The sequence below is a fragment of the Kocuria sp. UCD-OTCP genome (genome assembly GCF_000349605.1).
GTDB lineage: Bacteria > Actinomycetota > Actinomycetes > Actinomycetales > Micrococcaceae > Kocuria > Kocuria rosea.
Window position 1 is genome coordinate 56022 of sequence record NZ_AOSQ01000004.1, and the last position, 51389, is coordinate 107410.

Genomic DNA, 51389 nt, shown 5'->3' on the forward strand with positions numbered 1-51389 from the left:
CCCGCCGACCGGACCCGCCCCGCGCCGAGCACCCAGGGGAGCCCATGAGCCGTGATCCCGCCGCCGCCCGCACCGCCCTCCTCGACGCCGGGGCCTGGTTCGCCGACCTCGTCGGGGAGATCCGCCCGCACCACTGGACCCGGCCGGGCCTGGGCGCCTGGGACGTCCGGGCGCTCGTGGGGCACACCCACCGCGCGCTCGTCACGCTCGGCACCTATCTCACGGTCCCCGCCGACGACGAGACCTGCACCGGCACGGCCCAGTACTACGCGCTCTCCGCCGCGGCCACGGACCCCGCTGAGGTCGAGGCCCGGGGCGTCGCCGCCGGCCGCGAGCTCGGCCGGCATCCGTCCGCCACCGTCCGGGCCTCGCTGGACCGGGCCCGGGACGCCCTGGCGCAGGTGCCCGTCGACGAGGACCCGCTGATCCGCACCCTGGTGGGCGGCACCCGGCTGCGCGCCTACGTGCCCACCCGCACGTTCGAGCTGGCGGTCCACGGCCTGGACGTCGCCGGGGCCTGCGGGCTGGACCGGAGACCCCCCGAGCACGTCCTGGCCGACGCCGGACGGACGGCGCTGGAGCTCGCCGCCCACGGCGGGCACCTGCCCGGGGTCCTGCTGGCGCTCACGGGCCGGCGGCCGCTGCCCCCGGGCTTCTCGGTCCTGGGCTGAACCGATCGGGGCTGCACCGACCAGGGCTGCACCGACCGGGGCGCCGGTCCTGGGCGGAAGCGGCCCGGACGCCGGTCAGAGCACCGTGCGCACGACCGACGCCCAGCCCAGCGCGACGAGCACGCCGATCAGGGCGCCGACGACCGTCTGCGCCGGGGTGTGGTCCCCGGTGCGCACCCGCGAGACGGCCAGCACGACCGGCACCGGCGCCGCGGCCAGCGACGCCCACGGGGTGCTGAGGACACCGAGCCCCACGGCCCAGCACGCGGCCATCGCCACGTGGGCGGAGACCTTCCACCACAGGGTCACGACCAGCAGCACCAGCAGGCCCAGCAGCACGAACGCCGTGGTCACGGGCACCACCGGAGGGACGCCCAGCGCGAGCTCGGCGACCACCACGAGCGCCGTCAGCACCCCCGTGGCGGCGTAGACCGGAAGCCGCTGGGCCCGGGCGCGCACGAAGTGTCCGTCCACCCGCCCGCGCCGGGCCAGCACCCGCAGCACGAGCATCGGCAGCGACGCCACGACCACCGCCGTCCCCAGGCCCCACATGGCCCCGGGCCACCCGGCCCCCGACCAGCCGGCGAGCACCAGCAGGGACAGCACCAGCGGGGCGGGCGCGAACACCTCGGCCACCAGGGTGCTCGGTCGGGGCGTGCTGCGCGCGGCGGTCATGGGTCGAGGCTAGCGGGGCCCCGGGTGCGCCCGGTCCTGTGGTGGACTGGGGCCCATGCGCATCGTTCTGCAGAGAGTGGCCCGGGCCGCCGTGACCGTCGGAGGAGAGGTCGTGGGGGCCGTCGAGGAGCCGGGGCTGCTGGCCCTGGTGGGCGTGACCCACGACGACGACGCCGCGACGGCCGCGAAGCTCGCCGAGAAGACCTGGACGCTGCGGCTGCTGGAGGGCGAGCGGTCCTGCGCCGACCTCGGCGCCCCGGTGCTCGCCGTCAGCCAGTTCACCCTCTACGGCGACGCCCGCCGGGGCCGGCGCCCCTCGTGGTCGGCCGCCGCGCCCGGCCCTGTCTCGGAACCCGTGTTCGAGGCGTACGTGGCCGCGCTGCGGGAGCTCGGCGCGCGCGTGGCGACCGGCCGCTTCGGGGCCGCGATGCAGGTGGAGCTCGTCAACGACGGCCCGTTCACCCTGGTCCTGGACAGCGCCGAGCTGGAACGGCCCCGGCGGGGCTGAGACCGGGTCCCGGCGCGGGCCGTCAGATCGCCGTGCGGGGAGCGGCCTCCTCGGAGCCCGTCTCCTCGCGCGCCTTCCGCTCCCGGGCGCGGTCGAGGGCCGCGATGACGGGTCCCGCGGTGACCCCGTGCAGCAGGACCGAGCCGACGATCACCAGCCCCACGATGCGCCACAGTGCCTGGTCCTCCGCGGCGAACTCGCCCTCGGACAGCGCGTAGGCGAGGTAGTAGATCGAGCCGATGCCGCGCACGCCGAAGAAGGCGAGCACGCCGCGCTCCCACGGTCCCGTCCGGCCGCCGAGCAGACTGATCCACCCGGCGAGGGGGCGCACCAGCAGCAGGAAGGCCGCCGCGACGAGCACCTCCCGCCAGCTGAGCCCGGCGAGCAGCCCCCGGGCCACGGCGCCGCCCAGGAGCACGAGCACCACCACGGTGAGCAGCCGCTCGAGCTGCTCGATGTAGCTGTGCAGCACGCCGTGGGCGCCGTGCACCCGCTCGCCCGCCCGGATGGTCACGGCGCACACGAACACGGCGATGAACCCGTAGCCCTCGACCATCTCGGTCAGACCGTAGGTGAGGAAGGTGGCGGCCAGGGCCACGAACCCCTCGGTCTGCGCGGTCGTGCGGACGCTGTCGAGCGGGGAGCGGAAGAAGAGCCGCCGCAGGAGCAGGCCCACCAGGACCCCGGCGAGACAGCCGACCGCGATCCGCCAGGCCACGTCCACGCTCAGGAAGTGCGGCAGCCACGCGCCGGGAGCGGTGCCCACGATGCTCAGGGCGATGGCGAGGTAGACGAACGGGAAGGCCAGACCGTCGTTGAGCCCCGCCTCGGAGGTGAGCCCGAAACGGACCTCGTCCTCGCCCTCGAGGTCCTCCTGCGACTCCGAGGGCTCCCCGACCTGCACCTCGGAGGCCAGGACCGGGTCGGTGGGGGCCAGCGCCGCGGCCACGAGCACGGCCCCGGCCGCGCTCAGCCCCAGCACCGACCAGCCCAGCAGGGCCGCCCCGAGCAGGCTCAGGGGCATGGCGATCCCCAGCAGCCGCCAGGTCGTGGCCCAGCGCCGGAAGCCCAGCGGTCGGTCCAGGGCCAGCCCGGCGCCCATCAGCGAGACGATCACGCAGATCTCGCTCAGGTGCAGGGTCACAGCGCTGTGGGCCACCGGGTCCGGGTCGGGCAGGGTGTCGGCCACGGCGAAGATCACCGCCCCGGCGGCCAGGAACACCATGGGCATCGACACGGGGGCCCGCACGAGCAGGCGGGGCAGCAGGGCGGCCGCGAACACGGCGAGCCCGGCGGCGGCGAAGAGCAGACTCGGGGCCTCGAACACCGGTACCTCATTCCTGGAAGGGCCGGGCGGGATCCCCGGTGGACCCCGCGCCGCAGCGGTCGTGGCCGTCGCCGGGCGGAGCGCGCCCGGCGGCGGCACCGACGTGATCAGCGTGCTGATCGTACGCCCAGCCTCCCCGCTTCCGACAGGCCGCGACGGGCGCAGCCGCTAGCCTGAGGGGGTGACCGGCTCCCTCTTCGACGACCTCGACGCCCCCGACCCCGGTCCCCTCACCGATGGGGACGGGGCGGACCGCACCGCCCGCCCCGCCGGCCGGGCGCGGCGCTCCCGCTCCCGGGCGCCCCTGGCGGTGCGGATGCGACCGCGCCGCCTCGACGAGATCGTGGGCCAGCAGCACCTGCTCAAGCCCGGGTCTCCGCTGCAGGTGCTGGCGGGGGAGGACCGGGGCCCGGCGGGACCGTCGTCGATCATCCTGTGGGGGCCCCCGGGCACGGGCAAGACCACCCTGGCGCACGTGATCGCCCGGGGCGTGTCCCGGAAGTTCGTGGAGCTCTCCGCGATCACCGCCGGCGTCAAGGACGTGCGGAAGGTGATGGACGAGGCGCTCACGGACCGGGACCTGCACGGGCGCACCACGGTGCTGTTCCTCGACGAGATCCACCGCTTCACCAAGGCCCAGCAGGACGCGCTGCTGCCCGGGGTGGAGAACCAGTGGGTGGTGCTGGTCGCGGCCACCACGGAGAACCCGTCCTTCTCGGTGATCTCGCCGCTGCTCTCGCGCTCGCTGCTGCTCACGCTGCAGCCGCTGGAGCGCGCCGACATCGGGGCGCTGCTGGACCGGGCCGTCGCCGACCCCCGGGGACTGAACGGCGAGGTGGAGCTCTCCGCGGAGGCCCGCGAGCACCTCCTGGACCTGTGCGGCGGGGACGCCCGCAAGGCCCTGACCTCCCTCGAGGCCGCCGCCGGGGTCGCGTTCTCGGAGCAGCCGGACGACCACGACGCGGTCGAGGGCGCGGACGGGGACGAGGAAATCGACGGGGACGACGGCGGGGACCGCGCGCGGCCGGTGCCGGTGATCACCCGGGAGCACGCCGAGGAGGCCCTCGACCGGGCGGCCGTGCGCTACGACAAGAACGGCGACCAGCACTACGACGTGGTCAGCGCGTTCATCAAGTCGATCCGCGGCTCCGACGTCGACGCCGCGATGCACTACCTGGCCCGGATGATCGAGGCGGGGGAGGACCCGCGGTTCATCGCCCGCCGGCTCATCATCTCCGCCTCCGAGGACATCGGCACCGCCGACCCGACCGCCCTGCAGACCGCGGTGGCGGCCGCCGAGGCCGTGCAGCTCATCGGCATGCCCGAGGGGCGGATCCCGCTGGCCCAGGCCGTGGCGCACCTGGCGACCGCCCCGAAGTCCAACGCCGCCTACACCGCGATCAACGAGGCGATCGCCGACGTCCGCGCCGGCCGGGCCGGACCCGTCCCGCTCCACCTGCGCGACGCCCACTACCCCGGCGCGGGCCAGCTCGGCCACGGCCGGGGCTACGTCTACTCCCACGACGAGCCCAACGGCGTGGCCGCCCAGCAGTACCCGCCCGACGAGCTCGTGGGCACCGACTACTATCGGCCCACCGAGCACGGCCGCGAGCGCGAGATCGCCCACCGCCTGGAGATCCTGCGGGGCATCGTCCGGGGCCGGTGACCGCCGGGCTCAGCGGCCGAACAGGTGGCGCACCACCGACGCGGCCGTGCGCTCGTCGATGAGCAGGTCCGTGACCACGCCCGCCCGCAGGGCGCCCACCACGCCCGGCACCTTGTGGTCCCCCGCCACCACGCACAGCCGGCGCGGGATCCGCCGCAGCTCCATGGGCGTGGGCCCGCTCGCCCGCCGGTTGTAGTCGATGTCGGCGTAGGTCCCGTCCTCCCGCAGGAAGACTGTGCACACGTCGCCGACCACCCGGTGCGCGGACAGCTCCCGGAGCGCGTCCTCCGGCAGGTAGCCGCTGGTGTACACCTGGGAGATCATCGGACCGCGGAAGGCCCCCACGCTGAACACGGCCAGGTCCGCCGCGTTGCGCACCGCCAGCACCCGCCGCACCGAGGACTCCTGCCACATCAGTCGCCGCGTCTCCTCCTGGTCGAAGAACGCGGGGGTGGGGAAGGGCAGCAGCGCGGCCCCGAAGGCCGCCGACATCTGCCCGAGCAGCGCCGAGGACTGTGCCGCCCCCGTGGAGCGGGCACTGACCGCGCCGTTCATCTGCACGACCACCGCGTCGCGCGTGGCCTTCGGCTGCAGGTGGCCCCCGATCGCCGAGGTCGTGATCCCCCAGGCGACCGCCAGCGTCATCCCGTCCCCGAACCAGTCGCCCAGCAGTCCGGCCGCGGCCCGGGCCACGGACTCCAGCCGCTGCGGCTCCGTGGCCGTGCGCGGCGTGCCCGCCACGTGCACCGTCACCCCGAAGGCCTCCCGCAGCCGGTGGGACAGGTCGTGTCCCGCGTCCGGGGGAGCCGCGAGACTGATCCGCACGATGCCCCGCTCCCGGGCGGCCTGCAGCATCCGCGAGACCGTGGGGCGGGAGACCCCGAAGCGGTCCGCCACCGCCTCCATCGTCATGCCCTGCACGTAGTACAGCTCCGCCGCGTGGTGGAGCTCGGCAGCACCGTGCATGTGACCCACCCTTCCCTGCACGTCCGTTCATTTGCTTTGAGCATAGGTGCAACCCAGGACAGAGTGTGATGCAGAGCACCTTCCCGCCCGAAACCACCCGCCCCGAGGAGTTCCCCACCATGGCCCACCCCACCCTCTCCAGCGCCGAACGGGACCGCGCACTCGCCGAGTTCTCCGACGGCCCCGAGCTCGACGTCCTCGTGGTCGGCGGCGGCATCACCGGCGCCGGCATCGCCCTGGACGCCGTGACCCGCGGACTGCGCACCGGCATCGTCGAGGCCCAGGACTGGGCGGGCGGCACCTCGCAGTGGTCCTCCAAGCTCGTCCACGGCGGCCTGCGCTACCTCCAGCAGCTCGACTTCAAGCTCGTCTCCGAGGCGCTGCGCGAGCGCGAGCTGCTCCTGGACTTCCTCGCCCCCCACCTCGTCAAGCCCGTGCCCTTCCTCTACCCGCTGACCCACCGCTTCTGGGAGCGGCCCTACGTCACCGCCGGGATCGGCCTCTACGACGCCCTCGCCCACATCGGGGCCAAGGTCGCGACCCTGCCCTACCAGCGGCACTACAGCTTCAAGGGCGTCCAGCGGGTCTTCCCCGACATCAAGCCCGGCTCCATGGTCGGCGCCGTCAAGTACTGGGACGGCCAGGTCGACGACGCCCGTCTCGTCGTCACCATCGTGCGCACCGCCGTGCGCTACGGCGCGCTCGCGGCCAACCGCACGCGGGCCGTGTCCTTCCCCACGGACGAGACCGGCCGGGTGGTCGGCGCCACCGTGCGCGACCTCGAGACGGGGGCGGAGCACACGGTGCGGGCGAAGACCGTCATCGCCGCCACCGGGGTCTGGACCGAGCAGACCCAGGACCTGGCCCACGCCGAGGGCGGGCTGAAGGTGCTCGCCTCCAAGGGCATCCACATCATCGTGCCCCGCGAGCGGATCCGCGGCGAGAGCGGGCTGATCCTGCAGACCGAGAAGTCCGTGCTCTTCATCATCCCGTGGGCGCGGTACTGGATCATCGGCACCACCGACACCCCCTACCACCAGGACCTCGTCAACCCGGTGGCCACCGCGGAGGACATCGACTACGTCATCGACCACGCCAACGTGGTCCTCGACCGGCCGCTCACCCGCGAGGACGTGATCGGCACGTACGCCGGGCTGCGCCCGCTGCTGCAGCCCGGGACGAAGAAGGGCGGCGGGGACGCGCAGTCCACGAAGATCTCCCGCGAGCACACCGTGACCGAGGTCGCCCCCGGGCTGATCACGATCGCCGGGGGCAAGCTCACCACCTACCGGGTGATGGCCGAGGACGCCGTGGACCTCGCCCTGGGGGAGGAGCGGGCCAAGGCCGTGCCCTCGGTCACCGACCGCACTCCGCTGCTGGGCGCGGAGGGCTATCTCGCGCTCCGCCACCAGGCCGGCAGCCTGGGCGCCCGGCACGACTGGAACGAGGAGCGGGTGCAGCACCTGCTCGGCCGCTACGGGTCGGCGATCACCGAGATCGCCGAGCTCGTGGCGGACCGCCCCGACCTGGGCCGCCCCCTGGAGGGGGCCCCGGCCTACCTGCGGGCGGAGATCGTGCACGCCTGCACCCACGAGGGCGCGCTGCACCTCGAGGACATCTTCGACACGCGCACCCGGCTCACGTGGGAGCAGGCCCGCCACGGCCTCGACGCGGTCGAGGAGATCGCGGACCTCGCGGCCGAGGCCCTCGGCTGGGACGACCGGCGGCGGGGGGCCGAGGTCGAGGCCTACCGGCTCCGCTGCGCGGCGGAGGACGAGGCCGCGAGGACCCCGGACGACACCGCGGCCGCCGCCGCACGGGCCGCGGCCCCCGACGTCCTGGAGCTCGTGCGCCCCTCCGAAGCCTGAGCACCCGCCCGTCCCACCCAGCCCCGTCCCCTGACCCCACCCCCCACCGGCCGTCCCCGACGGACGGCCGGTCCATCCAATCCGCACCACCTGAGGAGTCGCAGTGCTGTCGATGTCGAACGCAGTGGTACAGGCCGTCGCGCCCACCGTGCCCATCTCCCTGTCCACCGTCTTCTGGTCCGAGGTCGCGGGCACCGCGATGCTGATCCTGCTCGGCGCCGGCGTGGTCGCCAACGTCGCACTGCCGAGGTCCAAGGGCCTCGGCGGCGGGTTCCTGATGGTCAACTTCGGCTGGGGCCTGGCGGTGTTCGCCGGAGTCTACGTCGCCTGGCAGTCCGGCGCGCACATCAACCCCGCCGTGACCGTGGGGCTGTGGGCCAGCGGCGCCGAGGAGTACGCCCCCGGGGTGGCCGTCACGCTCGTCAGCACGCTCGTCTACTTCGCCGGAGAGCTGATCGGCGCCTTCCTGGGCGCCGTGCTCGCCTTCCTCGCCTACAAGAAGCACTTCGACGAGGAGATCGACGCGGCGACCAAGCTCGGGGTCTTCGCCACCGGCCCGGCCGTGCGCTCCTACGGCTGGAACGTGGTCACCGAGGTGATCGGCACGTTCGTCCTCGTCATCGTGATCCTGCTCTTCGGCAACACGCCCTCGGAGATCGGGCCGCTGGCCGTGGCGCTGCTCGTGGTCGGCATCGGCGCGAGCCTCGGCGGGCCCACGGGCTACGCCATCAACCCCGCCCGTGACCTCGGTCCGCGCATCGCCCACGCCGTGCTGCCCATCCGCGGGAAGGGCTCCAGCGACTGGGCCTACGCCTGGGTCCCGGTCGTGGGCCCGCTCATCGGCGCCGTGCTCGCCGGCGGCTTCTACCAGCTGTACGCCAACGTTCCCGCCTGACGCCCGCACCACCACCGACCCGTCCACGACACCACAACGAAGTGAGGGACCACCCATGAGCACCGACACCAAGTACGTCATGGCCATCGACCAGGGCACCACGAGCTCCCGCGCGATCATCTTCGACCACCGGGGCACGATCGTCAGCACCGGCCAGCTCGAGCACGAGCAGATCTTCCCGCGCGCAGGCTGGGTGGAGCACGACCCCATGGAGATCTGGCGCAACGTCCGCAAGGTCGTCGCCGACGCCGAGGCCTCCGCCGAGATCAACGCCCGGGACCTGGCCGCCGTGGGCATCACCAACCAGCGCGAGACCACCGTGGTCTGGGACCGCACCACCGGGGAGCCCGTCTACAACGCCATCGTCTGGCAGGACACCCGCACCCAGAAGATCGCCGAGGAGCTCGGCGGGGAGGTCGGCCCGGACCGGTACAAGGACCGGGTGGGCCTGCCGCTGGCCAGCTACTTCTCGGGCCCGAAGGTCAAGTGGATCCTGGACAACGTGGACGGCGCCCGGGAGCGGGCCGAGCGCGGGGACCTGCTCATGGGCAACACCGACTCCTGGCTGGTGTGGAACATGACGGGCGGCGTGGACGGCGGGGTGCACGTCACCGACGTCACCAACGCCTCGCGCACCATGCTGATGAACCTGGCGACCCTCGACTGGAACGAGGAGATCTGCGCCGACATGGGCATCCCCATGTCGATGCTGCCCGAGATCCGCTCCTCCTCCGAGGTCTACGGCAAGGGCCGCACCCGCGGCTTCCTCAAGGACGTGCCGATCGCCGGCATCCTCGGCGACCAGCAGGCCGCGATGTTCGGGCAGGCGTGCTTCGAGAAGGGCATGGGCAAGAACACCTACGGCACAGGCAGCTTCGTGCTGATGAACGTGGGCACCGAGGTGGTGCACTCGGAGAACGGGCTGCTGAGCACGGTGTGCTACAAGATCGGCGACCAGGACGCCGTCTACGCCCTGGAGGGCTCCATCGCCGTGACCGGGTCCCTGGTCCAGTGGCTGCGCGACAACCTGGGCATCCTCTCCTCAGCACCGCAGGTCGAGTCCCTGGCCGCGTCGGTCGAGGACAACGGCGGGGCCTACTTCGTCCCGGCCTTCAGCGGCCTGTTCGCCCCGTACTGGCGCTCGGACGCCCGCGGCGCCCTGGTGGGCCTGACTCGCTACGTCAACAAGGCCCACATCGCCCGGGCCGCCCTGGAGGCCACGGCCTACCAGTCCCGCGAGGTGGTCGAGGCGATGAACGCCGACGCCGGGGTGGACATCACCGAGCTCAAGGTGGACGGCGGGATGACCGCCAACGAGCTGCTCATGCAGTTCCAGGCGGACCAGCTCGGGGTCCCGGTGATCCGCCCGGAGGTCACCGAGACCACGGCCCTCGGCGCCGCCTACGCCGCGGGCATCGCCGTCGGCTTCTGGTCCGGGACGGAGGAGGTCACCGCGAACTGGGCCGAGAACAAGCGCTGGGAGCCGCAGATGGAGGACGCCGAGCGCGGCCGGCTGTTCCGCAACTGGCAGAAGGCCGTCACCAAGACCTTCGACTGGGTGGACGAGGACGTCGACTGACCGCGTCCGCGCCGAGGGCTCGTGCGCCGGAGCGCCGTCCGGGACTCCCGGGCGGCGCTCCGGCGCGCCGGGACCGGGACGGGGGCCGGCCCGCACCGCGAGCACCCCGGGGCGCGCCACGGCCCCGCACACGCTATAGTAGGACGTCGGCCGGCAAGGCCCGTGCTCCCGCACGACCGGCGCACCGCCTCAACCACGGTGAGCGGCGCGCGGCCACGGCGCTTGCAGGACAGGAGGATTGCGGCTGATCCTCACCTCTCCGGCGGGACCGATCCCGTCCTCGGAGGCCGGACCGAACAGAACACGCTCCCCCCGCACCGCACGCCGGACGGGGGAGGGCACCGCATTGTGAAAGGTAAACGTGGCTAACAACACGCGTGCGCGCCGCCAGGTGCGCAAGTCCCGCGCCCTCGGGATCGCCCTGACCCCGAAGGCCGAGAAGTACTTCGAGCGCCGTCCCTACGGCCCCGGCGAGCACGGCCGTGCCCGCCGGAAGGCAGACTCGGACTACGCCGTCCGGCTGCGCGAGAAGCAGCGTCTCCGGGCGCAGTACAACATCCGCGAGAAGCAGATGCACATCGCCTACGTCGAGGCCAAGCGCCAGGAGGGGCAGACCGGTGAGAACCTGGTCGCCCTGCTGGAGTCCCGCCTGGACGCCCTGGTCCTGCGCTCCGGCTTCGCCCGGACCATGGCCCAGGCCCGCCAGATGGTCGTGCACCGCCACATCCTGGTGGACGGCGAGCGGGTGGACCGCCCCTCCTACCAGGTCAAGGAGGGTCAGCTGATCCACGTGCACGCCAAGTCGGAGAAGATGGTGCCCTTCCAGGTCGCCGCCGCCGGCGCGCACCAGGCCGTGCTGCCCGACACCCCGGGCTACCTCGACGTGCAGATCGAGAAGCTGCAGGCCAAGCTGGTCCGCAAGCCCAAGCGCGCCGAGGTCCCCGTGACCTGCGAGGAGCAGCTCGTGGTGGAGTACTACGCCCGCATGGCCTGATCCTGCGGGCTCCTGCCGCCGGGACCCCCCCCCGGGGCAGGGCCTTCCCTGCGGAGAGCCCGCGGCGCCTGCGCCGCGGGCTCTTCCGTTCGGTACAGTTGATCCCCGGGCACCGCGCCGGTGCCCGTCCCCGCACGCCCGGGCGGTCCTGCCGCCCCGGCCCCCCGACCCGACCAGCAAGGAGCGCGCCGCCCCATGACCGGTGGAGAAATCGCAGGACTGCTCGCCGCGGGGGTGTTCGCCGTGCTGGTGCTCCTGCTCGCGGTGCCGATCCTCAAGCTCGGCAAGGTCTTCGACGAGCTGCGGCTGACGATCCGCTCGCTCAACAACGAGACCGTCCCCCTCATCGACGAGGTCACCCGCACCGTCTCGACCACCAACTCGCAGCTCGAGAAGGTGGACGGGATCACGACCAACGTCTCCGACGCCTCCGCGAACGTCTCCGCGCTGTCCTCCCTGGTGGCCTCCACCGTGGGCCAGCCGCTGATCAAGGTCGCCGCGTTCTCGCACGGCGTCCGCCGGGCGTTCACGGGCGACACCGCCCCGCACGGCTCCCACCGGGCCGACCGCTTCGGGGCCGCCGACGAGCAGGCCCCCGGCGCCCCGGGGGAGGACCGGCCATGAGCTTCTGGGGCCGGCTCGCCCTCGTGGCCGCCGGCGGCGTGCTCGGCGCCGCCGCCACCCGCCTCGCCCGGTCACCCGGCCAGGACCTCTCCGTGCCGGGCGGCAGCGGCGCCGCGCGCGCGCCCCGCCCCGGGGACTGGCGCTCCCGGCTCTACCGCTTCGCCGCCACCGTGCGCGCGGGCATGGACGAGCGCGAGGCCGAGCTGCGCGACTCCTTCGGCGTCGCCGCCCCCCGGCCGCAGGCCGGCCGTCTCGCCGCCGGCCGCACCGCCCCGCCGGTGCTGGACGGCACCGCCGCCCCCGGCGCGGCCGGGGCCGCGGCGGAGCCCACCGACCCCTCGACCGAACGCGAAGGAAAGCACCGGTAATGCTCTCTCAGGAAATCACCAAGCGCTGGCTGGACTACTTCGAAGGCCAGGGCCACACCGTGGTGCCCTCCGCCTCGCTGATCTCCTCCCAGCCGGGTGCCATGTTCACGATCGCGGGCATGGTCCCGTTCATCCCGTACTTCCTCGGCCAGGAGACCGCCCCCTACCGGCGCGCCACGTCCATCCAGAAGTGCATCCGCACCCTCGACATCGACGAGGTGGGCAAGACCGCCCGGCACGGCACGTTCTTCCAGATGGCCGGCAACTTCTCCTTCGGCGACTACTTCAAGGAGCGGGCCATCCCCATGGCGTGGGAGCTGCTCACCAGCCCGCTCGAGAAGGGCGGCTTCGGTCTGGACCCGGACCGGCTGTGGGTGACCGTCTACGAGGGCGACGAGGAGTCCTACACGCTCTGGAAGGACACCGTGGGGGTGCCCGCCGAGCGGATCCAGCGGCTGGGCCGGGACGAGAACTACTGGGACACCGGCCAGCCCGGCCCCGCGGGCCCCGACTCGGAGATCTTCTACGACCGCGGCCCCCGGTACGGCCGGGAGGGCGGCCCGGCCGTCGACGACGACCGGTACATCGAGATCTGGAACCTCGTCTTCATGCAGTACCAGCGCGGTGAGGGCTCGGGCAAGGACTACGAGATCCTGGGCGACCTCCCCGAGCAGAACATCGACACCGGCCTCGGCGTCGAGCGCCTCGCCATGCTGCTGCAGGGCGTCGAGAACTTCTACGAGACCGACCAGGTCCGCCCCGTCCTGGACAGGGCGTCCGAGCTCTCGGGGAAGCGGTACCACGGCTCCGAGAAGCCGGGGGAGGAGGGCTACGACGACGACGTGCGGATGCGCGTGGTCGCCGACCACGTCCGCTCCTCGCTGATGCTCATCGCCGACGGCGTGAGCCCGTCCAACGAGGGCCGCGGGTACATCCTGCGCCGCCTGCTGCGCCGCGCGATCCGCGCGATGCGCCTGATGGGCGTCACCGAGCCCTGCCTGCCCGTGCTGCTGCCCGCCTCCCGGGACGCCATGCGCGGCGTCTACCCCTACGTGGCCGAGGACTTCGAGCGGATCTCCCGGATCGCCTACGCCGAGGAGCGGGCGTTCCTGAAGACCATCGAGTCCGGCACCACCCGGCTCAACGAGGCCGTGGCCGGCGCCCGGCGCCAGGGCCAGGCCGTCTCCGGCGCGGAGGCCTTCGCCCTGCACGACACCTACGGCTTCCCCATCGACCTGACCCTCGAGATGGCCGCGGAGGCCGGGGTCCAGGTGGACGAGACGGCGTTCCGCGGTCTCATGGAGGAGCAGCGCCACCGCGCCCAGCAGGACGCCCGCGCCAAGAAGGGCGCCCACGCCGACCTCTCGGTGTTCCGCCGGCTCGTCGACGAGGGCGGCTCGGTGTTCACCGGCTACACCCGGCTCGGCCACGAGACCGTGCTGCGCGCCCTGCTGCAGGACGGCGTGACCATCCCCGCCGCGTCGGCCGGGGAGCACGTCGAGGTCGTCCTCGACGAGACACCGTTCTACGCCGAGGCCGGCGGCCAGGCCGCCGACCGGGGCACCATCAGCGGCGACGGCTTCGTGCTCGAGGTCACCGACGTCCAGCAGCCCGTGAAGGGGCTGTCCGTGCACCAGGCGGTCGTGCGCGAGGGCGAGGCCCTCTCCGGGGCCACCGTGCTCGCCCAGGTGGACGTCGCCCGGCGGCGCGCCGCCGAGGCCGCCCACACCGGCACCCACATCGTCCACGCGGCCCTGCACGACATCCTCGGCCCCGAGGCCGTCCAGCGCGGCTCCTTCAACAAGGAGGGGTACCTGCGCTTCGACTTCGCGTGGGGCGAGGGGCTCGCCGAGGCCCAGCGCCAGGAGATCGAGGAGGTCTCCAACGCGGCGATCCACGCCAACCACGAGGTCGTCACGCAGGAGATGGCCCTCGACGAGGCCAAGGCCATGGGCGCCATGTCCCTGTTCGGCGAGAAGTACGGGGACCGGGTGCGCGTGGTCGAGCTGAACGGACCCTGGTCCCGGGAGCTGTGCGGCGGTACGCACGTGGGCGGCACCGCCCAGATCGGCTCGCTCACCCTGCTCACCGAGCAGTCCGTGGGCTCAGGCAACCGCCGCGTCGAGGCCCTCGTGGGCCTGGACTCGTTCCGCCACCTCGCCGCCGAGCGGACCCTCGTGCACCAGCTCACCGGCATGCTCAAGGTGCAGTCCTCCGCGGAGCTGCCCGAGCGCCTGGCAGGCACCCTCGAGAAGCTGAAGTCGGCCGAGAAGGAGCTCGCGGTCCTGCGCCGCGAGAAGCTCCAGGCGCAGGCCGGCTCCCTGCTCGACGGGGTGCGGGAGGTCGGCGCCGTGAAGGTCCTGACCCACGACATGGGCGAGGTCTCCGGGGCCGACGACGTCCGCTCGCTCGCCCTCGACCTGCGCGGCCGGATGACGGCGGAGCCGTTCGTCGTCGCCGTCACGGGCACGGCCAAGAGCCGTCCCCTGGTCCTCGTGGCGACCACCGAGGGCGCCCGCGCGGCCGGGGTGCAGGCCGGCCGGCTCGTGCGCACGGCCGCCAAGGTCCTCGGCGGCGGCGGCGGCGGCAAGGACGACATCGCCCAGGGCGGCGGGCAGGACCCGGCCAAGACGGGGGACGCCCTGGACGCGGTGCTGGCCGACATCGCCCGGGCGGCGGGCGGCGCCGCCGCGTGAGCGACGCCTACGCCCGGGGACGGCGGATGGGGGTCGACGTCGGCCTCGTCCGCGTCGGGGTCGCCCTGTGCGACCCCGACGGCATCCTCGCCACGCCGCTTACCACGCTGCGGCGCGACCCCGACCCCCGGAAGGGCTTCGACGTGAAGCTGCTGGCCGGCCTGGTCCAGGAGCACGACGTCGTCGCCGTCTACGTGGGGCTGCCCCGCAGCCTCGACGGCGGGGAGAACGCCTCGACCGCGATGGCGCGCGACTACGCGGAGGCCCTCGCGCGGCGGCTGCGCGTGAAGGGCCGCGACGTGCCGGTGCGGCTGGTCGACGAGCGCCTCAGCACCGTGGACGCCCACCGGGCGCTGCTGGAGGCCGGGGTCGCCCGCCGCGACCACATGGACAAGGTCGACCAGGTGGCCGCGGCCACCATCCTGCAGAGCGCCGTGGACCGGGCCAGGGCGACCGGGGCGGAGCCCGGCGCGCCGGTGGACCCGCCGGTGTCCGGCGCCGCGGCGCCCGCCGTCCCGCATAATGGGGGTGACCGCGACGGGCAGGGTCCCGCCGCGGCCCGCCGCGGGGAGTCGTCCACCGGAGCCGGGAACACGGCCGAGGACACCGCCGAGGACACCGCCGGAGCGCCCGACCGGGCGCGCACGGCACCGTTGACGACCACCGATCCGGACGGAGAGCATTCGTGAGCGACGATCCGTACGACCAGTCGGCGCCCCGCCGACCCGAGGCGCCCCGGGAGTCGTCCGGCGGCGGTCTGGGCAGCCTCCTGGACGCCCCGTCCTCGCGGGAGCCCTCCACGGGCCTGCGCGGCGTCTTCGAGCACGAGGAGCTCACCCCCGAGCAGGTCAAGCAGCGCCGGCGCCGCGGCCGCGTCTCCCTGACCACGGCCATCGCCCTGTTCCTGCTCGCCGCGCTGATCACGGTGTCCGTGCTCGGCTCCACCTTCCGGTGGTTCGAGGTCCGCGACTACCGCGGCGACGGCAAGGACCCCGTGACCTTCTCCGTGGCCGACGGCGCCACCACCGGCCAGATCGCCGTGGCCCTCGAGGCGCAGGGGATCGTGGCGGACGCCGAGACGTTCGTCGAGACCTACCAGGAGGAGCACGCCGAGCAGTTCATCCAGCCCGGCGAGTACGAGCTGCGCACGGAGATGAGCTCGGAGGCGGCCGTGGACGCGCTCATGGAGGAGGACGAGGCCAGCCACTACGCGGCGGTCAACCGGACCCTGCGCATGACCGACGTGTTCGGGATCCTCAGCGAGTCCACCGGCATCCCCGTCTCCGAGTTCGAGGCCTACCGGGAGGACACGGCGACGTTCGGGATCCCGGACCGCTTCCCCACCCTCGAGGGCTGGCTGCACCCGGGCGAGTACCGGTTCCCGCTGGACGCCACGGCGGAGCAGATCCTGCAGACGATGGTGGACCGCACCCGCACGACCCTCGACGACAACGGCATCAGCGACGAGGACCAGATCTTCGAGGTGCTCACCATCGGCTCGATCATCGAGTTCGAGGTCCAGCCCGAGCACTACGACGTGGTGGCCGGCGCGATCGAGAACCGGCTCGAGAACCCCGACGGCGAGACCTCCGGGTTCATCCAGTCCGACGCGTCCGTGACCTACGGCCTCGACCGCCGCAGCTACGACTTCTCGGAGGAGGAGCGCCGCGACGAGTCCAACCGGTACAACACCTTCGCCAACCCCGGCCTGCCGGTGGGCCCCATCGGCTCCCCGGGCGACGCCGCCATCGCGGCGGCCGCCGACCCGCAGGACAACGACTACTACTTCTGGGTGACCGTGGACCTGGACACGGGCGAGACGAAGTTCGCCGAGACCTACGCGGAGCACCTGGGGTACGTGGAGGAGTACAACCAGTGGTGCAGCGAGAACGAGGGCCGGTGCGGGTGAGTCCCGCCCGCGCCGCCGTGGTGGGCCACCCCATCGGCCACTCGAGGTCCCCGGACCTGCACCGCGCCGCGTACGCGGTGCTGGGCGAGAACGTGCACTACGACGCCCACGACCTGGTCGAGGAGCAGCTCCCGCCGTTCGTCGACGCCCGCCGGTCCGACCCCGCCTGGCGCGGGCTGTCGGTGACGATGCCCCTGAAGTCGGTGGCCGCCGCGTGCGCGGACGAGCTCACGGTCCTCGGGGCGGCGGTGGGCGCGGTCAACACCCTGCTCTTCCGCCCGGACGGGACGGTGCTCGGCCACAACACCGACGTCACCGGCATCGTGGGCGCGGTGCTCGCGGCGGGCACCGTGCCGGCCGTCCCCCGGGCCGCCGTCCTCGGCGGGGGCGGCACGGCCACGGCCGCCGTCGCCGCCGCGCAGCGGCTCGGGGCCGCCTCCGTGGACGTCTTCGTGCGCTCCGCCACCCGCGCCGGGCGCGCCGTCGAGGCGGGGCGCCGGCTCGGGATCCCCGTGCACCTGCGGGCGTGGGACGAGGCGCCGGGCCTCCTGGCCGCGTACGACGTGGTCGTCTCCACCCTCCCGCCGCACGGCGCGGACGAGCTGGCGGCGCAGCTGGAGGCCGCCGCCCCGACCACCACGGGCGTCCTCCTGGACGCCGCCTACGACCCGTGGCCGTCGGCGGTGGCCGCGGCCTGGTCCCGGGCCGGGGGAGCGGTGGCCCCGGGACTCGATATGCTGATCTTCCAGGCGGTGGACCAGATCCGCCTGTTCACCGGCCGCGATCCGGGCACACCCCTGCCCCGCGAGCAGGACGTGGTCGCCGCGATGTGCGCGGCCGTGGGGCGGCCCATCCTCGCCGCCCCGTCCCTGCCCCGCACCTGAGACCTGTCGGCGGCCGCGCCCCGCGGGGCCCTGTCGCCGAGACCCCGAACGGAAAGAGTTGTTATGTTGCGTTGGCTCACGGCCGGCGAGTCGCACGGCGAGGCGCTCGTCGGGATCATCGAGGGCGTCCCGGCTGGGGTGAGCCTGACCAGCCAGGACGTCCGCGACGCCCTGGCCCGCCGCCGGCTCGGCTACGGGCGCGGCGCGCGGATGAAGTTCGAGCAGGATCAGGTGCGCCTGCTCGGCGGCGTGCGCCACGGCGTGACCCAGGGCGGGCCGGTGGCGATCGAGATCGCCAACACCGAGTGGCCCAAGTGGCGCGAGGTGATGTCCGCGGACCCCGTGGACCCGGAGGTGCTCGCGGGCCGCGCCCGCAACGCCCCCCTCACCCGCCCCCGCCCCGGCCACGCGGACCTCACCGGCATGCAGAAGTACGGCTTCGACGAGGCGCGGCCCGTGCTCGAGCGCGCCAGCGCCCGGGAGACGGCCACGCGCGTGGCCCTCGGCGCCGTCGCCGCGAAGATCCTCGAGGCCGTGGGCGTGCAGCTCGTCTCCCACACCACGGCCGTGGGCGCCGTCAGCGCCCCGGTGGACGCCGCGCGCCCGCTGCCCTCCGACGTCCCCGGCCTCGACGCCGACCCCCTGCGCTGCTTCGACCCCGCCACGGCGGAGGCCATGGTGACGGCGGTGGACGCCGCCCACAAGGACGGGGAGACCCTCGGCGGCGTCGTCGAGGTCCTCGCCTACGGGCTGCCCCCGGGGCTCGGCTCGTACGTGCACTGGGACCGGCGGCTCGACTCGCGCCTGGCCGGGGCCCTGATGGGCATCCAGGCCATCAAGGGCGTCGAGGTCGGGGACGGCTTCCTGACCGCCGCCCGGCCCGGCTCCGAGGCCCACGACGAGATCTCCCGCGGCGCCGACGGCGCGGTGCGCCGCGTGAGCAACCGCGCCGGCGGGATCGAGGGCGGCATGTCCATCGGTGACGTCCTGCGCGTGCGCGCGGCCATGAAGCCCATCGCCACCGTGCCGAAGGCGCTGCGCACCGTCGACGTCGCCACCGGCGAGGCCGCCCGCGCCCACCACCAGCGCTCGGACGTCTGCGCCGTGCCCGCCGCCGGGGTGGTCGCCGAGGCGATGGTCGCCCTCGTGCTCGCCGACGCCGTGACGGAGAAGTTCGGCGGGGACTCGATCACCGAGACCGCCCGCAACAAGGACGCCTACCTCGCCGCGATCCCGGAGTCCCTGCACTCCGCCGGCGAGCTCGGGGCCTTCGGGGACGACGCCGCCGCGGCGCGCGACGACCACATGGGCGACCCCCTCGTGGCCCCCGCCGAGACCGGGGCCCCCGCAGATGCGGCCGCGCCCGCCGAGCCCGGGGAGGCCCAGGCGTGAACGCGCAGTTCCCCGCCCCGGCCGACGCCGCCGAGACCCCGCAGCGGCCCGTGGTGCTCATCGGGCCCATGGCCGCCGGGAAGTCCTTCCTGGCCCTGCACATGTCCAAGTTCTACGGCTACGACTTCGTGGACGCCGACCAGGTCATCGTCTCCCGGTACGGGGTGATCTCGAAGATCTTCGCGGAGCACGGCGAGAAGTACTTCCGCGACCTCGAGGCGGACACCGTGGCCGAGATCCTGCGGGACCCGGACCACGCCAACGCGATCTTCTCCGTGGGCGGCGGCGCCCCCATGACACCGTCCACCCGCGAGCTGCTGCGCCACGAGCTCGTCGCCTACCTCGAGGTGGACACCGAGACCGTGCTGCCCCGGATCAGCGGCAACCGGACCCGCCCCATGCTCCAGCCGGACCCGGAGCGGCGCTGGCAGGAGCTCTACGAGTCCCGGCGCGCCTGCTACGAGGAGCTCGCCGACATCACCCTCGACGGCCGCGGCAACCGGCCCGTCGCCGAGATCGGCGCCGACCTCGAGGCGGAGCTCACCCGCCTGCGCTCCGCACGGAGCGCCGGCGGCACCACCGACAGCACCCAGGAGGCCCAGGCATGAGCGAGTCCGCTCCCCGCACCGTCACGACCATCCCCGTCACCGGGGAGCGCCCGGCCGAGAACTACGACGTCCTCGTCGGCCACGGGCTGCTCGGCGAGGTCCCCCGCGTGCTCGGCGACCGGGTCCAGCGCGTGCTCGTCATCCACCCGCGGGCGCTGCGCAGCACCGGCGACGTGGTCATGGAGGAGCTGCGCGGACAGGGCTACCAGGCGTTCACCGCCGAGATCCCCGACGCCGAGGAGGGCAAGCACGTCCAGGTGGCGTCCTTCTGCTGGCAGGTCCTCGGGCAGAACGACTTCACCCGCTCGGACGCGATCGTGTCCGTGGGCGGGGGAGCGGTCTCCGACCTCGCGGGGTTCGTGGCCGCCACGTGGCTGCGCGGGGTGCGCGTGGTGCACGTGCCCACCACCCTGCTCGGCATGGTCGACGCCGCCGTGGGCGGCAAGACCGGGATCAACACGGCCGAGGGCAAGAACCTCGTGGGCGCCTTCCACCCGCCCGCGGCCGTGCTGTGCGACCTCGACACGCTGCGGACGCTGCCCGAGAACGAGCTGCTCACCGGCATGGCGGAGGTCGTCAAGTGCGGCTTCATCGCCGACGAGCGGATCCTCGAGCTGATCGAGGCCCACCCGGAGGCGGTGCGCGACTCGCAGTCCGAGGTGGTCCGGGAGCTCGTGGAGCGCAGCATCCGGGTCAAGGCCGAGATCGTCTCCGGCGACCTGCGCGAGGCCGGCCGCCGGGAGATGCTCAACTACGGGCACACCCTCGGCCACGCGATCGAGCACAACGAGCGCTACCAGTGGCGCCACGGCGCCGCGGTCTCGGTGGGGCTGGTCTTCGCCGCCGAGCTCGCCCGCACCGCCGGGAACCTGGCCGACGACGTCGTCGAGCGCCACCGCAGCATCCTCGCCTCCCTCGGCCTGCCGACCGCGTACCGGTGGGACCAGTGGCCGCGGCTGCTCGAGGTCATGAAGCGGGACAAGAAGACGCGCGGGAACCTGCTGCGCTTCGTCGTCCTCGACGCCGTCGGCCGGCCCCGCGTGCTCGAGGTCCCCGACCCCGCGATCCTCTTCGCGAGCTACCAGGAGATCGCAGAGGGCGCGCCCAGCTAGACTGGTCCGCGGTCCGGGACGACACCCCCCTGTCCGCGCCGACCTGCCGACTTCGCAGACAACCAGAGAGAGAACCTGTGGCTACGACCAACGACATCAAGAACGGCACCGTCCTGAAGCTGGAGGGCAACCTCTGGAACGTGATCGAGTTCCAGCACGTGAAGCCGGGCAAGGGCGGGGCGTTCGTGCGCACCAAGATGCGCAACATCACCTCCGGGAAGGTCGTCGACAAGACCTTCAACGCCGGCGCGAAGATCGAGACCGCCACGGTGGACCGCAGCGAGTACCAGTACCTGTACCAGGACGGCGCCGACTACGTCTTCATGGACAACAAGACCTACGACCAGATCACCGTCCCCGGTGAGGTGGTGGGTGACGCCGCCAACTTCATGCTCGAGAACCTCAACGTGACCATCGCGCTGCACGAGGGGGCCCCGCTCTACATCGAGCTGCCCGCATCCGTGGTCCTCGAGATCACCTACACCGAGCCGGGCCTGCAGGGCGACCGCTCCACCGGCGGCACCAAGCCCGCCACCGTGGAGACCGGCTACCAGATCCAGGTGCCGCTGTTCCTCGAGCAGGGCACCAAGGTCAAGGTCGACACCCGCACGGGTGACTACCTGGGCCGCGTCAACGAGTGAGCGCCCGGGGCAAGGCGCGCCGGCGCGCCGTGGAGATCCTCTTCGAGGCCGAGCAGCGTTCCGAGGACGCCCGCGAGGTCATGGAGCGGCGCCGGATGCACAGCGACTCGCAGGTCTCCCCGTACGCCGAGGAGCTCGTGCTCGGCGTCACGATGCGCCGCGGTGAGCTCGACGAGTACCTCGAGACGTACTCCCAGGGCTGGACCCTCGAGCGGATGCCCGCGGTGGACCGCAACGTGCTGCGCGTGGGGGCCTGGGAGCTGCTGTTCAACGACGACGTCCCGGACGGGGTCGCCGTGGCCGAGGCCGTGAGCCTCGCCAAGGAGCTCGCGGGCGACGACTCCCCGCGCTTCGTCAACGGCCTGCTGGGCCGGCTGCAGCAGATGAAGCCGACCCTGCTCGGCTGACGGGGCCGCCGGACCCCGCCCGGGGCGCTACCATTTCCGGGACCACGACCGTGCGTCCCGGGAAGGTCCCCATGACAGCTCCCGCGCTGCGCCTGCAGGGCGTCTCGAAGCACTACGGGACCGTGCGCGCGGTCGACCGCGTCACCCTCGAGGTCCGCCCGGGGGAGGTCTACGCGCTGCTGGGCCTCAACGGCGCCGGCAAGACCACCGTCATGCGGACGGTCCTCGGCATGGTCCGGCCCTCGGCCGCGGGCGCGGCGACGCGCACCGCGCGGGGCCCGCAGCCGTGCTCGGCGACGCCGGCGCCGCGGACCGCCCGGACGCCGTGGCCGCCGCCCTCGTCCACGGCGGCGTGCCCCCCACCGGCCTCGCGGTGGTCCGCGAGGACCTCGAGGCCTACTTCCTGCGCCTGGTGGGCGCGCAGCACCGGCAGGAGCGCCCCGGTGACCGGTGAGCCGGCGGCCGCCCTCGGGGCGGAGGCGCTGAAGCTGCGCCGCTCCCGCGTGCCCTGGGCCACCGCCGGGGCCATGGCCCTCGCCGTCCTCGTGGCTCAGGTGCTCGCCGCGGTCGGCCACGGCGCGTGGTTCCCCTGGGCCGTGCCCGCCCTCCTCGCCGGGACGGCCGGCCCGGACGCCGCCGGCGCCGGTCCGGGCGGCGTCCTGGGCGTCGCGCTCGTCGCCCTCGGCTCGGCCGCGGCCACCGCCGCCTGGTGGGAGCGGGCCGACCACAGCGCCTAGCCCGGGCGGGGTCGCCGGGGGAGGCGGGCGTCACACCGGGCCCGGGGCGTCAGGGCCGCTGTGCTAGTTTGGGGCGAGCAAGCAACCTTTAAGTCCGTCCTGTGAGGCGGGGAAGGAGGCGGCACCCATGAACGACGACACCTCCGCGGCCGGTCCCTCGACGGGACCCGCCGCCGCGCGCGTCATCCTCTCGGCAGCCGACATCGACCGCGCCCTGACGCGCATCGCCCACGAGATCCTCGAGGCCAACAGGGGCAGCTCGGACCTCGTCCTGCTCGGCATCCCGCGCCGCGGCTACCCGCTGGCCCAGCGGATCGCCGCCAAGATCGCCGCCTCCGACACCGGCTTCGACGCCGCCGCGAGCCTCGGCCAGCTCGACGTCACGATGTTCCGCGACGACCTGCGCAAGAATCCCGCCCGCGCCCCCCAGCCGACCCGCATCCCCGTGCAGGGCATCGACGGGCGCACCGTGGTCCTCGTCGACGACGTCCTGTACTCCGGGCGCACCGTGCGCGCCGCCCTCGACGCCCTCGTGGACGTCGGCCGGCCCCGCGTGGTCCGCCTCGCCGTGCTCGTCGACCGCGGCCACCGGGAGCTGCCCATCCGCGCCGACCACGTGGGCAAGAACCTGCCGACCTCCTCCCAGGAGAAGGTCCGGGTCCGGCTGGCCGAGACCGACCCCGAGCCCCGCGCGGCGGAGAACGCCGACTGCGTGGTCATCGAGACCACCGTGCCGGGAACCGGCGCATGAGGCACCTGCTGTCCACGAAGGACCTCTCCTACGACGCCGCCCTGACGTTCCTGGACACCGCGGACCAGATGGCCGCCGTGGGCCAGCGCTCCGTCAAGAAGCTCCCCGCGCTGCGGGGCCGCACCGTGGTCAACCTCTTCTTCGAGGACTCGACCCGCACCCGCATCTCCTTCGAGACGGCCGCCAAGCGCCTGTCCGCGGACGTCCTCAACTTCTCCGCGAAAGGCTCCTCGGTCTCGAAGGGGGAGTCCCTCAAGGACACCGCCCAGACCCTCGCGGCGATGAGCGCCGACGCCGTGGTGATCCGGCACTCGGCCTCCGGCTCCCCGCAGCAGCTCGCGGAGTCCGACTGGATCGACGCCGCGGTGGTCAACGCCGGCGACGGCACCCACGAGCACCCCACGCAGGCCCTGCTCGACGCCATGACCCTGCGCCAGCACCGTGCCCGCACCGAGGGCCGCGAGAGCACCCGCGGGCTCGACCTCGAGGGCATGCACGTGGTGATCGTCGGCGACGTCCTGCACTCCCGGGTGGCCCGCTCCGACCTGTGGCTGTTCACCACCCTGGGCGCCCGGGTCACGTTCGTGGCCCCGCCCACCCTGCTGCCCGTCGGCATCGCGGACTGGCCGTGCCGGGTGGTCTTCTCCCTCGACGAGGCCCTGGACCCCGCCCCGGACGCGGTGATGATGCTGCGCGTGCAGCGGGAGCGGATGCACGCCGCGTTCTTCCCGACCGCCCAGGAGTACGCCCGGGAGTGGGGGCTCACCCCCGAGCGGGTCGCCGCCCTCGACGCCGCCGGGGCCGCCACGGCGATCATGCACCCGGGACCCATGAACCGCGGGCTGGAGATCTCCTCCGCCGCGGCGGACTCCCCGCGCTCCACGGTCCTGGACCAGGTGCGCAACGGCGTCTCCGTGCGGATGTCGGTGCTCTACCTGCTGCTCTCCGGCGACGACCTCGACCCCACCTCCACCCCGCACCCCCAGGAGCGCTGACCTCTCGTGACCTCGTACCTCATCCAGGGCGCCCAGCTGCTCGGCGAGCAGACCGCCGACATCCTCGTCGAGGACGGCGTGATCCGGCGCATCGGCCCCGACCTCGCCGCGGACGCGGGCGACGCCCGGATCCTCGACGCCGCCGGGCTCGTGGCCCTGCCCGGGCTCGTGGACATCCACACGCACCTGCGCGAGCCCGGCCGGGAGGACGCCGAGACCGTCGAGACCGGCACCCGGGCGGCCGCGCTCGGCGGCTACACCGCGGTCTTCGCGATGGCCAACTCCGATCCCGTGGCGGACACCGCCGGTGTGGTGGAGCAGGTGCACGAGCTGGGCCGCTCCGCGGGCTGGGTCGAGGTCCGTCCCGTGGGCGCCGTGACCGTGGGTCTGAAGGGCGAGCGGCTGTCCGAGATCATGGCGATGGCCGAGTCCCGCGCGGGCGTGCGGATGTTCTCCGACGACGGCATGTGCGTGCACGACCCGGTGCTCATGCGCCGGGCCCTGGAGTACGTCAAGGGCTTCGACGGCGTCGTGGCCCAGCACGCCCAGGAGCCGCGGCTGACGGAGGGCGCCCAGATGAACGAGGGCGCCGTGTCCGCCGAGCTCGGGCTGACGGGCTGGCCCGCCGTCGCGGAGGAGGCCATCATCGCCCGCGACGTGCTGCTCGCCGAGCACGTCGGCTCCCGCGTGCACATCTGCCACCTCTCGACCAGGGGCTCCGTGGACATCGTCCGCTGGGCCAAGCAGCGCGGCATCGACGTCACCGCCGAGGCCACCCCGCACCACCTGCTGCTCACCGACGAGCGGGTCCGCAGCTTCGACCCGGTGTTCAAGGTCAACCCGCCGCTGCGCACGGACGAGGACGTGCACGCCCTGCGCGCGGCCGTGGCCGACGGCACCATCGACGTGATCGGCACCGACCACGCCCCGCACCCCGCCGAGGACAAGGAGTGCGAGTGGTCCTGCGCGGCCAACGGGATGACCGGGCTCGAGACCGCGCTGTCCGTGGTCCAGCTCAGCCTCGTCGACACCGGCCTGCTGACCTGGCGCGACGTCGCCCGGATCACCTCGGCGACCCCCGCCCGGATCGGGCGCCTCGCCGGCCAGGGCCGGCCGCTCGAGGAGGGCGAGCCCGCTCACCTCACCCTGTGGGACCCGGCCGCGACCACCGTGGTGGACCCCGCCCGGCACGCGTCCAAGGGCCGCAACAGCCCCTACCGCGGCATGGAGCTGCCCGGCGCGGTCCGCGCCACCTTCTTCCGCGGCCACCCCACCGTCCTCGACGGGGCCCTCAACACCCCCGCCCCGACCCCCGCCGCCTGACCGCGCCGACCCCCTTCCACCGCCCGGAGGCCCCCGTCCCATGGACCAGCTCAGCACCGTGCTCGTCACGGTCATCGTCCTCGCCGTGCTCTTCGCCCTGCTCCGCCGGGGCTGGCGCACGCGCGTGCGACGCCAGTCGGGGATCGCGGCGCCGGCCGCGCCGCCCGAGGGGATCGAGGAGCGCGAGCCCCGGCTCGTGGTCCCGGGCATGTACGTGAGCACCACGGAGACCGGCGCCCCGCTCGAGCGGATCGCGGCCCACGGACTGGGCGTGCGCGCCCGGGCGACGGCCCTGGTCCACGACGACGGCGTGCTCCTGGACCGGCAGGGCGCCCCGGGCCTGTTCGTCCCCGCCGCCGACCTCGTGGCCGTGGGCACCAGCTCCGGCATGGTCGGCAAGTTCGTGGAGCGGGACGGGCTCGCCGTGCTGACCTGGCGGCTGGGCTCCACCGTGGTGGACACCGGCTTCCGCACCCAGCGGGCCGAGGACAAGCAGCGCCTCCTCGACGCCGTGGAGGCGATCGTCCCGGCACCGCACTCCTGACCCGCCGGCGGCACCCGCCGCCCCGCCTTCCCGACCCACAGACCCGAACGTGAGGACGACCTTGAGCTCGATCACCACTGACCCCGCCGTGCTCGTGCTGGAGGACGGCCGCGTCTTCCGCGGCCGCGCCTACGGCGCCCTCGGCACCGCCCTCGGCGAGGCCGTGTTCTCCACCGGCATGACCGGCTACCAGGAGACCATCACCGACCCGTCCTACGCCGGCCAGCTCGTCGTGCAGACCGCCCCGCACATCGGCAACACCGGCGTCAACGCCGCCGACGCCGAGTCCCGGCGGATCTGGGTGTCCGGCTACGTCGTGCGCGACGCCGCCCGCCGCCCGTCCAACTGGCGCTCCGAGGGGTCCCTCGACGAGCAGCTGGTGGCCCAGGGCGTCGTCGGCATCCAGGACGTCGACACCCGGGCCATCACCCGCCACCTGCGGGACCGCGGCGCGATGCGCGGCGGGATCTTCTCCGGGGACGCCGCGCTGCGCCCCGACGCCGAGCTCGTCGCCGAGGTCGGCGCCGCCGAGCGGATGGAGGGCCGCCGGCTCGCCGAGACCGTCTCCGCCCCCGAGGCCTACGTCGTGGAGCCCGCCGAGCACGGCTGGACCGGCGAGGTCCTGCACGAGCTGGTGGCGGTGGACCTCGGCATCAAGTCGATGACCCCGCACCGCTTCGCCGAGCGCGGGGTGCGGGTGCACGTGGTGCCCGCCGACACCGGCTTCGAGCAGATCCGGGCCCTGGCCCCGCGCGGGGTGTTCTTCTCCAACGGCCCCGGCGACCCCGCCACCGCCGAGCGGCAGATCGAGACGCTGCGGGAGGTGCTGCGCGCCGGGATCCCGTTCTTCGGCATCTGCTTCGGCAACCAGCTGCTCGGCCGGGCCCTGGGCTTCGGCACCTACAAGCTGGTCTTCGGCCACCGCGGGATCAACCAGCCGGTCCTGGACCGGCGGACCGGGCGCGTGGAGATCACCGCCCACAACCACGGCTTCGCCGTGGACGCGCCCCTCGACGGCCCGGTCGAGGCGCCCCTGGGCGAGTTCGGCCGCGTCGAGGTCAGCCACGTGTGCCTCAACGACGACGTGGTGGAGGGCCTCAACTGCCTCGACCTGCCCGCGTTCTCGGTGCAGTACCACCCGGAGGCCGCCGCCGGCCCGCACGACGCCTCCTACCTCTTCGGCCGTTTCATCGAGCTGATGGACAGCCACCGGGACGGCCGCGCCGACCCGACCGTCGACAACGCCGTCCCCGGCGGCGCCCAGGGCGCCCAGAGCCCCGAGGACACCCCGAACGCACAGGAAGAAGGGCAGAACTGACATGCCGCGCAGGACAGATCTCACCAGCGTTCTGGTCATCGGCTCCGGGCCGATCGTCATCGGACAGGCCGCCGAGTTCGACTACTCGGGCACGCAGGCCCTCCGGGTGCTCAAGGAGGAGGGCCTGCGGGTCATCCTCGTGAACTCCAACCCGGCGACCATCATGACCGACCCCGAGTTCGCCGACGCGACCTACGTGGAGCCCATCACCCCCGAGGTGGTGGAGAAGATCATCGCCAAGGAGCGGCCCGACGCCCTGCTGCCCACCCTGGGCGGGCAGACGGCGCTCAACACGGCGATCGCCCTCGACGCCAACGGCGTGCTCGACAAGTACGGGGTGGAGCTGATCGGCGCCAACGTCGAGGCCATCAACCTGGGCGAGGACCGCGAGAAGTTCAAGGGCGTGGTGGAGCGCTGCGGCGCCGAGTCCGCCCGCTCCGTCATCGTGCACTCCATGCCCGAGGCCCTGGCCGCCGCCCAGGAGCTGGGCTACCCCATGGTGGTCCGCCCGTCCTTCACGATGGGCGGCCTCGGCTCGGGCCTGGCCTACGACGAGGAGGACCTGCACCGCATCGCCGGCGCCGGCATCCAGTACAGCCCCACCTCCGAGGTGCTCCTCGAGGAGTCCATCCTCGGCTGGAAGGAGTACGAACTGGAGATGATGCGCGACAAGAACGACAACGTCGTGGTCGTGTGCTCCATCGAGAACTTCGACCCCGTGGGCGTGCACACCGGGGACTCGATCACCGTGGCCCCGGCCATGACGCTGACCGACCGCGAGTACCAGAACCTGCGGGACATCGCGATCGCCGTGATCCGCGAGGTCGGCGTGGACACCGGTGGGTGCAACATCCAGTTCGCGATCGAGCCGGACACCGGCCGCGTCGTCGTCATCGAGATGAACCCGCGCGTCTCCCGCTCCTCGGCCCTCGCCTCCAAGGCCACGGGCTTCCCGATCGCCAAGATCGCCACGAAGCTGTCGCTGGGCTACACCCTCGACGAGATCCCCAACGACATCACCCGCAAGACCCCCGCGTCCTTCGAGCCGACGCTGGACTACGTCGTCGTGAAGATCCCGCGCTTCGCGTTCGAGAAGTTCCCCGCCGCGGACCCCACGCTGACCACCACCATGAAGTCGGTCGGCGAGGCCATGGCGATCGGGCGCAACTTCACCGAGGCGCTGCAGAAGGCCATGCGCTCCCTCGAGCAGAAGGGCTCCAGCTTCTCGTTCGTGCGCCCCGAGCTCGACGACGACGCCCTGGCGCGGCTCGTCGACGCCACCCGCACGCCCACCACCGAGCGGATCCAGCAGGTCCAGCAGGCCCTGCTGGCCGGCGCGTCCGTGGAGCGGCTCTACGAGGCCACGGGCATCGACCCCTGGTTCCTCGACCAGCTGGTGCTGCTCAACGAGGTCGCGGACGTGGTGCGCCAGGACGCCGACCTCACGGTGCGCACCCTGCGCCTGGCCAAGCGGCACGGCTTCTCCGACGCCCAGATCGGCGAGCTCGCCCACCTGGCCGAGGACGTGGTCCGCGGCGTGCGCCACGCGCTGGGCATCCGCCCCGTGTTCAAGACCGTCGACACGTGCGCGGCGGAGTTCGAGGCGTTCACCCCGTACCACTACTCCTCCTACGACGAGGAGAGCGAGGTCGGCCGGCACGAGCGCCCCTCCATCATGATCCTCGGCTCCGGGCCGAACCGGATCGGGCAGGGCATCGAGTTCGACTACTCGTGCGTGCACGCCTCCATGGTGCTGCGCGAGGCCGGGCACGAGACCGTGATGGTCAACTGCAACCCGGAGACCGTCTCCACCGACTACGACGTCTCCACGCGGCTGTACTTCGAACCGCTGACCTTCGAGGACGTCATGGAGGTCGTCGAGACGGAGCGGCGCACCGGCGGGCTGCTCGGGGTGTTCGTGCAGCTGGGCGGGCAGACCCCGCTCAAGCTCGCCGCCCAGCTCAAGGCCGCGGGCGTGCCGATCCTCGGCACCACCCCGGAGGCCATCGACCTCGCCGAGGACCGCGGGGAGTTCGCCCGGGTGCTCGCCGAGGCCGGGCTGCGCCAGCCGAAGAACGGCACGGCGTCCACCTTCGAGGCCGCCAAGCGGATCGCGGACGACATCGGCTACCCGGTGCTCGTGCGCCCCTCGTACGTGCTCGGCGGCCGCGGCATGGAGATCGTCTACGACGAGCCGGCCCTGGCCCGCTACCTGCAGAACGCCACCGAGGTCTCCGCCTCGCGGCCCGCGCTGATCGACAAGTTCCTCGAGGACGCCATCGAGATCGACGTGGACGCCCTCTACGACGGGACGGACCTCTACGTGGGCGGCGTGATGGAGCACCTCGAGGAGGCCGGCATCCACTCCGGGGACTCCGCGTGCACCCTGCCGTCCATCACCCTCGGCCCGGACGTGGTCGAGCGCGTGCGCGAGGCCACCCTGGCCATCGCCCGCGGCGTGGGCGTGTGCGGGCTCATCAACATCCAGTTCGCCGTGGCCTCCGACATCCTCTACGTCATCGAGGCCAACCCGCGGGCCTCCCGCACCGTGCCGTTCGTCTCCAAGGCCACGGGCGTGCAGCTGGCCAAGGCCGCCGCCCTCATCGGCACCGGCACCACCGTCGCCCAGCTGCGGGCCCAGGGCCACCTGCCGCAGCGGATCGACGGGTCCACGCTGCCCGCCTCGGCCCCCGTGGCCGTGAAGGAGGCCGTCCTGCCCTTCGCGCGCTTCCGCACCGCCGAGGGGGCGGTGGTCGACTCCCTGCTCGGCCCGGAGATGCGCTCCACCGGCGAGGTCATGGGCCTGGACAAGTACTTCGACACCGCCTTCGCCAAGGCGCAGGCGGCGGCGAACGTGTCCCTGCCCACGTCCGGGCGGATGTTCGTGTCCGTGGCCAACAAGGACAAGCGCTCCTCGATCGCCTACGTGCGGATGTTCCGCGACCTCGGCTTCGAGATCCTCGCCACCGGCGGCACCGCGGACGTGCTGCGCCGCAACGGCATCGAGTCCACCGTGGTCCGCAAGATCCGCGAGACGGCCCCCGGGGAGCGGACCATCGTGGACCTCATCGCCGACGGGGAGATCGACCTGATCTTCAACACCCCGGCCGGCGGTGCCGCCCGCGGCGACGGCTACGAGATCCGCGCCGCGGCCACCAGCGTGGGCGTGCCCCTGATGACCACGGTCTCCGTGCTGGGCGCCGCCCTGCAGGCCGTCACCGCGCTGCGCTCCTACTCGTGGGACGTGACGAGCCTGCAGGAGCACGAGCAGCGCCTGGAGGTCCTCCTGCGCGCTGGCGAGCCCGAGGCCGTGCGTGCCTGAGGACACCGCCCCGGCGCCCGGCCCCGTGACCCCGGCGCCCGGCCGGGCGCCCTTCGGCGCGCGGCTGGGCGCCGCGATGGACGAGCACGGGCCCCTGTGCGTGGGCATCGACCCGCACCCCGGCCTGCTGGACGCGTGGGGCCTGCCCCGCTCCGCCGAGGGCCTGCGCCGGTTCGCGCTCACGGTCCTGGAGGCCGCCGCCGGGCACGCCGCCGCGATCAAGCCCCAGGTGGCGCTGTTCGAGCCCTACGGCGCCGCCGGCTTCGCCGTGCTCGAGGAGCTGCTCGCGCAGGCGCGCTCGGCGGAGCTGCTGACGGTCGCCGACGCCAAGCGCGGGGACATCGGCTCCACGATGGAGGCCTACGCGGCCGCGTGGCTGGGGGAGGGGTCCCCGCTCGCGGCGGACGCCGTGACCCTGAGCCCCTACCTCGGCTTCGAGTCGCTGCGCCCGGCCCTCGACCTGGCGGCCCGCACCGGCCGCGGCACGTTCGTGCTGGCGCTGACCTCCAACCCCGAGGGTCGCTCCGTCCAGCACGTCGGGGGCCGGGAGTCCGTCGCCGGCTCCGTGTGCGCCGCGGCGGCCGCCGAGAACGACCGGCTCCGCGGTTCCGGGGGAGAGCCGGCCGCCCGGGCCGGTCTCGGCTCCTGCGGGCTCGTGGTGGGCGCCACGGTCGGCAGCGCGCTGACCGAGCTCGGCATCGACCTGACGGCGGTGCGCGGGCCGCTGCTCGCCCCCGGCTACGGCGCGCAGGGCGCCCGCGCCGAGGAGCTCCCGGCCGTGTTCGGCGCCGCGGCCGGGCAGGTGCTCGCGGCCTCGAGCCGGGCGATCCTGCGCCGGGGACCGGAGGTGCCGGCGCTGCGGGAGGCGGTCCTGCGCTCGGCAGGGGAGCTGGCGGCAGCCCTGGACTGAGCCCCCGCGGTGGTCCCGCGCCTCCTCCCGCCGGCTCCCCGGCGACGACACCCCTGGTCACACCACGGTCGTGTCGCCTTGCGAAGCATCGTTCTTCATGTAGTTTCTTTAGCAAACGGGCTGTCCGTCCTCTCGTGGGACGGGGGCTGCAGTCCGTGGCGACGAGGAGGAACCACATGGCACTGCGTCCGTTGACCGACGAGGAGCGAGCCGCCGCGAGGGAGAAGGCGACCCGGGCACGGACGGCGCGCGCCGACGTGAAGAAGGGGCTGCGCGAGCGCCGCATGACGGTCGCCGAGATCCTCGACCGCGCGGACCGGGACGAGGCCGTGAGCCGGCTGAAGGTCTCGGACCTGCTCGAGGCCACCCCCGGCATCGGCAAGGTCCGCTCCGCGGCCATCATGGACGAGATCGGCATCGCCCGCACCCGGCGGCTGCGCGGGCTCGGCGTGCACCAGCGCAGGGCGCTCATCGAGCACCTGGACCGCTGAGCCGGGCGGGGCGCGGAGGCCCCGGGCGCGATCCGCTAGATTGGGGGAAACACCCCAGTCCCAGGAGGATGCCCGTGAGCCTCGACGCGCCCCGCGCCGCGCGCCCGTCCCTGACCGTGCTCGCCGGACCCACGGCCGTGGGCAAGGGCACGGTCTCGACCTACGTCCGGGATCACTACCCGCAGGTGTGGCTGTCCGTGTCCGCGACCACCCGAGACCCCCGCCCCGGGGAGGTCGACGGCACCCACTACTTCTTCGTCTCCGACGAGGAGTTCGACGCCATGGCCCGCGACGGGCAGCTGCTGGAGTGGGCCGTGGTGCACAACTCGCACCGCTACGGCACGCTGCGCTCCACCGTGGAGCGGGCCCTCGAGCGCGGGCTCAGCGTCCTGCTCGAGATCGACCTGCAGGGCGCCCGCCAGATCCGCAACACCATGCCGGAGGCCAACTTCGTGTTCCTCGCCCCGCCCAGCTGGGACGAGATGGTCGCCCGGCTCGTCGGCCGGGGCACCGAGACGGCGGCCGAACAGCGGGTCCGGCTGGAAACCGCTAAACTGGAGCTCGCGGCAGAGCCGGAGTTCGACCACACCGTGATCAACGACCGGGTCGAGCGCGCCGCCGCCGAACTCGTGCAGCTCATGGGGGTCGACCCCGAGCCGGCATCCTGAGACCCGTCCACCCCGTCTGGAGCAATCGCTTGTCTACCCACACCGAAGGCATCATCAACCCGCCGATCGACGCCCTGCTGAAGAAGTCCGACTCCAAGTACGGACTCGTGATCTTCGGCGCCCGGCGGGCCCGGCAGATCAATGCCTACTACTCGCAGCTGCACGAGGGCCTCTTCGAGTACGTCGGTCCCCTCGTGGACACCCAGCTCAACGAGAAGCCGCTGTCGATCGCCTTCCGCGAGATCGACGAGGGCCTCATCGAGGGTCGCCCGGTCGAGCACGCCGGGTTCGCCGAGAACGGCCAGCTCACCACGGAGGCCGACCTCGCCGCCGACGTCTTCGGCGCCGACTTCTTCGCCCAGGGCACCGAGGAGAGCGCCGTGGACTTCTCCGCGGACGCCGCCTTCTCCGGCGGCACCTCGGTGGACTTCTCCTCGGGCGACGACAGCCCCGCCGAGCCGCTGGGCGACCTGCCCGGCAGCGGCGCGGCCATCGCCGCCGACAACGCCTCCGACGGCGCCGGCGACGCGGCGGACGCCGCTCCGGAGGAGCCGGGGCGCGAGCCCGGGGACCTCCAGGACCTGTGAGCCGGCCGGCACCCCGACGACGGGGCGCGGCGGCGTGAGGATCGTCCTCGGCATCGGCGGGGGCATCGCCGCGTACAAGGCGGCGCTGCTCCTGCGCCTGTTCACCGAGAGCGGCCACACGGTGGTGCCCGTCCCCACCGAGGCCGCGCTGCGCTTCGTCGGCGCCCCCACCTGGGAGGCGCTCTCGGGCCAGCGGGTCAGCACGGACGTCTTCGACCGCGTGGACGAGGTCAACCACGTCCACCAGGGCCAGGCCGCCGACCTCGTCGTCGTCGCCCCGGCGACCGCCGACCTGCTGGCGCGCGCCGCCCACGGGCACGCCGACGACCTGCTGACCACCACGCTGCTCGCCACGCGCGCCCCGGTGCTGTTCGCCCCGGCGATGCACACCGAGATGTGGCTCAACCCGGCCGTGCAGGCCAACGTCGCGCAGCTGCGCGCCCACGGGCACACCGTCCTGGAGCCCGCCGACGGCCGGCTCACCGGCCCCGACTCGGGCCCCGGCCGGCTGCCCGAGCCCGAGGTCGTCCGCGACGCCGCGCTTCGCCTGGCCGGGGACGGCGGCGCCCCCGACGGCCCGCTGGCCGGCACGCGGGTGCTCGTGAGCGCGGGCGGCACCCGCGAGCCGCTGGACCCCGTCCGTTTCCTGGGCAACCGCTCCTCCGGCAAGCAGGGCGTGGCGATCGCCGCCGCCGCCCGGGACGCCGGTGCCGCGGTCACCCTCGTGGCCGCCCACCTCGAGACGCCGGTGCCCGCCGGCGTCGAGGTCGTGCACGCCGGCACCGCCGAGCAGCTGCGCCGCGCCTGCGTGCGCGCCGCGGCGCGGGCCGACGTCGTGGTGATGGCCGCCGCGGTGGCCGACTACCGCCCGGCCCGGATCGCCGACGCCAAGCTGAAGAAGGCCGAGGACGGGTCCAACCCCGTGCTCGAGCTGGTGCGCAACCCCGACATCCTCAAGGAGCTCGTGGACCTGCGCAACACCGCCCGGCGCCGCCAGCTCCTCGTCGGCTTCGCCGCCGAGACCGGGGACGCCGAGACCGACCCCCTGACGTTCGGGCGCCGGAAGCTCGTGCGCAAGGGCTGCGACCTGCTGGCCGTCAACCACGTGGGCGAGAACCTCGTCTTCGGCCAGGACACCACCACCCTGACCGTGCTCAGCGCGGCCGGGGCCCCCGAGCAGGTGCTCGAGGGCTCCAAGACGGACGTGGCCCGCGGGCTCGTGGCGCGGATCGCCCAGGAACTGGCCGGCGTCCGCGCCGGAGCCTGACCCGCCCGGGCCGGCGGCGCCGACCGGTGCGGCGCTGCGCCGTCCGGGGCGCCCGGTAGTGTGGTCTCCCGTGAGCGAGACGACCCAGCACCTGAGACTGTTCACCTCCGAGTCCGTCACGGAGGGACACCCCGACAAGATCTGCGACCAGATCAGCGACTCCATCCTGGACGACCTCCTGCGCCAGGACCCCGAGTCCTCCGTGGCGGTCGAGACCATGGTGACCACCGGGCTGGTGCACGTCGCCGGCGAGGTGAAGACCCGCGGCTACGTGGAGATCCCCAACGTGGTGCGCAAGACGCTGCTCGACATCGGCTACAACTCCTCGGTGCACGGCTTCGACGGCGAGTTCTGCGGGGTGTCCATCAGCGTCGGGGAGCAGTCCCCGGAGATCTACGAGGGCGTGTTCCAGTCCCTCGAGGTCCGCGAGGGCACCGCCCGCGACGCCCGCGACGCCCAGGGCGCCGGGGACCAGGGCATCATGTTCGGCTACGCCTCCAACGAGACCGAGGTGCTGATGCCGGCGCCGATCCACATCGCCCACCGCCTCTCCGAGCAGCTCACCCGCGTGCGCAAGACCGCCGTGCTGCCGGGTCTGCGCCCCGACGGCAAGACCCAGGTCACCCTCGGCTACGACGGCGACCGCCCCGTGGCCGTGGACACCGTGGTGGTCTCCGCCCAGCACGTCGAGGGCTACGACCTCGACCAGCTCGCCTCCGACCTGCGCCGCAGCGTGATCAGCCCCGTGCTCGAGGAGTCCGGGCTGGACCTCTCCGGCACCCAGGTGATCATCAACCCGGCCGGCAACTTCGTGCGCGGCGGGCCCGTGGGGGACGCCGGTCTTTTCGAAATCTTTTTTGTTGACTGTTANCTCTCCAGCTAAAAAACGAATTCGAAAATTCTCCGGCAAGGACCCCTCGAAGGTGGACCGCTCCGCCGCCTACGCGATGCGCTGGGTGGCCAAGAACGTGGTGGCGGCCGGTCTCGCCGACCGCGTGGAGGTCCAGGTCGCGTACGCGATCGGGCGCGCCGCCCCCGTCGGGCTCTACGTCGAGACCTTCGGCACCGAGAAGGTCGCCCCCACCCGGATCGAGCACGCCATCCGTGAGGTCTTCGACCTGCGGCCGCTGGCCATCATCGAGGACCTGGACCTCAAGCGCCCCATCTACGCGCGCACCGCCGCGCACGGGCACTTCGGCCGCTCCGAGCCCGAGTTCACCTGGGAGCGCACCGACCGCGTCGCGGACCTGCGGTCGGCCGCCGGGGTCTGACCGTGGACCCGGAGGGCGCCGGGGACGCCGCGGAGGGCCCGCGGCAGCTGTCGCTCCTCTCGGGCTTCCCGCCCCGGCCCCCGCGCGAGGACGCCAAGGGCGTGGGCGCGGTGCTGCCGGCCGAGCACGACCCCGTGGCCCGGGTGCTGCTGGACACCCACGTCCCGCACCTGGACCGCCCGTTCGACTACCTCGTGCCGGCCGAGCTGGCCGGGGCGGCGGTGCCGGGCGCCCGCGTCAAGGTCGGCTTCGGCGGGCAGGAGCTGACGGGCTTCGTGCTCGAGCGCACGGGCGAGTCCGAGGTCATGCACCGGATCCAGCCCCTGCGCCGGGTGCTGTCCCCGCTGCCCGTGCTCGCCCCGGAGATCGCGCGGCTGGCCGAGGACGTCGCCGCCCGCTCGGCCGGCACGGCCGCGGACGTCGTCCGGGTGGCCGTCCCGCCCCGCGTCGCCCGCGTGGAGAAGGAGGTCGAGCAGCGGCTGGCCGAGTTGCCCGGCCACTCGACCGGGCTGTCCCCGCACGCCCCGGGTCCCTCCCACGACGCCGCGCTGGCGGACTACGCCGGCGGTGCGCAGTTCCTGGCGGAGCTGGCGGCGGGGGCCTCCCCGCGGGCCGTCGTCGAGGTGCTGCCCGCCCATCCCGCCCACGACTGGACGGACGTCCTGGCCGCCGGGATCGGCGCGGCGTGGCGGGCCGGGCGCGGGGCGGTCGCCGTCGTCGCGGACCAGAAGGCGCTGGCGCGGCTCGAGCGCTCGGTCGCGGACGAGATCGGCGGGGAGCACCTGGTGCGCCTGCACGCCGAGGACGGGCCCACGCCCCGCTACCGGGCGTTCCTCGCCGCGGCCACCGGGCAGGTCCGGGTGGTCCTCGGCACCCGCTCCGCCGCGTACGCCCCCGTGGACGACCTCGGCCTCGTGGCGTGCTTCGACGACGGCGACGAGAACCTCGTGGAGCAGCGCGCTCCCTACCAGCACGTCCGGGACGTGCTGCTGCTGCGCGCCGGGCGCAGCGGGTGCGCGGCGCTGTTCGCCGGTCACGCGGTCAGCCCCGAGGCCCAGCGCCTCGTCGTCTCCGGGTGGGCCCGCCGGATCGCCCCCGCGCGGGACGTGCTGCGCGTCCACGCCCCGCGGATCGTCTCCACCGCCGACTCCTTCCACGCCGCCCGGGACCCGCTGGCCTCCCGGGCCCGGCTGCCCGAGACGGCCTACCGCGCGGCCCGCGAGGCCCTCGAGCGGGGCCCCGTCCTGGTCCAGGTCGCCCGCGCCGGCTACGCCCCGCACCTGGCGTGCGAGCGCTGCCGGGAGCCCGCCCGCTGCACCGCCTGCGACGGGCCCCTCGGGGTCGTGTCCCGGCGCGGGGTGCCCCGGTGCGGCTGGTGCGGCCGCTCGGCGCACGCCTGGTCCTGCGCCGCCTGCGGGTCCCCCCGGATGCGCCTGGTCACCGTCGGGGCGCTGCGCACCGCCGAGGAGCTGGGGCGGGCGTTCCCGAAGGTGCCCGTCGTGGCGTCCTCGGGCGACGCGGTGCGCGCGGACGTCCCCGGCACGCCCGCTCTCGTCGTGGCCACCCCGGGCGCCGAGCCGGTCGCGGAGGGCGGCTACGCGGCCGCCCTGCTGCTGGACGGCAACCGGATGCTGATGCGCCCCGCCCTGCGCGCCGCGGAGCAGACGCTGCGCCGGTGGTTCAACGCCGCCGCGCTGGTGCGCCGCGCCCGGGACGGCGGGATCGTGGTTGTCACCGCGGAGCACGAGGCCGCCGTGGGCGCGCTCGTGCGGTGGGACCCGGCCGGGTACGCCGAGCGCGAGCTGGTGGAGCGCCAGTCCCTGGGCCTGCCCCCGGCCGTGCGCTCGGCGGCCGTGACGGGCCCGGCCGCGGCGGTCGCGGCGTTCCTGGCCGACCTCGAGCTGCCGCCCGCCGTGCGGGTCATCGGGCCCGCCCCCCTGGAGGACCACGAGCCCGGGCCTGAGGGGGAGCCGGCCCCGCACCGGGCGCTGCTGTTCTTCGGCTACGGCGTGGCCGGGGAGGTCACCCGCCGGCTGCGGGCCGCCCGGTCGAAGGCCTCCGCGCTGCGCAAGCACGCCCCGGTGCACGTGCGCTGCGACGTCACCGACCTGCTCTGAGGACCGCGCCGGCCCAGGCGCACCTGCGGACGGCGCAGCGGCGGGTGCGCCCGGGTGTTGGCGCACGGGCCGCGGTGTGGTTGGTTGGTGTCCTGGGGCCGCGCCGCGGCCGGGAGTCGGAGGCCACCGTGGGCGAAGAGGTCAGTTCCCGCAGCTACACGCGCGAGCAGCGCCAGCGCTACCGGGAGAAGGTCCGTGCGGACCTCGACGTGTTCGAGCAGATGCTCGCCCGCGCCTCGTTCGAGTTCGACCGGCCCATGACGGGGCTGGAGATCGAGCTCAACCTGGTCGACGGGAGCTTCGACCCGCACTTCCACAACGACGAGGTGCTCGCCGCGATCGCCGACCCCGGGTACCAGACCGAGCTGGCGCGGTACAACATCGAGCTCAACGTGCCTCCCCGCCCGCTGCCCGGACGGGCCGCCCTCGAGCTCGAGGAGGACCTGCGCGCCTCGCTCAACGCCGCGGACGCCGCGGCCCGCGGGGTCGGCTCACGGATCGTGACGATCGGCATCCTGCCCACCCTGCGCCCCGAGCACTACGAGCAGGAGTGGATCAGCGACAACAACCGCTACACGGCGCTCAACGACTCCATCTTCGTGGCGCGCGGGGAGGACATCCGCCTCGAGATCGAGGGGCCCACCGGCGAGCGGGTCGACACCTGGTGCGACTCGATCGCCCCCGAGTCGGCGTGCACCAGCGTCCAGCTGCACCTGCAGGTCGCCCCCGCCCAGTTCGCGGCGCACTGGAACGCCGCCCAGGCGCTGTCCGCCCCGCAGATCGCCCTCGGCGCGAACAGCCCGTTCTTCTACGGCCGGCGGCTGCACGCCGAGACCCGGATCGCGCTGTTCACCCAGGCCACGGACACCCGCCCGGTGGAGCTGAAGAACCAGGGGGTGCGTCCCCGGGTGTTCTTCGGCGAGCGGTGGATCACCTCGATCTTCGACCTGTTCGAGGAGAACGTCCGCTGGTTCCCGGCGCTGCTGGCCGAGAGCTCCGAGGAGGACCCGGCCGCGAAGCTGCGGGCCGGGATCGCCCCGGACCTCTCGGAGCTGCGGCTGCACAACGGGACGGTCTACCGCTGGAACCGGCCGATCTACGACGTCGTGGGCGGCCGGCCGCACCTGCGGGTGGAGAACCGGGTGCTGCCCGCGGGCCCGACGATCACCGACGTGATGGCCAACGCCGCGTTCTACTACGGGGCCGCGCGCGTGCTGGCCCGGCAGGAGCGGCCGGTGTGGACCCGGATGAGCTTCCCGGCCTGCGCCGAGAACTTCACCCGCGCCGCCCGGGACGGCATCGACGCCCGGCTGTACTGGCCCGGCTACGGGGAGGTCAGCGCCGACGAGCTCGTCCTGCGCCACCTCCTCCCGCTGGCCCACCAGGGTCTCGAGGAGTGGGGGGTGGCTCCGGAGGTGCGCGAGCGCTACCTGGGGATCATCGAGGGCCGGTGCGTCTCGGGGGTCAACGGCGCGGTGTGGCAGACCCGGGCGGTCGAGCACTTCGAGCGCCACGGCGCGGACCGGCCCACCGCCCTGCGCCGGATGCTGGAGGCCTACGCCGAGCACATGGACGAGAACGAGCCGGTGCACACCTGGTCCGTGCCCTAGGGGCCACGCGGGCGCCGCGGGCGGGCCCCTGCGCCGGTGCGGGGCTCAGGTGCCGATGGGCTCCACGTCCTCGGCCCGCGCAGGGACCGGCGGCGGGACCGCATCGGCCGCGGCGGGCTGCGGGGGCGTCAGGACCGAGGCGTAGGCGTGCTCCGTGGAGTACCGCAGGAATGACAGGTGGGCTTCGTAGCGGTCCAGGACGTCGTTGATCAGCTGCTGCTGGGTCAGACCCATCAGGTCGTAGCCCTCACTGCCGGTCTGGGTGAACACCTCGAGCCGGTAGTAGACGTCCGTCTCCCGGGACATGCTGCGGGCCCCGATCATCGGCACCGGCGCCCGGACGGCCGCCACCTGGTAGTGGAAGTCCCGGTGGTCGGCCATGTTCACGACGAGCGCGTGCTCGTCGATGCCGGTCCCGGCGTTCGGGGTCGTGCGCAGCTCCGCCTGGTGGCCCAGGTCGCGGAACTCGTCGGCGACGTCCTGGAGCGCGGGTCGCACGACGCGCCCGACGAACTGGGCGACGGCCTTCTGCGAGGGATAGGACCGCAGGCGGGCCAGGCGCTGCCGCCACGTCTTCTCGGGGACCAGGCCGCCGTGGACCGCGTCGAAGCGCCGGCGCAGGGTCCGGCCCTCGCGCTCGGCCCGCTCCATCCGCAGCACCTTCGAGAAGGAGGCCATCACGAGGAAGGCGATGACCGTCACCGGCAGCGCGAAGATCAGCGTGGCGTGCTCCATGGTGGTGACGCCCCCGGCCACGAGCATGGCGATGGTGAGCACCGCGGTCAGCAGCGCCCAGAAGATCCGCAGCCACTTCGGCCCGTCCTGCGCCGGGTCGGGGATGGTCGAGGAGAAGTTCGACATCACCATCGCACCCGAGTTGGCGCTCGTCAGATAGAACAGCAGCCCGGACAGGGTCGCCAGCCCGATCAGGAACGCCGCGCCGGGGAACATCTCGAGCAGTGCGTACCAGCCCTGCTCCGGGCTCTCCACGGCCAGCCGGGCGAACTCGGTGTTGCCGCTGAGCACCTCGTGCATGGCGGAGTTGCCGAAGACGGTCACGATGAAGAAGTCGCAGAGCACGGGTGCGGTGATGGCCGCGACGACGAACTCCCGCAGCGTCCTGCCCCGTGAGATGCGGGCGAGGAACAGTCCGACGAACGGTCCCCACGCCAGCCAGAAGGCCCAGAAGAACAGCGTCCAGCCGCCCATCCACTCCGAGCCGCCCTCCACGTAGGCGAAGGTCTGCACCGTGCGCTCGGGCAGGGTGAAGACGAAGCGGCCGATGTTCTCGACCATGGCGTTGAGCAGGAAGGCGGTCTCGCCGGTGACGAGGATGTAGAGCATCATCGCGCCCGCGCTCCAGAGGTTGAGCTCGGAGATGACCCGGATGCCCCGGTCCACCCCGGAGGTGCAGGCCGCGACCGTCATGACGACGGCCACCAGCACGAGGGCGATCTGCAGCGCCAGGCCTTCCGGTAGCCCGAAGAGCCAGGCAAAACCGACGTTCAGGAGCACGACCCCGATGCCCATCGAGGTCGCCACGCCGAACACGGTGCCCACCAGGGCAAAGACGTCGATGACGTCGCCGGTGGTCCCGCGGACGCGCCGGCCGAGCAGCGGGTACAGGGCGGCCCGGATGGAGAGCGGCATGCCCCAGCGGTAGGCGAAGTAGCCCATGGCCATGCCCAGCAGGGCGTACATCGACCACCCGGCCACGCCGTAGTGGAACATCGTCCAGACCACGGCGTCCTGGGCGGCCTCGGCGGAGCGGGGGTCGGCCGCGGGGGGAGCGACGAACTGGGTGATCGGTCCGGTCACCGAGTAGAAGAGCATGTCGATGCCCACGCCGGCGGCGAAGAGCATCGCGACCCAGGTGAAGAGCCCGTACTGCGGGCGGGAGTGGTCCGGGCCCAGCCGGACGCTGCCCTCCTTGGAGAAGGCGACCCAGAGGACGAAGAGGATCACCAGGGTCACCGTGAGGACGTAGAACCAGCCGAGATTGGTCGCGATCCAGCCGACGACGTCCCGCATGGCGCTCGCGGCGTGGTGCGGGGCGGCCATCGCCCAGACCGAGAACGCGAGGACGACCAGGGAGGACGTGACGAAGACCCGCCAGTTGACGCGGGGCTCGCGGTCCTCGGCGAGCTCGGCCGGGCCCTTGCTCAGCTCGGTGCTGGAGATCGGGGGGAGCTCCTCGTGGGGAAGGCGTGAACGGCGGCGCACGGCCGCGCCGACCCGGTCCCGCTCGACCATCGCCCTCGACGGCTCGGGCTCCGGCCGCTGGTCGTCGTCTGCTTCCGTCACTCGATCGGTCCCTTCCTCGGGTGGGGCTGTCCGGGTGGCGCGGCACGGTGCGCCGGCGACCGGGCGAGGACCTCTCGGAGACGACGCACCGGCCTGCTGCGCTCCTTGCCGCTGGTGGCCGTGCTCGTGCGGCGGCGGTAGCAGGCCCCCGGGTTCCGGGTCCGCCGGCTGCGGAGGGTGCCCGGTCCGGCGTGGTGCCGTGGCCGGCAACGGTGCGGGCCGTGGCGCCGTCGTCGTGCGGGGGAGGTGCGCTCAGGGGCCACGGGGCGCTTCCCGTCCGCCGGGGCCGCCCGGGGTCGGTCGGCGCGCGCCGGAGCACGGCGAGGGGAGCGGGCCCGGGAGGTCCTCCGGGTCGGCATGGGGCGTGCCTCCAGGATGCCCGCCGAGTTCCCCGCGCGTCCAACGATCAGAGGCGATCGACATCATCGGCAACCGCGATGGAACGACGACGGGCCCCTGGGTCCGCGCGGCGGCCCGGAAGGGTCAGGCGGGAGCGGGGTGCTGCAGGCTGTGGTCCCAGAACCGCTGGGCGACCTGGGAGATCCGGCCCCGGCGGTGGACCAGGACCGTGCTCCACTCCAGGCGGGGACCGGTGTAGTCCACGATCCGCACGTCCGATCGGCCGGTCACGACGAAGCGGGGAACCATGGCGATGCCGCTGCCGGAGGCCACGAAGTCCGGCACGGCCGTCAGGTCCGAGAGCTCCACCGCCCGCCGGCGGACCAGTCCCGCGGCGGAGAAGGCGCTGTCGACGATGTGCCGCACGGCCTGGCCCGCCGCCGTGTCGATCCAGGGGTGCTCGCTCAGCTCGGCCAGGGTGGGCGGGGAGGCGGCGTCCGCGGCCAGGGGGTGCCCGGAGGGCGTGATGAGCACGAGCGCGCCCGAGGCCAGCGGGGCGGTCACCAGGTCGTGCACCACGGCACGGGCGGGCAGGGACACCACGGCGAGGTCCAGCTCGTGGGCCCGCAGCCGCGTCAGCAGCCCCTCGGAGCCGGCCGGATCGGTTCTCAGCGAGACCTGCACGTGCGGGTGCTCGGCGGAGAACCCGGCCAGCATCCCCGGCAGGTCCAGATGGCTGATGGGGTTGATCGTGCCGATCCGCAAGGAGCCGCGCCGGCCGCCGTCGGCCTCGAGCACGTGCTGGCGCAGGTCCTGTCCGAGGTGCAGCCAGGCCGGCGCCTCCTCGGCGAGCACCAGCCCGGCCGTGGTCAGCCGGGCGGTGCGGCGGGACCGGTCGAACAGCCGGACGCCGAGATCCTGCTCCAGGGCCCGGACCCTGGTGCTGACGCTCGACTGCACCGTGCCCAGTTCGTCGGCCGCACCGGCGAAGGTGCCGGTCCCCACCACCGCGAGGAAGGCCTCCAGCTGTCTCGTCTCCACCGGTCCAGCGTAGCCGCGGGACGGAGGACCCGCGGGGGCTCGTGGACTCCGTTAGGACGGTCCGGTCAGGGGGAGCGGTGCCGGGAGCGGGACTCGTGGACGCCGCGGGCGACCGCCAGCAGCTCGCGTGCGGAGTCGTCCCACGAGTAGGCCCGGGCCCGCTCGAGCCCGGCCAGCACCCGGGCGCGGGCCCGGTCCGGGTCCTCGAGGGCGCGCACGGCGGCGGCGAACCCGGCGTCGTCGTCGGGCGCGGCGTAGCCGGCGGCGCCCCCGGCGACCTCCCGGAAGATCGGCAGGTCGCTGCACACCACGGGCGTGCCCGCCGCGAGCGCCTCCACGAGCGGCAGCCCGTAGCCCTCGGCCCGGGACGCGTGCACCAGGGCGGCCGCTTCGGCGAGCAGTGCGGCGTACTCGGTCTCGTCCACCCCGTCGTGGAAGACGACCCGCGCCCCGTCCGGGACGAGGGCCTCCAGCTGGGCGCGGCGGGCCGGGGAGATCCGGGAGAGCAGGTGCAGCTCGTGGTCCGGGAGCCGGCCGGCCGCGCGCAGCAGGGTCTCCACGTTCTTGTACGGCAGGAAGGAGCCCATGTAGAGCAGCTTCCGGCCGCGCCGGGGCAGCCGTGCCAGGGCCTGCCCGGTGGGGAGCACGGAACCGGGCTGGGGGGCGTTGGGCACTACGTGCACGGGGCGGCGGGTGAGCCGGTGGGCGGCGATCAGCTCGCGGGTGGTGTCCGAGACGGTCACCACGGCGTCGGCGCGGTCCAGCAGGACCCGCTGGGGCCACCAGGCCCGGTGGTAGAGCCGCCAGCCCGCGCGCACGGCGGCGGGCAGGTCCCCGGGCGGCTGCGGGTGGTCGTAGTAGATGAGGTCGTGCAGCGTGAGGATCAGCCCGTGCCGGCGGCCCGCGGAGCCCATGGTCTGCATGGGGGAGAACACCACGTCGGGCGCGTACCGGTTGAGCACCAGCGCCGTGGCGGCCTCGGCGGCCGACACGGGGGAGGGCCCGGTGACGTGGGGGAGCCCCGGCAGCAGGGCGAGCTGGCGGGGGTCGCTGACGAGCAGGGCCACGTCCAGCCCTGGGGTCGCGCCGGCGAGACCGGCCACGGCCTCGGCCAGGCTCGCCCCGTAGCGGCTGATCCCGTCGTGGCGGTCGAGACGGGTGTAGCGGGCGTCCAGGAGCAGTCTCACCGGCGGCGTCCTGCCTGCTGGTCCCGGCGGGCCCGGTGCCCGCGGCGCACGATGAGCTGCAGACCGGTGAACGGGGCGGTGTCGGGGGCGGGGGCGTCGACGGGGGGCGCCTGCGCGTGCAGCGCGGGCGGCCCGCCGTCCGGTCCGGGGGGCGGGCCGGGGACCGGCTCGGGGGCGGGGGAGGAGAGGAAGTCGTGGACGAGCTCGGCGGTGCGCCCGGGGGCCTCGTAGTGGATGAGGTGGCCCACGCCGTCGAGGACCTCGAGGCGGTGCCGGGGGATCCAGGAGGCCATGGTCCGCTGCGCGGCGAGCGAGCCCAGCTCGTCCTGGGCGCCCACGACCAGCAGGGTCGGCATGCTCAGCTGCATCGCGACCTCCGCGACGGTGTGCGAGACGGAGGCCTCGTAGGCCTCCAGCAGCACGTCCCGGTCCGCGAAGGACGAGAAGTAGGCGCGGTGCTGGTGGCGCACGTAGCCGCGCACCCGGGGGTCCTGCGACTTGGTCATCACCCCGCTCATCGCGTCCGTGACGAGCCAGCTGGAGAGCAGCCGCCGGCCCAGCCGCCGGGGCAGAGCCCGGCCCAGCCGGTAGTAGCCTACCGTCAGGCGGCTCAGCAGCGCCTGCTCGCCCTCCAGCGCGGGCTCGCAGATCGGGTTGACGAGCACCAGCCGCTCGACCATCGCCGGGTGCGCGGCGGCGAAGTGCGCGGCGACCACCGAGCCGAAGGAGTGGCCCAGCACGGCGACCCCGTGCGGGGCGCCGTCGTGCACCGCGCCGTCGGTGAGGGTCTCCACGAAGCCGCGCAGGAACTCCGCGTACCCGGCGATGTCGTGGGGCCGGTCGGGGAAGGGCTCGGAGCGGCCGAAGCCGGGCAGATCGGGGACGACCACGTGGTAGCGCTCGCGGAGCCGGTCGGCGACCAGCTGCAGGCCGTGGTGGTCGCCGCGGAAGCCGTGGACCAGCACGAGCAGCGGCTTGGGGGCCCGGTCGACGTCGTAGAACCAGTAGCGCACCTTGTGCCCGTCCAGGACCATGCTGCGCCGCTCGGCCCAGGGGTTCTGCACCGCGCTGCCCGGAACGTCGGCGTCGCGGCCCGTGCCGGTGGGCCCGCCGCCGTCCGCCGCGCCGTGCCGTGCGCCGGCCGCTGCCGCCATGGTTCCTCCCTGCGGGCCCGGCAGGCGCCCGGTGCGTCCCGGCCCGCTGTCGATGCTAGCCCCTGCGGGCCGGGAGGCCGGGCGGCGCTGGGCTAGGATGGGACGGATTCCACCACCGTCGGCGCACCGCCGGGCATCCGTGATGCCCGGGTGCCGCACACGCGACCGCGCGCCGCCCGTTCCGGGGCCGGCGGCGGTCCACGACCGCGAAGGCGAGGACCGTGACCGAACAGCAGCACACGACCGAGACCACCGGGTACGACTTCCGTGCCATCGAGGCGGCGTGGCCGTCGTTCTGGGCGGAGCAGCAGGTCTACGCGCCCGTCGACGACGGCTCGCGGGAGCGCCGCTACGTCCTGGACATGTTCCCCTACCCCTCGGGCGACCTGCACATGGGGCACGCGGAGGCCTTCGCGATGGGGGACGTGGTGGCCCGGTACTGGCGTCAGCGCGGCTACGACGTGCTGCACCCGATCGGCTGGGACTCCTTCGGGCTGCCGGCGGAGAACGCGGCGATCAAGCGCGACGCCCACCCGGCGGAGTGGACCTACGCCAACATCGAGACGCAGAAGGCCTCCTTCCAGCGCTACGCGATCAGCGCGGACTGGTCCCGGGAGATCCACACCTCCGACCCCGAGTACTACCGGTGGACGCAGTGGCTGTTCCTGCAGTTCCACCGCAAGGGCCTGGCGTACCGGAAGAACTCGCCGGTCAACTGGTGCCCCAAGGACCAGACGGTGCTGGCCAACGAGCAGGTCGTCAACGGGGCGTGCGAGCGCTGCCACACCCCGGTGACGAAGAAGGCCCTGAACCAGTGGTACTTCAAGATCACCGACTACGCCGACCGGCTGCTCGACGACATGGCCGCGCTCGAGGGCCACTGGCCCGAGCGGGTGCTGGCCATGCAGCGCAACTGGATCGGGCGCTCCGAGGGAGCCCACGTGCGCTTCGCCATCGAGGGCGCCGGCGAGGGCGGCACGGACCGCGAGGTCACCGTGTTCACGACCCGCCCCGACACGCTCTACGGCGCCACGTTCTTCGTGGTCGCCGCGGACGCCGAGCTGGCCGGGCAGATCGTCGCCCCGGAGCACGCGGCGGAGCTGGCCGCCTACCGGGAGCAGGTCAAGGCGCTGTCCGACATCGAGCGCCAGGCCACCGACCGGCAGAAGACCGGGGTGTTCCTGGGCCGCCACGCCGTCAACCCGCTCAACGGCGAGAAGCTGCCCGTGTGGGCCGCGGACTACGTGCTGGCCGACTACGGCACGGGCGCGATCATGGCCGTGCCCGCCCACGACCAGCGCGACCTCGACTTCGCCCGCACCTTCGACCTGCCCGTGCGCGCGGTGCTCGACACCGGCGAGGAGGACCCCGCCGTCACCGGGACCGCCACCACGGGCGAGGGCACCCTGATCAACTCGGGCGAGCTCTCCGGGCTGGAGAAGACCGAGGCCATCGAGCGCGCCATCGGCCTGGTCGAGGCCGCCGGGACGGGCAACCGCCAGGTCAACTTCCGGCTGCGCGACTGGCTGCTGTCCCGCCAGCGCTTCTGGGGGGCGCCCATCCCGATCGTGCACTGCGGGGCCTGCGGCGAGGTGCCGGTGCCCGAGGAGCAGCTGCCGGTGCGGCTGCCCGACGACCTGCGCGGCGAGCAGCTCGCGCCCAAGGGCCGGTCCCCTCTCGCGGCGGCCGAGTCCTGGGTGCACGTGAACTGCCCCTCCTGCGACGGCCCCGCCCTGCGCGACACCGACACCATGGACACGTTCGTGGACTCCTCCTGGTACTACCTGCGCTTCGCCTCCCCGAACGACGAGACCGCGGCGTTCGACCTCGAGCAGACCCGCAAGTGGCTGCCCGTGGACCAGTACGTGGGCGGCGTGGAGCACGCGATCCTGCACCTGCTCTACTCCCGGTTCTTCACCAAGGTGCTCTTCGACCTGGGGCTCGTGGACTTCACCGAGCCGTTCAAGGCGCTGCTGAACCAGGGCCAGGTGCTCAACGGGGGCCGGGCGATGTCCAAGTCCCTGGGCAACGGCGTGGACCTGGGCGAGCAGCTCGACCGGTTCGGCGTGGACGCCGTGCGCCTGACCATGGTCTTCGCCTCCCCGCCGGAGGACGACCTGGACTGGGCCGACGTCTCCCCGCAGGGCTCCCAGAAGTTCCTGGCCCGGGCCTGGCGCCTGGCCCAGGACGTGACCGGCGACCCCGGGGCCGACCCGGCCGACGGGGACCTGAGCGTGCGCCGGGCCACCCACCGGGCCGTCGACGACGCCGCCCAGCTGCTCGACGCCGCGAAGTTCAACGTGGTGATCGCCAAGACCATGGAGCTGGTGAACGTGGTCCGCAAGGCCATCGACTCCGGCTGCGGGCCCGCCGACCCCGCCGTGCGCGAGGCCGTCGAGGCGGTCGCGGTCCTGCTGTCGCTGGTCGCCCCGTACACGGCCGAGGACATGTGGCACGCGCTGGGCCACGAGGGCTCCGTCGTCGTCGCCGGCTGGCCCGCGGTCGACCCGGAGCTGCTGGTGGACGACACCGTCACCGCCGTGGTGCAGATCAAGGGCAAGGTCCGGGACCGGCTCGAGGTGCCCGCCGACATCGGCGAGGACGCCCTGCGCGAGCTCGCCCTGGGCTCGGAGACGATCCGCCGCCAGCTGGGCGACGCCGAGATCCGCAAGGTGATCGTGCGCGCGCCCAAGCTCGTCAACATCGTGGCCTGAGCCGCCGCTCCCGCACGGGAGCACGACGACGCCCCGCCGCTCCCGGCCCCCGGCCCGAGCCCCCGCCCCGCACCCGGGGGCCGGTGCCCGGACCGGGGGCCGGGCCGGTGTTCAGGCCGGTGTCCGGGCTCCACAGTCCTGCTCCGGGCCCGCGCGCGTCCCCAGCGGGCCCCGTTCGGCGCGTGGGACCGGCCGGCCGGGGTGGGCTGGGGCCATGACCGGTACCGTGCCGCGCGCCCGACGGCGAGCGAACCCCACCCCGCCCGCGCCCGTCGTCCCGCCCGCGCCTTCCGCGCCCGGCGCGCCTGGTGCCGGTGCCGGGCCCGGCCGTGCCCCGGCACCAGGCGCCCCGGCACCCGGTGCTCCGGAGCCCGCCGAACGGCTGGCGTCGCTGCTGGCCGAGGCCCGGGGCGAGGCCACCGGTCCCGGCCGGGCGCCGTCGCCCCAGGACGGGGCACCGGGGGCCGCTCCCGCCCACCGTCGGCCGGTCGCCGCCCGGACCCGGGTCCCGGCCTCGCTGCTGCTGATCGCCCTGGCCGCGCTCGCCTGGCTGAGCTGGACGGTGCTGGGGCCCGGGAAGGACGGCGGGGACGTGCCGGAGACCGCCGGGCGGCCCGTCCTCGCCGAGGCGGAGCTGGGCGGCGACCAAGGGCAGGACACCGGGCAGGACCCCGGCCGGCACGGCGGGGGCGACACCGGGCGAGGGGCCGGGGACGGAGCCGTGGCCGGTGCGGGCATGGCGACCGGACCCGGGACGGGCCCGCCGGGGTCCGCCGCGGCCCAGCCGCCCGCGGCGGGGTCGACGCTGCACGTGCACGTGACCGGGGAGGTGGCCCGCCCCGGCGTCGTGTCCCTCGAGGCCGGGGCCCGGGTCGTCGACGCGGTCGAGGCCGCCGGAGGCCTCACCGATGCCGCCGTGACGGAGTCCGTGAACCTGGCCGCCCCCGTCACGGACGGCCAGCAGGTGCTCGTCCCCGACACCGAGACCGCTCCCGTCCCTGCTCCCGGAGCTCCGGCGCCCGGAGCCGCCGCGGCGCCGGGAGCGGCGGTGCCGCCCGGGGTCCCGGGTGCACCGTCCGGGACCGGGGCACCGGAGGGCGCCGTCCCGGGCGGGACGCTGAACCTCAACACGGCCACCGCGGCCGAGCTCGAAACCCTCCCGCGGGTCGGGCCCGTGCTGGCCGGACGGATCGTGGAGTTCCGGCAGGCGCACGGCGGATTCGCCGCCGTCGCCGACCTCGACGCCGTGCCGGGGATCGGCCCCGCCCTGATGGAATCGCTCGGGCCGCTGGTGAGCGTGTGAGGCGCCCCGCCGAGTGGTGGGCGAGGGCCCTGGAGCACCAGGAGCACCGCGACGCCCGCGCGCCGGGCCGCACCTGGGACCTGCGGCTCGTCCCCGCCGCGCTGGGCGCGTGGCTCACCGGTCTGCTCGCCGCGCACCTGCCCCCGGCACGCGTCGCGGCCGCCGGGGCGCTCTACCCGGCGGCGCTGGTGCTCGGCGCCGCCCTGGTCCTCGTCGTGGCCCGCGCCCTCCGGCGGGAGGAGCCCCCGTCCGGGCGGCCCCGCGGCCCCGGGCTGTGGCGGGCCCTGCCGTGGTCGGCCGTGGCCCTGAGCGCCCTCGCCGTCACGGCCGTGCTGCTGAGCACCACGGCCGCCCAGCGCGAGACCGCCCACGGCCCGCTCGGGGCAGCACTCGCCGGGGCCGGGACGGTGGCCGTCACGGCGGAGGTGGCCGAGCCGCCCCGGCGGTGGACGGCGCCCGCCCCCGGGACCGGCCACGCGGACGAGGACCGCACCGGCGTGGTCCTGGGGCTGCGCCTTGAACAGGTCACCCACGAGGGCCGCGGCGGACCCGCCGACGTCGACGTCACGGTCTTCGCGGACGGGCCCGCCTGGGCCGGGCTGGTCCCGGGGCAGCGGATCACCGCCGTGCTCACCGCCGGGGCCCCGTCCCCCGGCCCCCCGGTGCTGCGCGCCGCCGCCCCGCCGGCGGTCCTCCCGGCACGGGAGCCCGGCCGGCGGGAGCAGGTCCGGGAGCGCTTCGTGGCCGGCACCGCAGGACTGGGCCCCGACGCCGCGGGGCTGCTGCCCGGGATGACCTTCGGCGAGCGCGCCGGGATCGGCCCGGAGCTCGACCAGGCCATGCGGGACACCGGACTGACCCACCTGACGGCCGTCTCCGGCGCCAACTGCGCCCTCGTCACGGCCCTGGCCGGGCACGCCGCGCTGTCCCTCGGCGCGGGGCGGCGCACCTGCCTGGCCGCCGGCCTCGGCGCCCTGGCGGCGTTCGTGCTCCTCGTCGGTCCGGACCCGTCCGTGCTGCGCGCCGCCGTGATGGGCGGACTCGCCGCCCTCAGCCTCCTCACGGGACGCACCGCCGTCTCCCTGGCCACTCTTGCGGGCGCCGTGATCGCCCTCGTCGTCGTCCGGCCGGCGCTCGCCGCCGAGTACGGCTTCGTCCTCTCGGTGCTGGCCACCGCGGGGATCGTGGTGAGCGGGCGGCCCCTGACCCGGTGCCTGGGCTCCCGGGTCCCGGAGGTGCTCGCCGTGGCGGTCGCGATCCCCGCGGCCGCCCAGCTGTGGTGTGCCCCCGTGCTCGTGCTCCTCCAGCCCGCCGTGCCCGTGTACTCGCTGCCGGCCAACGTCCTCGCCGCCCCGCTGGTGCCGGTGGTGACCGTCTGCGGCCTCGCGGGACTGCTCCTGCTGAACCTGCCCGACGGGGCGGGCGCCGCGGCGGCCGTGCTGCCCCTGGGCGCCGGCGCACTGGGGGCGCGCCTCGTCGCCGGCACCGCCCGGGCGCTGGCCGGGGCCCCCGGGGCACTGGCCCCCTGGCCCCAGGGCCTGTTTTCGAACCGTTTTTTCGAAGAGGTCCAGCCAGGGCAGCTGCTCGCCGATGGTGCCGATGCCGGACAGCAGCCCCGGGACGATCCAGAAGAACGCGGCGATGAC

Annotated in this window: 42 protein-coding genes and 1 pseudogene; 36 read left to right on the plus strand and 7 right to left on the minus strand. The window is 74.2% G+C overall.

The features are described from left to right. Positions 1-44: 44 nt before the first annotated feature. Entirely contained in the window at positions 45-671 is a 627-nt protein-coding gene (locus H488_RS22140) for a maleylpyruvate isomerase N-terminal domain-containing protein (protein ID WP_017832276.1), read from the plus strand. A 75-nt stretch (positions 672-746) separates the two neighbouring features. Here H488_RS22140 and H488_RS22145 read toward each other — a convergent pair whose 3' ends face one another. Then, on the minus strand, positions 747-1346 hold the full coding sequence (locus H488_RS22145) for a hypothetical protein (RefSeq protein ID WP_017832277.1): 600 nt from the start codon (positions 1344-1346) through the stop codon (positions 747-749). 55 nt (positions 1347-1401) lie between these two features. Between H488_RS22145 and dtd the strand changes: the two genes are divergently transcribed. Then, complete coding sequence (gene dtd / locus H488_RS22150) at positions 1402-1854, plus strand: D-aminoacyl-tRNA deacylase (RefSeq protein WP_017832278.1); 453 nt, start codon at positions 1402-1404, stop codon at positions 1852-1854. Between the two features lie 22 nt (positions 1855-1876). Here the strand turns inward: dtd and H488_RS22155 are convergent, their stop codons facing one another. Further along, positions 1877-3181, minus strand: a complete 1305-nt coding sequence (locus tag H488_RS22155; protein WP_017832279.1) for a cation:proton antiporter — start codon at positions 3179-3181, stop codon at positions 1877-1879. A gap of 181 nt (positions 3182-3362) precedes the next feature. Here H488_RS22155 and H488_RS22160 point away from each other — a divergent pair, with 181 nt between their 5' ends. Next, positions 3363-4847: a replication-associated recombination protein A gene (locus H488_RS22160; RefSeq protein ID WP_017832280.1), complete on the plus strand. Its 1485-nt coding sequence runs from the start codon at positions 3363-3365 to the stop codon at positions 4845-4847. A gap of 9 nt (positions 4848-4856) precedes the next feature. On the opposite strand, the gene H488_RS22165 is transcribed toward H488_RS22160, so the two are convergent. After that, positions 4857-5813 carry a sugar-binding transcriptional regulator gene (locus H488_RS22165; RefSeq protein WP_017832281.1) on the minus strand — a complete coding sequence of 319 codons (957 nt, stop codon included), beginning with the start codon at positions 5811-5813 and terminating at the stop codon, positions 4857-4859. A 68-nt stretch (positions 5814-5881) separates the two neighbouring features. Between H488_RS22165 and H488_RS22170 the strand changes: the two genes are divergently transcribed. The 30 genes and pseudogenes from H488_RS22170 to H488_RS22305 all read left to right on the plus strand — a co-directional run bounded on the left by H488_RS22170 (position 5882) and on the right by H488_RS22305 (position 39701). Next, positions 5882-7681, plus strand: a complete 1800-nt coding sequence (locus H488_RS22170; protein ID WP_017832282.1) for a glycerol-3-phosphate dehydrogenase/oxidase — start codon at positions 5882-5884, stop codon at positions 7679-7681. A 112-nt stretch (positions 7682-7793) separates the two neighbouring features. Then, on the plus strand, positions 7794-8576 hold the full coding sequence (locus H488_RS22175) for an MIP/aquaporin family protein (protein WP_031282381.1): 783 nt from the start codon (positions 7794-7796) through the stop codon (positions 8574-8576). A 55-nt stretch (positions 8577-8631) separates the two neighbouring features. Continuing rightward, positions 8632-10155, plus strand: a complete 1524-nt coding sequence (glpK, locus tag H488_RS22180) for a glycerol kinase GlpK (RefSeq protein ID WP_017832284.1) — start codon at positions 8632-8634, stop codon at positions 10153-10155. Between the two features lie 361 nt (positions 10156-10516). After that, positions 10517-11149 (plus strand): 30S ribosomal protein S4, encoded by a 633-nt coding sequence (rpsD, locus tag H488_RS22185; protein ID WP_017832285.1) that lies wholly within the window; start codon positions 10517-10519, stop codon positions 11147-11149. A gap of 195 nt (positions 11150-11344) precedes the next feature. Further along, positions 11345-11773 carry a DUF948 domain-containing protein gene (locus tag H488_RS22190; RefSeq protein WP_031282383.1) on the plus strand — a complete coding sequence of 143 codons (429 nt, stop codon included), beginning with the start codon at positions 11345-11347 and terminating at the stop codon, positions 11771-11773. Further along, positions 11770-12141, plus strand: coding sequence for a hypothetical protein (locus tag H488_RS37355; protein WP_017832287.1), 372 nt, complete (start codon positions 11770-11772; stop codon positions 12139-12141). The genes H488_RS22190 and H488_RS37355 overlap by 4 nt, the downstream gene beginning before the upstream one ends. Then, positions 12141-14837 carry an alanine--tRNA ligase gene (gene alaS, locus H488_RS22195; RefSeq protein ID WP_017832288.1) on the plus strand — a complete coding sequence of 899 codons (2697 nt, stop codon included), beginning with the start codon at positions 12141-12143 and terminating at the stop codon, positions 14835-14837. Before H488_RS37355 ends, alaS begins: the two co-directional genes overlap by 1 nt. After that, positions 14834-15526, plus strand: a complete 693-nt coding sequence (ruvX, locus tag H488_RS0117880; protein WP_109269152.1) for a Holliday junction resolvase RuvX — start codon at positions 14834-14836, stop codon at positions 15524-15526. Before alaS ends, ruvX begins: the two co-directional genes overlap by 4 nt. Beyond that, positions 15523-16746, plus strand: a complete 1224-nt coding sequence (locus H488_RS22200; RefSeq protein WP_017832290.1) for an endolytic transglycosylase MltG — start codon at positions 15523-15525, stop codon at positions 16744-16746. The genes ruvX and H488_RS22200 overlap by 4 nt, the downstream gene beginning before the upstream one ends. Further along, a complete protein-coding gene (locus H488_RS22205; protein WP_017832291.1) occupies positions 16737-17630 on the plus strand; it encodes a shikimate dehydrogenase in 894 nt (297 codons plus the stop codon). Before H488_RS22200 ends, H488_RS22205 begins: the two co-directional genes overlap by 10 nt. 63 nt (positions 17631-17693) lie before the next feature. After that, positions 17694-19022, plus strand: a complete 1329-nt coding sequence (gene aroC / locus H488_RS22210; RefSeq protein ID WP_017832292.1) for a chorismate synthase — start codon at positions 17694-17696, stop codon at positions 19020-19022. Continuing rightward, complete coding sequence (locus H488_RS22215) at positions 19019-19630, plus strand: shikimate kinase (RefSeq protein ID WP_017832293.1); 612 nt, start codon at positions 19019-19021, stop codon at positions 19628-19630. The genes aroC and H488_RS22215 overlap by 4 nt, the downstream gene beginning before the upstream one ends. Continuing rightward, a complete protein-coding gene (gene aroB / locus H488_RS22220) occupies positions 19627-20742 on the plus strand; it encodes a 3-dehydroquinate synthase (RefSeq protein ID WP_017832294.1) in 1116 nt (371 codons plus the stop codon). The genes H488_RS22215 and aroB overlap by 4 nt, the downstream gene beginning before the upstream one ends. Positions 20743-20819: 77 nt before the next feature. Then, the gene (gene efp / locus H488_RS22225; RefSeq protein ID WP_017832295.1) at positions 20820-21383 is read left to right on the plus strand and encodes an elongation factor P; all 564 of its coding nucleotides are present in this window, start codon (positions 20820-20822) and stop codon (positions 21381-21383) included. Continuing rightward, a complete protein-coding gene (gene nusB, locus H488_RS22230; protein WP_031282389.1) occupies positions 21380-21790 on the plus strand; it encodes a transcription antitermination factor NusB in 411 nt (136 codons plus the stop codon). The genes efp and nusB overlap by 4 nt, the downstream gene beginning before the upstream one ends. 71 nt (positions 21791-21861) lie before the next feature. Continuing rightward, on the plus strand, positions 21862-22527 hold the full coding sequence (locus H488_RS37605; protein WP_202804006.1) for an ATP-binding cassette domain-containing protein: 666 nt from the start codon (positions 21862-21864) through the stop codon (positions 22525-22527). A 127-nt stretch (positions 22528-22654) separates the two neighbouring features. Beyond that, on the plus strand, positions 22655-23278 hold the full coding sequence (gene pyrR / locus H488_RS22240; RefSeq protein ID WP_017832300.1) for a bifunctional pyr operon transcriptional regulator/uracil phosphoribosyltransferase PyrR: 624 nt from the start codon (positions 22655-22657) through the stop codon (positions 23276-23278). Further along, positions 23275-24273: an aspartate carbamoyltransferase catalytic subunit gene (locus H488_RS22245; RefSeq protein WP_017832301.1), complete on the plus strand. Its 999-nt coding sequence runs from the start codon at positions 23275-23277 to the stop codon at positions 24271-24273. The genes pyrR and H488_RS22245 overlap by 4 nt, the downstream gene beginning before the upstream one ends. 6 nt (positions 24274-24279) lie before the next feature. Next, entirely contained in the window at positions 24280-25596 is a 1317-nt protein-coding gene (locus H488_RS22250; RefSeq protein WP_017832302.1) for a dihydroorotase, read from the plus strand. A 40-nt stretch (positions 25597-25636) separates the two neighbouring features. Continuing rightward, positions 25637-26140, plus strand: coding sequence for a PH-like domain-containing protein (locus H488_RS22255; protein ID WP_017832303.1), 504 nt, complete (start codon positions 25637-25639; stop codon positions 26138-26140). Between the two features lie 61 nt (positions 26141-26201). Then, entirely contained in the window at positions 26202-27458 is a 1257-nt protein-coding gene (gene carA, locus H488_RS22260) for a glutamine-hydrolyzing carbamoyl-phosphate synthase small subunit (RefSeq protein ID WP_017832304.1), read from the plus strand. A gap of 1 nt (position 27459) precedes the next feature. Beyond that, on the plus strand, positions 27460-30780 hold the full coding sequence (gene carB, locus H488_RS22265; RefSeq protein ID WP_017832305.1) for a carbamoyl-phosphate synthase large subunit: 3321 nt from the start codon (positions 27460-27462) through the stop codon (positions 30778-30780). Continuing rightward, entirely contained in the window at positions 30773-31690 is a 918-nt protein-coding gene (gene pyrF / locus H488_RS22270) for an orotidine-5'-phosphate decarboxylase (protein ID WP_017832306.1), read from the plus strand. Before carB ends, pyrF begins: the two co-directional genes overlap by 8 nt. A gap of 176 nt (positions 31691-31866) precedes the next feature. Beyond that, positions 31867-32181 carry an integration host factor, actinobacterial type gene (gene mihF, locus H488_RS22275; protein WP_017832307.1) on the plus strand — a complete coding sequence of 105 codons (315 nt, stop codon included), beginning with the start codon at positions 31867-31869 and terminating at the stop codon, positions 32179-32181. Positions 32182-32249: 68 nt separating this feature from the next. After that, complete coding sequence (gene gmk / locus H488_RS22280; protein WP_031282390.1) at positions 32250-32849, plus strand: guanylate kinase; 600 nt, start codon at positions 32250-32252, stop codon at positions 32847-32849. A gap of 29 nt (positions 32850-32878) precedes the next feature. After that, a complete protein-coding gene (gene rpoZ / locus H488_RS37790) occupies positions 32879-33436 on the plus strand; it encodes a DNA-directed RNA polymerase subunit omega (protein WP_017832309.1) in 558 nt (185 codons plus the stop codon). Positions 33437-33470: 34 nt separating this feature from the next. Further along, on the plus strand, positions 33471-34703 hold the full coding sequence (coaBC, locus tag H488_RS22290; protein WP_017832310.1) for a bifunctional phosphopantothenoylcysteine decarboxylase/phosphopantothenate--cysteine ligase CoaBC: 1233 nt from the start codon (positions 33471-33473) through the stop codon (positions 34701-34703). 70 nt (positions 34704-34773) lie between these two features. After that, positions 34774-35974: pseudogene (gene metK / locus H488_RS22295) on the plus strand (methionine adenosyltransferase). A gap of 2 nt (positions 35975-35976) precedes the next feature. Next, positions 35977-38091, plus strand: coding sequence for a hypothetical protein (locus tag H488_RS22300; protein WP_017832311.1), 2115 nt, complete (start codon positions 35977-35979; stop codon positions 38089-38091). A gap of 128 nt (positions 38092-38219) precedes the next feature. Continuing rightward, entirely contained in the window at positions 38220-39701 is a 1482-nt protein-coding gene (locus H488_RS22305) for a glutamate--cysteine ligase (RefSeq protein WP_017832312.1), read from the plus strand. A gap of 45 nt (positions 39702-39746) precedes the next feature. Here the strand turns inward: H488_RS22305 and betT are convergent, their stop codons facing one another. The 4 genes from betT to H488_RS22325 all read right to left on the minus strand — a co-directional run bounded on the left by betT (position 39747) and on the right by H488_RS22325 (position 45726). Then, on the minus strand, positions 39747-41954 hold the full coding sequence (gene betT / locus H488_RS22310; RefSeq protein WP_051063716.1) for a choline BCCT transporter BetT: 2208 nt from the start codon (positions 41952-41954) through the stop codon (positions 39747-39749). A 534-nt stretch (positions 41955-42488) separates the two neighbouring features. Continuing rightward, a complete protein-coding gene (locus tag H488_RS22315; RefSeq protein WP_017832314.1) occupies positions 42489-43385 on the minus strand; it encodes a LysR family transcriptional regulator in 897 nt (298 codons plus the stop codon). A 65-nt stretch (positions 43386-43450) separates the two neighbouring features. Further along, positions 43451-44572: a glycosyltransferase family 4 protein gene (locus H488_RS22320; RefSeq protein WP_017832315.1), complete on the minus strand. Its 1122-nt coding sequence runs from the start codon at positions 44570-44572 to the stop codon at positions 43451-43453. After that, positions 44569-45726, minus strand: a complete 1158-nt coding sequence (locus H488_RS22325) for an alpha/beta fold hydrolase (RefSeq protein WP_017832316.1) — start codon at positions 45724-45726, stop codon at positions 44569-44571. The genes H488_RS22320 and H488_RS22325 overlap by 4 nt, the downstream gene beginning before the upstream one ends. A 221-nt stretch (positions 45727-45947) precedes the next feature. Between H488_RS22325 and leuS the strand changes: the two genes are divergently transcribed. The 3 genes from leuS to H488_RS37360 form a co-directional block, all read left to right on the plus strand. Beyond that, positions 45948-48440, plus strand: a complete 2493-nt coding sequence (gene leuS, locus H488_RS22330) for a leucine--tRNA ligase (RefSeq protein ID WP_017832317.1) — start codon at positions 45948-45950, stop codon at positions 48438-48440. Positions 48441-48654: 214 nt separating this feature from the next. Continuing rightward, a complete protein-coding gene (locus H488_RS38320) occupies positions 48655-49743 on the plus strand; it encodes a ComEA family DNA-binding protein (protein ID WP_186374884.1) in 1089 nt (362 codons plus the stop codon). Beyond that, a partial coding sequence (locus H488_RS37360) for a ComEC/Rec2 family competence protein (RefSeq protein WP_017832319.1) occupies positions 49740-51389 on the plus strand: 1650 nt, incomplete at its 3' end. The genes H488_RS38320 and H488_RS37360, both read left to right, overlap by 4 nt.

Coding starts and splice junctions, on each gene's coding strand:
- H488_RS22190 (WP_031282383.1), top strand. CDS start 11,345: ATGACCGGTGGAGAAATCGCAGGACTGCTCGCCGCGGGGGTGTTCGCC.
- betT (WP_051063716.1), bottom strand. CDS start 41,954: ATGGTCGAGCGGGACCGGGTCGGCGCGGCCGTGCGCCGCCGTTCACGC.
- H488_RS22175 (WP_031282381.1), top strand. CDS start 7,794: ATGTCGAACGCAGTGGTACAGGCCGTCGCGCCCACCGTGCCCATCTCC.
- glpK (WP_017832284.1), top strand. CDS start 8,632: ATGAGCACCGACACCAAGTACGTCATGGCCATCGACCAGGGCACCACG.
- H488_RS38320 (WP_186374884.1), top strand. CDS start 48,655: ATGACCGGTACCGTGCCGCGCGCCCGACGGCGAGCGAACCCCACCCCG.
- H488_RS22145 (WP_017832277.1), bottom strand. CDS start 1,346: ATGACCGCCGCGCGCAGCACGCCCCGACCGAGCACCCTGGTGGCCGAG.
- H488_RS37605 (WP_202804006.1), top strand. CDS start 21,862: ATGACAGCTCCCGCGCTGCGCCTGCAGGGCGTCTCGAAGCACTACGGG.
- H488_RS22170 (WP_017832282.1), top strand. CDS start 5,882: ATGCAGAGCACCTTCCCGCCCGAAACCACCCGCCCCGAGGAGTTCCCC.
- pyrR (WP_017832300.1), top strand. CDS start 22,655: ATGAACGACGACACCTCCGCGGCCGGTCCCTCGACGGGACCCGCCGCC.
- H488_RS22140 (WP_017832276.1), top strand. CDS start 45: ATGAGCCGTGATCCCGCCGCCGCCCGCACCGCCCTCCTCGACGCCGGG.
- aroB (WP_017832294.1), top strand. CDS start 19,627: ATGAGCGAGTCCGCTCCCCGCACCGTCACGACCATCCCCGTCACCGGG.
- dtd (WP_017832278.1), top strand. CDS start 1,402: ATGCGCATCGTTCTGCAGAGAGTGGCCCGGGCCGCCGTGACCGTCGGA.
- aroC (WP_017832292.1), top strand. CDS start 17,694: ATGTTGCGTTGGCTCACGGCCGGCGAGTCGCACGGCGAGGCGCTCGTC.
- alaS (WP_017832288.1), top strand. CDS start 12,141: ATGCTCTCTCAGGAAATCACCAAGCGCTGGCTGGACTACTTCGAAGGC.
- H488_RS22325 (WP_017832316.1), bottom strand. CDS start 45,726: ATGGCGGCAGCGGCCGGCGCACGGCACGGCGCGGCGGACGGCGGCGGG.
- H488_RS22255 (WP_017832303.1), top strand. CDS start 25,637: ATGGACCAGCTCAGCACCGTGCTCGTCACGGTCATCGTCCTCGCCGTG.
- H488_RS22245 (WP_017832301.1), top strand. CDS start 23,275: ATGAGGCACCTGCTGTCCACGAAGGACCTCTCCTACGACGCCGCCCTG.
- H488_RS37355 (WP_017832287.1), top strand. CDS start 11,770: ATGAGCTTCTGGGGCCGGCTCGCCCTCGTGGCCGCCGGCGGCGTGCTC.
- H488_RS22165 (WP_017832281.1), bottom strand. CDS start 5,813: ATGCACGGTGCTGCCGAGCTCCACCACGCGGCGGAGCTGTACTACGTG.
- carB (WP_017832305.1), top strand. CDS start 27,460: ATGCCGCGCAGGACAGATCTCACCAGCGTTCTGGTCATCGGCTCCGGG.
- gmk (WP_031282390.1), top strand. CDS start 32,250: ATGCCCGTGAGCCTCGACGCGCCCCGCGCCGCGCGCCCGTCCCTGACC.
- mihF (WP_017832307.1), top strand. CDS start 31,867: ATGGCACTGCGTCCGTTGACCGACGAGGAGCGAGCCGCCGCGAGGGAG.